General features: G+C 73.1%; 52 protein-coding genes, 2 pseudogenes and 1 riboswitch (1 of these 55 only partly in view). Of the genes and pseudogenes, 41 read left to right on the forward strand and 13 right to left on the reverse strand.

Annotation, left to right across the window (positions count from 1 at the left end; all coding sequences use genetic code 11):
• Positions 1 to 235: 235 nt before the first annotated feature.
• The 18 genes from nusB to ACFV9Q_RS25185 all read left to right on the forward strand — a co-directional run bounded on the left by nusB (position 236) and on the right by ACFV9Q_RS25185 (position 20401).
• Positions 236 to 652 (forward strand): transcription antitermination factor NusB, encoded by a 417-nt coding sequence (nusB, locus tag ACFV9Q_RS25100; RefSeq protein ID WP_285104672.1) that lies wholly within the window; start codon positions 236 to 238, stop codon positions 650 to 652.
• Between the two features lie 85 nt (positions 653 to 737).
• On the forward strand, positions 738 to 2090 hold the full coding sequence (locus tag ACFV9Q_RS25105; protein WP_377236670.1) for an MFS transporter: 1353 nt from the start codon (positions 738 to 740) through the stop codon (positions 2088 to 2090).
• Positions 2091 to 2287: 197 nt separating this feature from the next.
• Positions 2288 to 2761 (forward strand): SRPBCC domain-containing protein, encoded by a 474-nt coding sequence (locus tag ACFV9Q_RS25110; protein ID WP_377236671.1) that lies wholly within the window; start codon positions 2288 to 2290, stop codon positions 2759 to 2761.
• The gene (locus ACFV9Q_RS25115) at positions 2755 to 3168 is read left to right on the forward strand and encodes an ArsR/SmtB family transcription factor (protein ID WP_377236672.1); all 414 of its coding nucleotides are present in this window, start codon (positions 2755 to 2757) and stop codon (positions 3166 to 3168) included. Before ACFV9Q_RS25110 ends, ACFV9Q_RS25115 begins: the two co-directional genes overlap by 7 nt.
• A 165-nt stretch (positions 3169 to 3333) precedes the next feature.
• Positions 3334 to 3996, forward strand: a complete 663-nt coding sequence (pyrR, locus tag ACFV9Q_RS25120) for a bifunctional pyr operon transcriptional regulator/uracil phosphoribosyltransferase PyrR (RefSeq protein WP_377236673.1) — start codon at positions 3334 to 3336, stop codon at positions 3994 to 3996.
• The gene (locus ACFV9Q_RS25125) at positions 3993 to 5036 is read left to right on the forward strand and encodes an aspartate carbamoyltransferase catalytic subunit (protein WP_377236674.1); all 1044 of its coding nucleotides are present in this window, start codon (positions 3993 to 3995) and stop codon (positions 5034 to 5036) included. Before pyrR ends, ACFV9Q_RS25125 begins: the two co-directional genes overlap by 4 nt.
• Positions 5033 to 6376 carry a dihydroorotase gene (locus tag ACFV9Q_RS25130; protein ID WP_377236675.1) on the forward strand — a complete coding sequence of 448 codons (1344 nt, stop codon included), beginning with the start codon at positions 5033 to 5035 and terminating at the stop codon, positions 6374 to 6376. The genes ACFV9Q_RS25125 and ACFV9Q_RS25130 overlap by 4 nt, the downstream gene beginning before the upstream one ends.
• On the forward strand, positions 6373 to 7038 hold the full coding sequence (locus tag ACFV9Q_RS25135; protein WP_377236676.1) for a hypothetical protein: 666 nt from the start codon (positions 6373 to 6375) through the stop codon (positions 7036 to 7038). The genes ACFV9Q_RS25130 and ACFV9Q_RS25135 overlap by 4 nt, the downstream gene beginning before the upstream one ends.
• 44 nt (positions 7039 to 7082) lie before the next feature.
• Positions 7083 to 8411, forward strand: coding sequence for a glutamine-hydrolyzing carbamoyl-phosphate synthase small subunit (gene carA, locus ACFV9Q_RS25140; RefSeq protein ID WP_377236723.1), 1329 nt, complete (start codon positions 7083 to 7085; stop codon positions 8409 to 8411).
• A complete protein-coding gene (carB, locus tag ACFV9Q_RS25145) occupies positions 8411 to 11809 on the forward strand; it encodes a carbamoyl-phosphate synthase large subunit (protein ID WP_377236677.1) in 3399 nt (1132 codons plus the stop codon). Before carA ends, carB begins: the two co-directional genes overlap by 1 nt.
• Positions 11806 to 12720, forward strand: coding sequence for an orotidine-5'-phosphate decarboxylase (pyrF, locus tag ACFV9Q_RS25150; protein ID WP_377236678.1), 915 nt, complete (start codon positions 11806 to 11808; stop codon positions 12718 to 12720). Before carB ends, pyrF begins: the two co-directional genes overlap by 4 nt.
• Positions 12721 to 12997: 277 nt before the next feature.
• Positions 12998 to 13309, forward strand: coding sequence for an integration host factor, actinobacterial type (gene mihF, locus ACFV9Q_RS25155; protein WP_020015403.1), 312 nt, complete (start codon positions 12998 to 13000; stop codon positions 13307 to 13309).
• Positions 13310 to 13340: 31 nt separating this feature from the next.
• Complete coding sequence (gene gmk / locus ACFV9Q_RS25160) at positions 13341 to 13907, forward strand: guanylate kinase (protein ID WP_377236679.1); 567 nt, start codon at positions 13341 to 13343, stop codon at positions 13905 to 13907.
• Positions 13908 to 14000: 93 nt separating this feature from the next.
• Complete coding sequence (rpoZ, locus tag ACFV9Q_RS25165; RefSeq protein ID WP_020015401.1) at positions 14001 to 14336, forward strand: DNA-directed RNA polymerase subunit omega; 336 nt, start codon at positions 14001 to 14003, stop codon at positions 14334 to 14336.
• 16 nt (positions 14337 to 14352) lie between these two features.
• A complete protein-coding gene (locus ACFV9Q_RS25170; RefSeq protein ID WP_377236680.1) occupies positions 14353 to 15630 on the forward strand; it encodes a bifunctional phosphopantothenoylcysteine decarboxylase/phosphopantothenate synthase in 1278 nt (425 codons plus the stop codon).
• Between the two features lie 58 nt (positions 15631 to 15688).
• Positions 15689 to 16879, forward strand: a complete 1191-nt coding sequence (gene metK / locus ACFV9Q_RS25175; protein WP_377232365.1) for a methionine adenosyltransferase — start codon at positions 15689 to 15691, stop codon at positions 16877 to 16879.
• A gap of 283 nt (positions 16880 to 17162) precedes the next feature.
• Complete coding sequence (locus tag ACFV9Q_RS25180; protein WP_377236681.1) at positions 17163 to 19766, forward strand: primosomal protein N'; 2604 nt, start codon at positions 17163 to 17165, stop codon at positions 19764 to 19766.
• Positions 19763 to 20401, forward strand: a complete 639-nt coding sequence (locus ACFV9Q_RS25185; protein ID WP_377236682.1) for an HAD family hydrolase — start codon at positions 19763 to 19765, stop codon at positions 20399 to 20401. The genes ACFV9Q_RS25180 and ACFV9Q_RS25185 overlap by 4 nt, the downstream gene beginning before the upstream one ends.
• A gap of 41 nt (positions 20402 to 20442) precedes the next feature.
• Here the strand turns inward: ACFV9Q_RS25185 and ACFV9Q_RS25190 are convergent, their stop codons facing one another.
• On the reverse strand, positions 20443 to 21156 hold the full coding sequence (locus ACFV9Q_RS25190; RefSeq protein ID WP_377236683.1) for a hypothetical protein: 714 nt from the start codon (positions 21154 to 21156) through the stop codon (positions 20443 to 20445).
• 243 nt (positions 21157 to 21399) lie between these two features.
• On the opposite strand from ACFV9Q_RS25190, the gene ACFV9Q_RS25195 reads away from it, so the two are divergent.
• Genes ACFV9Q_RS25195 through ACFV9Q_RS25205 form a run of 3 tightly spaced genes read left to right on the forward strand, consistent with a single transcriptional unit; the run spans position 21400 to position 25053 of the window.
• A complete protein-coding gene (locus ACFV9Q_RS25195; RefSeq protein ID WP_377236684.1) occupies positions 21400 to 22428 on the forward strand; it encodes a hypothetical protein in 1029 nt (342 codons plus the stop codon).
• Between the two features lie 4 nt (positions 22429 to 22432).
• Positions 22433 to 23479, forward strand: coding sequence for a methionyl-tRNA formyltransferase (gene fmt / locus ACFV9Q_RS25200; protein ID WP_377236685.1), 1047 nt, complete (start codon positions 22433 to 22435; stop codon positions 23477 to 23479).
• Positions 23476 to 25053, forward strand: a complete 1578-nt coding sequence (locus tag ACFV9Q_RS25205) for an RsmB/NOP family class I SAM-dependent RNA methyltransferase (protein ID WP_377236686.1) — start codon at positions 23476 to 23478, stop codon at positions 25051 to 25053. The genes fmt and ACFV9Q_RS25205 overlap by 4 nt, the downstream gene beginning before the upstream one ends.
• Positions 25054 to 25105: 52 nt before the next feature.
• Here the strand turns inward: ACFV9Q_RS25205 and ACFV9Q_RS25210 are convergent, their stop codons facing one another.
• The 5 genes from ACFV9Q_RS25210 to ACFV9Q_RS25230 form a co-directional block, all read right to left on the reverse strand.
• Complete coding sequence (locus ACFV9Q_RS25210; RefSeq protein WP_377236687.1) at positions 25106 to 26098, reverse strand: DUF3592 domain-containing protein; 993 nt, start codon at positions 26096 to 26098, stop codon at positions 25106 to 25108.
• Positions 26099 to 26142: 44 nt separating this feature from the next.
• Positions 26143 to 27198 (reverse strand): hypothetical protein, encoded by a 1056-nt coding sequence (locus ACFV9Q_RS25215; protein WP_377236688.1) that lies wholly within the window; start codon positions 27196 to 27198, stop codon positions 26143 to 26145.
• A 330-nt stretch (positions 27199 to 27528) separates the two neighbouring features.
• Entirely contained in the window at positions 27529 to 28056 is a 528-nt protein-coding gene (locus ACFV9Q_RS25220) for a DUF3592 domain-containing protein (RefSeq protein ID WP_377236689.1), read from the reverse strand.
• A 41-nt stretch (positions 28057 to 28097) separates the two neighbouring features.
• Positions 28098 to 28622 carry a hypothetical protein gene (locus tag ACFV9Q_RS25225; protein WP_377236690.1) on the reverse strand — a complete coding sequence of 175 codons (525 nt, stop codon included), beginning with the start codon at positions 28620 to 28622 and terminating at the stop codon, positions 28098 to 28100.
• Between the two features lie 89 nt (positions 28623 to 28711).
• The gene (locus tag ACFV9Q_RS25230; protein ID WP_377236691.1) at positions 28712 to 29140 is read right to left on the reverse strand and encodes a DUF1761 domain-containing protein; all 429 of its coding nucleotides are present in this window, start codon (positions 29138 to 29140) and stop codon (positions 28712 to 28714) included.
• 105 nt (positions 29141 to 29245) lie between these two features.
• Here ACFV9Q_RS25230 and rpe point away from each other — a divergent pair, with 105 nt between their 5' ends.
• The 11 genes and pseudogenes from rpe to ACFV9Q_RS25285 all read left to right on the forward strand — a co-directional run bounded on the left by rpe (position 29246) and on the right by ACFV9Q_RS25285 (position 37932).
• Positions 29246 to 29908, forward strand: coding sequence for a ribulose-phosphate 3-epimerase (gene rpe / locus ACFV9Q_RS25235; protein ID WP_377236692.1), 663 nt, complete (start codon positions 29246 to 29248; stop codon positions 29906 to 29908).
• Between the two features lie 277 nt (positions 29909 to 30185).
• A complete protein-coding gene (locus ACFV9Q_RS25240) occupies positions 30186 to 30917 on the forward strand; it encodes a DUF2306 domain-containing protein (RefSeq protein WP_377236693.1) in 732 nt (243 codons plus the stop codon).
• A gap of 103 nt (positions 30918 to 31020) precedes the next feature.
• Positions 31021 to 31157: riboswitch (FMN riboswitch) on the forward strand.
• A 121-nt stretch (positions 31158 to 31278) separates the two neighbouring features.
• Positions 31279 to 32463, forward strand: coding sequence for a bifunctional diaminohydroxyphosphoribosylaminopyrimidine deaminase/5-amino-6-(5-phosphoribosylamino)uracil reductase RibD (gene ribD, locus ACFV9Q_RS25245; RefSeq protein WP_377236694.1), 1185 nt, complete (start codon positions 31279 to 31281; stop codon positions 32461 to 32463).
• Complete coding sequence (locus tag ACFV9Q_RS25250; protein WP_377236695.1) at positions 32463 to 33122, forward strand: riboflavin synthase; 660 nt, start codon at positions 32463 to 32465, stop codon at positions 33120 to 33122. Before ribD ends, ACFV9Q_RS25250 begins: the two co-directional genes overlap by 1 nt.
• Positions 33119 to 33760 (forward strand): annotated as a pseudogene (locus ACFV9Q_RS25255) (3,4-dihydroxy-2-butanone-4-phosphate synthase); the annotation flags it as partial. The gene ACFV9Q_RS25250 and the pseudogene ACFV9Q_RS25255, both read left to right, overlap by 4 nt.
• Positions 33761 to 33985: 225 nt before the next feature.
• Positions 33986 to 34675 (forward strand): annotated as a pseudogene (gene ribA, locus ACFV9Q_RS25260) (GTP cyclohydrolase II); the annotation flags it as partial.
• Positions 34672 to 35163, forward strand: a complete 492-nt coding sequence (gene ribH / locus ACFV9Q_RS25265) for a 6,7-dimethyl-8-ribityllumazine synthase (protein WP_377230452.1) — start codon at positions 34672 to 34674, stop codon at positions 35161 to 35163. The pseudogene ribA and the gene ribH, both read left to right, overlap by 4 nt.
• A 230-nt stretch (positions 35164 to 35393) precedes the next feature.
• Positions 35394 to 36113 carry a hypothetical protein gene (locus ACFV9Q_RS25270; RefSeq protein WP_377236696.1) on the forward strand — a complete coding sequence of 240 codons (720 nt, stop codon included), beginning with the start codon at positions 35394 to 35396 and terminating at the stop codon, positions 36111 to 36113.
• Between the two features lie 103 nt (positions 36114 to 36216).
• Positions 36217 to 36480 (forward strand): phosphoribosyl-ATP diphosphatase, encoded by a 264-nt coding sequence (locus tag ACFV9Q_RS25275; RefSeq protein ID WP_108494143.1) that lies wholly within the window; start codon positions 36217 to 36219, stop codon positions 36478 to 36480.
• Positions 36481 to 36574: 94 nt separating this feature from the next.
• Entirely contained in the window at positions 36575 to 37438 is an 864-nt protein-coding gene (hisG, locus tag ACFV9Q_RS25280) for an ATP phosphoribosyltransferase (protein WP_377232553.1), read from the forward strand.
• Positions 37439 to 37443: 5 nt separating this feature from the next.
• A complete protein-coding gene (locus ACFV9Q_RS25285; RefSeq protein ID WP_377236697.1) occupies positions 37444 to 37932 on the forward strand; it encodes a PH domain-containing protein in 489 nt (162 codons plus the stop codon).
• Positions 37933 to 38033: 101 nt separating this feature from the next.
• Here ACFV9Q_RS25285 and ACFV9Q_RS25290 read toward each other — a convergent pair whose 3' ends face one another.
• Positions 38034 to 39989 (reverse strand): DEAD/DEAH box helicase, encoded by a 1956-nt coding sequence (locus ACFV9Q_RS25290; RefSeq protein ID WP_377236698.1) that lies wholly within the window; start codon positions 39987 to 39989, stop codon positions 38034 to 38036.
• Positions 39990 to 40424: 435 nt separating this feature from the next.
• On the opposite strand from ACFV9Q_RS25290, the gene ACFV9Q_RS25295 reads away from it, so the two are divergent.
• The 9 genes from ACFV9Q_RS25295 (at position 40425) to ACFV9Q_RS25335 (ending at position 47003) form a co-directional block, all read left to right on the forward strand.
• The gene (locus tag ACFV9Q_RS25295; RefSeq protein WP_377229421.1) at positions 40425 to 40997 is read left to right on the forward strand and encodes a CDP-alcohol phosphatidyltransferase family protein; all 573 of its coding nucleotides are present in this window, start codon (positions 40425 to 40427) and stop codon (positions 40995 to 40997) included.
• Entirely contained in the window at positions 40994 to 42025 is a 1032-nt protein-coding gene (locus ACFV9Q_RS25300; protein WP_377236699.1) for a DUF881 domain-containing protein, read from the forward strand. The genes ACFV9Q_RS25295 and ACFV9Q_RS25300 overlap by 4 nt, the downstream gene beginning before the upstream one ends.
• Positions 42022 to 42354, forward strand: a complete 333-nt coding sequence (locus ACFV9Q_RS25305; RefSeq protein ID WP_285104718.1) for a small basic family protein — start codon at positions 42022 to 42024, stop codon at positions 42352 to 42354. The genes ACFV9Q_RS25300 and ACFV9Q_RS25305 overlap by 4 nt, the downstream gene beginning before the upstream one ends.
• Positions 42355 to 42356: 2 nt before the next feature.
• Positions 42357 to 43349: a DUF881 domain-containing protein gene (locus ACFV9Q_RS25310; RefSeq protein ID WP_377236724.1), complete on the forward strand. Its 993-nt coding sequence runs from the start codon at positions 42357 to 42359 to the stop codon at positions 43347 to 43349.
• 223 nt (positions 43350 to 43572) lie between these two features.
• Complete coding sequence (locus ACFV9Q_RS25315) at positions 43573 to 44046, forward strand: FHA domain-containing protein (RefSeq protein ID WP_020015374.1); 474 nt, start codon at positions 43573 to 43575, stop codon at positions 44044 to 44046.
• Positions 44043 to 44795 (forward strand): MerR family transcriptional regulator, encoded by a 753-nt coding sequence (locus tag ACFV9Q_RS25320; RefSeq protein ID WP_377236700.1) that lies wholly within the window; start codon positions 44043 to 44045, stop codon positions 44793 to 44795. The genes ACFV9Q_RS25315 and ACFV9Q_RS25320 overlap by 4 nt, the downstream gene beginning before the upstream one ends.
• Before the next feature lie 129 nt (positions 44796 to 44924).
• Positions 44925 to 45431 carry a bifunctional nuclease family protein gene (locus ACFV9Q_RS25325; RefSeq protein ID WP_377229424.1) on the forward strand — a complete coding sequence of 169 codons (507 nt, stop codon included), beginning with the start codon at positions 44925 to 44927 and terminating at the stop codon, positions 45429 to 45431.
• Between the two features lie 100 nt (positions 45432 to 45531).
• Positions 45532 to 46122, forward strand: a complete 591-nt coding sequence (locus tag ACFV9Q_RS25330; RefSeq protein WP_377229417.1) for a MerR family transcriptional regulator — start codon at positions 45532 to 45534, stop codon at positions 46120 to 46122.
• Between the two features lie 179 nt (positions 46123 to 46301).
• Positions 46302 to 47003: an MBL fold metallo-hydrolase gene (locus ACFV9Q_RS25335; protein WP_377236701.1), complete on the forward strand. Its 702-nt coding sequence runs from the start codon at positions 46302 to 46304 to the stop codon at positions 47001 to 47003.
• A 90-nt stretch (positions 47004 to 47093) separates the two neighbouring features.
• On the opposite strand, the gene ACFV9Q_RS25340 is transcribed toward ACFV9Q_RS25335, so the two are convergent.
• The 6 genes from ACFV9Q_RS25340 to ACFV9Q_RS25365 form a co-directional block, all read right to left on the reverse strand.
• A complete protein-coding gene (locus tag ACFV9Q_RS25340; RefSeq protein ID WP_377236702.1) occupies positions 47094 to 47699 on the reverse strand; it encodes a hypothetical protein in 606 nt (201 codons plus the stop codon).
• Complete coding sequence (locus tag ACFV9Q_RS25345; protein WP_377236703.1) at positions 47696 to 50347, reverse strand: PT domain-containing protein; 2652 nt, start codon at positions 50345 to 50347, stop codon at positions 47696 to 47698. The genes ACFV9Q_RS25340 and ACFV9Q_RS25345 overlap by 4 nt, the downstream gene beginning before the upstream one ends.
• A 116-nt stretch (positions 50348 to 50463) precedes the next feature.
• Positions 50464 to 51714, reverse strand: a complete 1251-nt coding sequence (locus ACFV9Q_RS25350; RefSeq protein WP_377229423.1) for a phosphatidylserine/phosphatidylglycerophosphate/cardiolipin synthase family protein — start codon at positions 51712 to 51714, stop codon at positions 50464 to 50466.
• A gap of 142 nt (positions 51715 to 51856) precedes the next feature.
• Positions 51857 to 52399, reverse strand: coding sequence for a hypothetical protein (locus ACFV9Q_RS25355; RefSeq protein ID WP_377236704.1), 543 nt, complete (start codon positions 52397 to 52399; stop codon positions 51857 to 51859).
• Positions 52389 to 52919, reverse strand: a complete 531-nt coding sequence (locus tag ACFV9Q_RS25360; protein WP_377236705.1) for a pyruvoyl-dependent arginine decarboxylase — start codon at positions 52917 to 52919, stop codon at positions 52389 to 52391. The genes ACFV9Q_RS25355 and ACFV9Q_RS25360 overlap by 11 nt, the downstream gene beginning before the upstream one ends.
• On the reverse strand, positions 52916 to 55745 hold the 3' portion of the coding sequence (locus tag ACFV9Q_RS25365) for a response regulator (RefSeq protein WP_377236706.1). The gene runs 74 nt beyond the window's last position; 2830 of the gene's 2904 nt are visible here — the last part of the coding sequence; its start codon lies off the right edge, out of view; the stop codon is at positions 52916 to 52918. Before ACFV9Q_RS25365 ends, ACFV9Q_RS25360 begins: the two co-directional genes overlap by 4 nt.

A 55745-nucleotide genomic window follows, 5' to 3' on the forward strand; every position in this document is an offset into this window, starting at 1 on the left:
GGGGGGGGCGGGTTCTGTTTTTTTTGGGAGGGGGTGGCGAGGGGGAAGTGAAAAACCCGCGTGGGAGGCCCCTTTGGTTGTGTCGGGGGGGGCCACCCGGGGGCTGCCCTCGCCCGTCCCCCCCGCGGTTCGTGTCACACGGCTCGTCACCGAGCCGAACGGCCGACCCGAGCCGACTACCCAGCCGAGCTCGTAGCCGGCAATCGCAACTGAGCTTCCGCGACAGAGAGAGACCATGGGCGCACGCACCAAGGCGCGCAAGCGCGCCGCCGACATCCTCTTCGAGGCGGAGCAGCGCGGCATCGACCCGCTGACGCTCCTCGCCGACCGTGTGGCCGTGCCGCACACCGAGGCGGCCGTGCCGCAGTACGCCGTCGACATCGTGGAGGGCGTGGTCGCGCACCGCGACCGTATCGACGAGGTGCTGGAGACCTACTCGCAGGGCTGGACCCTCGACCGGATGCCCGCCGTCGACCGCGCGCTGCTGCGGATCGGCTCGTGGGAGGTCCTCTTCAACGACGACGTGCCCGACGCCGTCGCGCTGGACGAGGCGGTCGACCTCGCCGGCGACCTGTCCACCGATGACTCCCCGGCCTTCGTGAACGGCCTGCTGGGCCGGGTCAAGGACCTGAAGCCGACCCTGCTGGCGTGACCTGGGTCGTCAACCGGCAACCGAGCCGGCACGCAAGCCGGGGTACAAGCCGGCACGCAAGCCGATACGCAGCCCCGCAAGCACTGTGAGCACCGGTCCCGGCGCTGGACGGTTCGACGAGCGACGTCTGCTCGTCGCCCTGTTCGGCGCCGGGACCGCTGCGTTCGCCCAGCTCTACGCCCCGCAGTCCGTCCTGCCGGACGCCGCCCGCGAGCTCGCGACGTCGGCGTCCGCGACGTCGCTCCTCGTCTCCGCCGCCACCCTCGGCCTGGCCGTGGGCGTGCTGCCCTGGGCGTGGGTGGCCGACCGCGCCGGGCGGGTGCGGGCGATGACCGTCGCGATGCTCGGCGCCACCGCGATCGGGCTCGTGGTCCCGTTCGCGCCGTCGTTCGAGCTGCTCGTGGCCGGGCGGGCCGTGCAGGGGCTGTTCGTCGCGGGCGTGCCCGCCGTCGCGATGGCCTACCTGACGGAGATGCTGATCGAGTCGGGCTCCGCGGCCGCAGTCCCGCGTGCTGCCGGGACGTACGTGGCGGGCACGTCGGTCGGCGGGCTGCTGGGGCGGATCGTGTCCGGCGGCGTGGCCGAGCTGTTCGGCTGGCGCGCGGGCGTGGGCGCCGTCGCGGTGGCGTGCCTGGTCGCCACGGGTGCTTTCATCTGGCTCGCCCCGCGTGATCGGGGGCCGCGAGCCGCGGCCGGACCGCCCGACGACGGGCCTGTTTCTGACGGCCCTGTTTCCGACAGCCCTGTTTCCGACAGCCCTGTTTCCGACGGCCCTGTTTCCGACAGCCCTGCTCCCGACAGCCCTGCTCCCGACCCCGCCTTCCCGGAGCGCGGTGCTCCGCGCGGCGGGCGCAATCGGTTCGGGAGGCGCGGGCGGCTCGGGCGGTTCCGTGCGCTGCTGAACCCGCGCCTGCTCGTGCTCGACGCGCAGGGGCTGCTGCTCATGGGCGGCTTCGTCGCCGTCTACAACTACCTGGGCTTCCGCCTCGCGGCCCCGCCCTTCGACCTCTCGCCCGGCGTGGTGAGCCTCGTTTTCCTCGCCTACCTGGCCGGGACCTGGTCGTCGGCGCGGACGGGCCGCCTCGTCCTGCGGCACGGGCGGCGCCGGGTGCTGATCGTGTCGACCGGGGTGATGGCGCTCGGTGTGGTGGCCACGCTGTCGGACTGGCTGCCGCTGGTGCTGGCCGGGCTGGTCGTGCTGACCGCCGGGTTCTTCGGCGCGCACGCCGTGGCCAGCGGGTGGACGCCGGTCGCCGCACCCCAGGCCCGGACCCAGGCCGCCGCCGTGTACAACCTGGCCTACTACGCGGGATCCAGCCTGTTCGGCTGGCTCGGCGGCATCGGGTTCGCGCTGGCGGGCTGGCCAGGGACGGTCGGGATGGTGCTCGTGCTGGTCGCGGTCGCGGCAGGACTGGCGGCGGCGGTGCTGCGGGACTAGGTGGGTCGAGCGGGCGGTGGGGTTGAGCGGGCGGGGGGTTGAGCGGGCGGGGGTGTCGCGCGCTGCCGGGGGAGTGGCACCGTCCCACCAACGCGGTGCAACCAATGGGTTGCGCATTGTCGAGTCAGGGTGCATCGTAGAAACGCAACCAAACGGTTGCGCAATCCTCGTCGATCGAGTCGCACCCGGAGGACACCATGACCACCACCCAGCCCCGCGGCAGCGTCGACCTCGCCGCACGCACGGTCACCCGCACCGTCCGGGTCGCCGCCGCACCCGACGCGGTCTGGCGCGCGATCTCCGAGCCCGAGCACGTCGCCGGCTGGTTCGGCGACGGCTGCGAGACCGACGACGGCGGCCCGTTCGCCACCGGCACCCGCGGTCGGCTGCACTTCGAGGGCTACGGCTGGTTCGCCTTCGAGGTCACCCGGGCGGAGACCGGCCGCGTGCTCGCCTACCGCTGGGGCCAGTCCGCGGACGAGCCCGAGCGCATGACCGAGGCCACCTTCACCCTGGAGCCCGACGGCGCCGGCACCAACCTCACCGTCCACGAGACGGGCTTCACCGGCGACACCGACGACGCGGTACGCGCCGCGCTCGACGGCAACCGCGAGGGCTGGGACGTCGAGCTGGACGAGCTCGTCGAGTACGTCGAGTCGCGGTCATGGTGACGTCGGGGGCTGCGGCGCCGGCGTCGGCGCCGTCGCCCGTCGTCGCGTTCGCGGCGCTCGGCGACGAGACCCGCTGGGCCGTCCTCCAGGCCCTGTCCGGCGGTGAGCGGGCCGGTGAGCAAGCGCGTGAGCGAGCCGGTCAGGACGCCGTCGACCCCGCGTCCGGCCTGACCGCCTCCGCCCTCGCCGCCCGGCTCCCCGTGACGCGGCAGGCGATCGCCAAGCACCTCGCGGTGCTGGAGGCCGCCGGGCTGGTCGAGTCCTGGGTGGTCGGTCGCGAGCGCCGGTATCGCGCGCTCGGCGCGGAGCTGACGGCGCTGGGGCGTCGGCTCGAGCGCATCGGGGACGCGTGGGAGGCGCGGCTGGGTCGCATCGCCGGTATCGCCGAGCGCCTGGCGCGCGGCTGACGCGTCGCGCGTCGGCGCCCGGGATGTGAGCAACGCCCCTCCCGGCGGGCGCCGGCGTCGGCGTCCGGCACAGGGACGGCGCGTTATGGTGGTGGCTGTCAGACTCCCTTTAATCCCGTCCAGTGAGGCGGAGAAGGAGGTCGCCAGATGAATCCTGGCACCCGCATGCCCGAATCCAGTGAGACCCCGAGCAGCGCTTCCGGCGCCGCCGCCGAGAGGACGGTGCTCGGCGAGGCCGACATCGCCCGGGCGCTGACCCGGATCGCCCACGAGATCGTGGAGCGCAACAAGGGCGCCGCCGACCTGCTGCTGCTCGGCATCCCGACGCGCGGCGTGCAGCTCGCCCGCCGGCTGGCCGAGCGCCTCGCGCAGATCGAGCCCACCTTCAGCGGCGAGCACGGCACGCTCGACGTGACCATGTACCGCGACGACCTGCGTCGTCAGCCCACGCGCGCCGTCGGGCAGACGGTGCTGCCGGGCAGCCTCGACGGCACGATCGACGACAAGGTGGTCGTCCTCGTGGACGACGTCCTCTTCTCCGGCCGCACCATCCGCGCCGCGCTCGACGCCCTGAACGACCTCGGCCGCCCCCGCGTGGTGCAGCTCGCCGCCCTCGTGGACCGCGGGCACCGCGAGCTCCCGATCCGCGCGGACTACGTGGGCAAGAACCTGCCGACCTCGCGCAGCGAGCGCGTCCGGGTCCGGCTGGCCGACGTCGACGGCGGAGCGGACGCCGTCGTGATCAGCGAGGCGACCCCGGCTGTCAGCCCCGCCAGCGCCGGCCCCGCGAGCCCCGCCCCTTCAAGCACCGAGAGGGGCGCCCGATGAAGCACCTCCTGACCACCCAGGACATGTCCAAGGACGACGCGATCCTGCTCCTGGACACCTCCGCGCAGATGGCCGCGACCCAGTCGCGCGAGAACAAGAAGCTGCCCACGCTGCGCGGCCGCACCGTGGTGAACCTGTTCTACGAGGACTCCACGCGCACCCGGATCTCGTTCGAGACGGCGGCCAAGCGGCTGTCGGCCGACGTCATCAACTTCTCGGCCAAGGGGTCGAGCGTGTCCAAGGGCGAGTCGCTCAAGGACACGGCGCTGACCCTGCACGCCATGGGGGCCGACGCCGTGGTCGTGCGGCACTCGGCCTCCGGCGCGGCGCACCAGCTCGCGCACGCCGGCTGGCTCGACGCGGGCGTGCTCAACGCCGGCGACGGCATGCACCAGCACCCCACGCAGGCGCTCCTGGACGCGTTCACGATCCGCCGCCACCTGGTGGGGCACGTGGGTGAGGACGGCCGCGGGTCCGACACCTCGGTCGGCGCGGACCTGGCGGGCCTGCGCATCGCGATCGTCGGCGACGTCCTCCACTCGCGGGTCGCGCGCTCCAACGTCTACCTGCTGCACACCCTGGGCGCCGAGGTGACGCTGGTCGCGCCGCCCACGCTCGTGCCGGTGGGCGTGGAGACCTGGCCGTGCCGCGTGTCGTACCACCTGGACGAGACGCTCGAGCAGTGGCAGCCGGATGCGGTCATGATGCTTCGGGTGCAGCGTGAGCGGATGTCGGGCGGTTCGGGGTCGTTCTTCCCGAGCCCGATGGAGTACAGCCGCAAGTTCGGGTTCGACGCCCGCCGTCTCGCGGTCCTGCCGGACCACGCGATCGTGATGCACCCCGGGCCGATGAACCGCGGCCTGGAGATCTCGGCGGCTGCCGCCGACCACCCCCGCTCCGTGATCGTGGAGCAGGTGGCCAACGGCGTCGCCGTCCGGATGGCCGCCCTGTACCTGCTGCTGTCCGGCACCGACGAAATTTCCAGCACAGCAGTTTCCAGCACAGCAGTTTCCAGCACCGACGAGAGGAACGTCCTGTGAGCACCGCGAGACCGCAGACCTATGTCCTGCGAGGGGCCCGTCCCTACGGCACGGACCCGGTCGACGTCGTGCTGGCGGACGGCGTGGTCGCCGCCCTCGGGGCGCCCGGCACGGTCGAGGTGCCCGACGGCGCGCAGGAGATCCCGGCCCAGGAGCACGTGCTCCTGCCCGGCCTCGTCGACCTGCACACCCACCTGCGCGAGCCGGGCCGGGAGGACGCCGAGACGGTGTTCTCCGGTACCCGCGCCGCCGCGGCAGGCGGCTTCACGGCCGTGCACGCCATGGCCAACACGACGCCGACGCAGGACACCGCGGGCGTCGTCGAGCAGGTGCACCGGTTGGGCGAGCAGGCCGGCTGGGTCGACGTGCACCCCGTGGGCGCGGTCACCGTGGGCCTGGACGGACGGACGCTCGCCGAGCTGGGCGCCATGGCCGACTCCGCCGCCCGCGTGCGCGTCTTCTCCGACGACGGCAAGTGCGTGCACGACCCGGTCCTGATGCGCCGCGCGCTGGAGTACGTCAAGGCGTTCGACGGCGTCGTCGCGCAGCACGCGCAGGAGCCGCGCCTGACCGAGGGCGCGCAGATGAACGAGGGCGTCGTCTCCGCCCAGATCGGCCTGACGGGCTGGCCCGCCGTGGCCGAGGAGTCGATCATCGCCCGGGACGTGCTGCTGGCCGAGCACGTGGGCTCGCGCCTGCACGTGTGCCACCTGTCCACCGCCGGCTCGGTGGAGATCATCCGCTGGGCCAAGGGCCGCGGCATCGACGTCACCGCCGAGGTGACGCCGCACCACCTGGTGCTCACGGACGAGCTGGCCCGCGACTACGACCCGGTGTTCAAGGTGAACCCGCCGCTGCGCACCGCCAAGGACGTCGAGGCGGTCCGCGAGGGCCTGGCCGACGGCACCATCGACATCGTCGCCACCGACCACGCCCCGCACCCGGTCGAGGACAAGGACTGCGAGTGGTCCTCGGCCGCGTTCGGCATGACCGGCCTGGAGACGGCGCTGTCCGTGGTGCAGCAGACCATGGTCGACACCGGCCGCCTGACCTGGGCCGACGTCGCCCGCGTGCTCTCGGAGAACCCCGCGCGCATCGGCCGGATCGGCGCCACGCAGGGCCGGCCGATCGCCGTCGGCGAGCCCGCCAACCTGGTCCTGGTCGACCCGGCCGCGACCCGCGCGGTCGACGGCGCCAGCCAGGTCACCGCGAGCGACAACACCCCGTTCCAGGGCATGGAGCTCCCCGGCCGCGTGGTCGCCACGTTCCTCCGGGGCCGCGCGACGGTCCTGGACGGCGCGCCGGTGGAAGCCGGGTCCCTGGAAGGAGCCACCCGATGACCGCCCTGTCCGTCGCCGTGCTGGCCGCCCTCGCGGTCTTCCTCGTGCTGTACGTGACGCTCATCGGCCGCCGCCGGCTCGCGCAGCGCACCACCACGGTCGTGCCGGTGCCGCCGTCACCGCCCGCGGATTCTCCCGGCGAGGTGCGCTTCGGCCCCGTCGAGGCGATCTACGTCTCGACCACGCTCCACGGCGACTGGCTCGCCCGGGTCGGCGCGCACGGGCTGGGGGACCGCGCGCACGCGGTCGTCACCGTGCACGGCGGCGGTGCAGGGCAGGACGGCGTCCTCGTCGAGCGTGACGGCACCGACGACCTGTGGCTCCCCGTGAGCGCGATCCGCAGCGCGGGCCTCGCCCCGGGCATGGCGGGCAAGTACGTCGGCGCGGACGGGCTCGTGGTCCTCACCTGGGCCGTCCCGGAGGCCGACGGCGTCCCGGCGGCCCTGGTCGACACCGGGCTGCGCCCGCGCCGCCCGGAGGACCGCGGCGGCCTGGTGGACGCCGTCCGCCACCTGCTCGCCGACCGCCAGAGCCCGCACAGCCAGAGCCCGCACAGCCAGCAGCACCCGCAGGCCCAGCACCCGCAGGCCCAGCAGCACCAGCAGCACCCCGAAGAGCAGTACCCGCACCAGCAGTACCCGCACCAGCAGGAGGCCCGGTGACCATCCCGACGACGTCCGCAGAGACGTCCCCAGTGACGTCCGCAGTGACGGCAGCACAGTCGTCCGTAACTACCGCAGCGCTGGTCCTCGAGGACGGCACCACCTACCGCGGGCGCGCCTACGGCGCCACCGGCACGACGTTCGGCGAGATCGTCTTCTCCACCGGCATGACCGGCTACCAGGAGACGCTGACCGACCCGTCCTACCACCGGCAGATCGTGGTCATGACGGCGCCGCACGTCGGCAACACCGGCGTGAACGACGAGGACCCCGAGTCGGGCCGCATCTGGGTCTCCGGCTACGTGGTGCGCGACCCCGCGCGCCGGGTCTCGAACTGGCGCGCGCAGCGCTCGCTCGGCGAGGAGCTCGCCGCGCAGGGCGTCGTCGGCATCTCCGACATCGACACCCGCGCCCTGACCCGCCGGCTGCGCGAGGAGGGCGTCATGCGCGCCGGGATCTTCTCCGGCGACGACCTGGTGCGCGGGGGCTACCCGCGCCCCGTCGAGGAGCTCGTGGCCGAGGTGCAGGCCTCGCCGCAGATGGCGGGCGCGAACCTCGCCCCCGAGGTCTCCACGAAGGAGGCCTACACGGTGGAGCCTGCCGGCGAGCACGCCGGGCGTACCCCCGTCGCGACCGTCGTCGCCGTCGACCTGGGCATCAAGGCCATGACGCCGGCGCGGCTGGCCGAGCGCGGCGTGCGCGTCGTCGTCGTGCCCCAGTCCTCGACGATCGACGACGTCCTGGGCGCCTTCGCGGGCCTGCCCGACGACGCGCCCCGCGGCGTGTTCTTCTCCAACGGCCCCGGCGACCCCGGCGCCGCCGCGCACGAGATCGAGCTGCTGCGCGCGGTCCTGGACCGCCGCATCCCGTTCTTCGGCATCTGCTTCGGCAACCAGCTGCTCGGCCGGGCCCTCGGCTACGGCACGTACAAGCTCGGCTACGGCCACCGGGGCATCAACCAGCCCGTGCTCGACCGCACGACGGGCAAGGTCGAGGTCACCGCGCACAACCACGGCTTCGCCGTCGACGCGCCCGTGGTGGACGACGCCGGCGCGCCCGCCGTCTCGCAGGCTCCCTACGACGCCAGCAGGGACGACGCCGGCAGGACCGACGGCGGCCGCTACGGCCGCGTCGTCGTCTCCCACGTGGGCCTCAACGACCAGGTCGTGGAGGGGCTGACCTGCCTCGACCTGCCCGCCTTCTCGGTGCAGTACCACCCCGAGGCGGCCGCCGGCCCGCACGACGCCGCGTACCTGTTCGACCGGTTCGTCGGCCTGCTGACGAACCCGGCGGCGTGGCCGCCTGCCCTCAAGACCCAGCCCTCCGCCGCAGCCCCCGCAGCAGCACAGAACAACACCGAGGAGAACCACTGATGCCTCGCCGTAACGACCTCTCCTCGGTCCTGGTCATCGGGTCCGGCCCGATCGTCATCGGCCAGGCCTGCGAGTTCGACTACTCCGGCACCCAGGCCTGCCGGGTCCTGAAGGAGGAGGGCCTGCGGGTCATCCTGGTCAACTCCAACCCGGCCACGATCATGACGGACCCCGAGTTCGCGGACGCGACCTACGTGGAGCCCATCACCACCGAGGTGCTGACCACGATCATCGCCAAGGAGCGTCCCGACGCCCTGCTGCCCACCCTGGGCGGGCAGACGGCGCTGAACGCCGCCATCGCCCTGGACGAGGCCGGCGTGCTGGAGAAGTACGGCGTCGAGCTGATCGGCGCCAACATCCCCGCCATCCAGAAGGGCGAGGACCGCCAGCAGTTCAAGGACGTCGTCGCCAAGTGCGGCGGCGAGTCGGCCCGCTCGGAGATCGTGCACACGATCGACGAGGCCCTCAAGGCCGCCGACATCCTCGGCTACCCGATGGTCGTGCGCCCGTCGTTCACCATGGGCGGCCTCGGCTCCGGCCTGGCCTACGACGAGGCGGACCTGCACCGCATCGTCGGGCAGGGCCTGCACTACTCGCCCACCACGGAGGTGCTCCTGGAGGAGTCCATCCTGGGGTGGAAGGAGTACGAGCTGGAGCTCATGCGCGACAAGGACGACAACGTCGTGGTCGTCTGCTCCATCGAGAACGTCGACCCCGTGGGCGTGCACACCGGCGACTCGGTGACCGTGGCGCCCGCGCTGACGCTCACCGACCGCGAGTACCAGAAGCTGCGCGACATCGGCATCGCCGTGATCCGCGAGGTCGGCGTCGACACCGGTGGCTGCAACATCCAGTTCGCCATCGACCCGGCCGACGGGCGCATCATCGTCATCGAGATGAACCCGCGCGTCTCGCGCTCCTCGGCGCTGGCCTCCAAGGCGACCGGCTTCCCGATCGCGAAGATCGCCGCCAAGCTCGCCGTCGGCTACACGCTCGACGAGATCCCGAACGACATCACGAAGGTGACCCCCGCGAGCTTCGAGCCCACGCTCGACTACGTCGTGGTCAAGGTCCCGCGGTTCGCGTTCGAGAAGTTCCCCGCCGCCGACGACACCCTGACCACCACCATGAAGTCGGTGGGCGAGGCCATGGCGCTGGGCCGCAACTTCACGGAGGCGCTCGGCAAGGCCCTGCGCTCCATCGACAAGGGCGGCGTGCAGTTCCACTGGGACGGCGACGCCCCGGCGGGCGACGAGCTCGCCACGCTGCTCAAGGAGATCGAGCGGCCCACCGAGCAGCGCCTCGTCCAGGTCCAGCAGGCCCTGCGCTCGGTCGGGGAGCCCGGCGGCACCACGCTCGAGCAGGTCTTCGACGCGACCAAGATCGACCCCTGGTTCCTCGACCAGATCCAGCTCGTCAACGAGGTCGCGGCCGAGGTCGCGGCGTCGCCCACGGTCACCGAGGACCTGCTGCGCCACGCCAAGCGGCACGGCCTGTCCGACGCCCAGGTCGCGCGCCTGCGCGGCATGGGCGCCTCCGGGGAGTCCACGGTGCGCGAGATCCGGCACGCCCTGGGCGTCCGCCCGGTCTACAAGACCGTGGACACCTGCGCGGCCGAGTTCGCGGCCAAGACCCCGTACCACTACTCGAGCTACGACGCCGAGACCGAGGTGGCGCCCCGCGAGCGGGAGGCCGTGATCATCCTCGGCTCCGGGCCCAACCGCATCGGCCAGGGCATCGAGTTCGACTACTCGTGCGTGCACGCCACCCTGGCGCTCGCGGACAAGTACGAGACCGTCATGGTCAACTGCAACCCGGAGACGGTCTCGACGGACTACGACACGTCCGACCGCCTGTACTTCGAGCCGCTGACCTTCGAGGACGTCCTGGAGGTGTACCAGGCCGAGCTCGCCGCCGGTCCGGTCAAGGGCATCATCGTCCAGCTCGGCGGCCAGACGCCGCTGAGCCTCGCCCGGCGCCTCGCCGAGGCCGGCCTGCCGATCCTCGGCACCAGCCCCGAGGCGATCGACGCCGCGGAGGACCGCGGCATCTTCGGCCAGGTGCTGCTCGACGCCGGCCTGCCGGCCCCCGCGTTCGGCACGGCCCGCTCGCTGGCCCAGGCCCGCGACGTCGCCGAGGGCATCGGCTACCCGGTGCTCGTGCGCCCGTCCTACGTGCTGGGCGGCCGCGGCATGGAGATCGTCTACAGCGAGGACCAGCTCACCGGCTACGTCGAGCGCGCGCTGACCGAGAGCGCGGCCGCCGCCGCGCTGAACGGCGCGCCCGGCACCCTGGCCGCGCCGCTCCTGATCGACCGCTTCCTGGACGACGCGATGGAGATCGACGTCGACGCCCTGTACGACGGCGAGGAGCTGTTCCTCGGCGGCGTCATGGAGCACATCGAGGAGGCCGGCATCCACTCCGGCGACTCGGCGTGCGTGCTGCCCCCGGTCTCGCTCAGCGAGGCCGAGATCGCGCGCATCCGGCGCTCCACCGAGGCCATCGCCAAGGGCGTGGGCGTGCGCGGCCTGCTCAACGTCCAGTACGCGCTCGTCAGCGACGTCCTGTACGTCCTGGAGGCCAACCCCCGCGCGTCGCGCACCGTGCCGTTCGTCTCCAAGGCGACGGGTACGCCGCTGGCCAAGGCCGCGGCCCGCGTGATGGTGGGCGAGTCCATCGCCGACCTGCGCGCGGCGGGCGTGCTCCCGGAGCACGACGGCGCCACGCTCGACCTGGGCGCGCCGCTGGCCGTCAAGGAGGCCGTGCTGCCGTTCAAGCGGTTCCGCACCCGCGAGGGCCTGGTCGTCGACTCCGTGCTCGGCCCGGAGATGCGCTCCACGGGCGAGGTCATGGGCTTCGACAAGGACTTCCCCCACGCGTTCGCCAAGTCGCAGGCGGCGGCGTTCGGCGGGCTGCCGACGTCGGGCACGGTGTTCGTCTCCGTGGCCGACAGCGACAAGCGGCACGTCGTCTTCCCGGTCAAGCGCCTCGTGGAGCTCGGCTTCAAGGTGCTCGCCACAGCCGGCACCGCGAACGTGCTGCGCCGCAACGGCATCGAGGCCACCGAGGTGCGCAAGCACACCGAGGGCCGCGGGCCGGACGGCGAGCTCACCGTCGTCGGGCTCATCACCGAGGGGCAGATCGACCTCGTGGTGAACTCGCCGTCGGGCCAGGGCGCCCGCGCCGACGGCTACGAGATCCGCGCGGCGACGACGGCGGCCGACAAGCCGATCGCGACCACGGTGGACCAGCTCGCGGCCGCGGTGCAGGGCATCGAGGCGGTCCTGGCGGGCCCGTTCGAGGTGGCGAGCCTCCAGGAGCACACGGCGGCCACCACGGCGCGCCGTGCGGCCGCGCAGGTGGGCGTCCTGGCGCCGACGGCGGGGGCGCACGCGTGACCGCGGGCTCTGCCGGCGACGTCGGCTCCGGCGTCACGCCGTTCGGCGCGCGCCTGGCCGCCGCCATGGACGAGCACGGGCCGCTCTGCGTGGGCATCGACCCGCACGCGTCGCTCCTGCACGCCTGGGGCCTGTCCGACGACGTCGCCGGCCTGCGGGAGTTCTCCCTGCGCGTCGTCGACGCGCTCGGGGGCAGGGTCGCGGCGTTCAAGCCGCAGGCGGCGTTCTTCGAGCGGCACGGCTCGCGCGGCCTCGCGGTGCTGGAGGAGGTGCTGGCGGCGGCCCGGGCGACCGGCTCCGGTTCGGGCACGGGCACCTCGGGCAGCACGGGCACGCTGACGATCGTCGACGCCAAGCGCGGCGACATCGGCTCGACCATGGGTGCCTACGCCGACGCGTTCCTGGCGGACGGCTCGCCCCTGGCCGGGGACGCCCTGACGGTCTCGCCGTACCTCGGCTTCGGCTCGCTGGAACCCGCCGTCGAGCTCGCCACGGCCACGGGCCGCGGCCTGTTCGTGCTGTGCCTCACCTCCAACAAGGAGGGCTTCGAGGTGCAGCACGCGCAGACCGACGGCGTCTCCGTCGCCGCCCTCATGGCGGCACACGCCGCGGTGCTCAACGCGGGCGCCGAGCCCATGGGCTCGGTGGGCCTCGTGGTGGGCGCCACGATCGGCGACGCGGTGGCCGCGACGGGCACGGACCTGGTAGCCGTGAACGGCCCGCTGCTGGCCCCTGGCGTCGGCGCGCAGGGCGCGGGGGAGCGCGAGCTCGCCACGACGTTCGGCGGCGCCCGGCGGAACGTCCTGGCGTCGTCGTCCCGGGGGGTGCTCGCGGCCGGACCGGACCCGCAGGCGCTGGTGAGCGCCGCGCGAGCGGCCGCGCGGGAGGCGACGGAGGCGTTGCGAGGCTGATTTTCGCCTTGTACCGCGTGTCGGACAAAGCGCCCTCGATCCCTACGGATCGAGGGCGCTTTGTTGTGGAATGTACTAAATGCCTAAAAGTGCATGTGCATGAGTTTTCACGAAGTGGCGTTCTGCGATTGCCGACCGTTGAGGCGATGGCTACTTTCGATGCAGCAGTTCACACCAGACCGGTTGCGGGCCAGGTCACGGACTTGGGCATCGGGCCCGAGCGAGGACCGGACGTCCCGAGTCAGAAGACCGGTCGAGACACGAGTAGGTGACTTGCGTGGCACTACCACCCCTCACACCCGAGCAGCGTGCGGCAGCACTCGAGAAGGCAGCCGAGGCGCGACGCGCGCGGGCAGAGATCAAGAACAAGCTCAAGTACTCGCAAGGTTCCCTGAGGGAGGTCATCGAGCAGGGCCAGAAGGACGACGTCGTCGGCAAGCTCAAGGTCGTCTCGTTGCTCGAGTCGCTGCCCGGGGTCGGTAAGGTTAAGGCCAGGGCGATCATGGAAGAGATCGGGATCGCCGAGACCCGCCGCGTCCGAGGCCTCGGACCGCACCAGTCGGCGGCGCTCATCGAGAGGTTTGGCTGAGATCAGTACGACACAACCCGCACGGCTGACCGTGCTCGCAGGTCCCACCGCGGTGGGCAAGGGCACGGTCTCCGCCGACGTGCGGGACCGTTATCCGCAGGTCTGGCTCTCCGTGTCGGCGACCACCCGGTCGCCGCGCCCGGGCGAGGTGGACGGAGTGCACTACCTGTTCGTGTCTCCGGAGGAGTTCGACCGCATGGTCGCCTCCGACGAGATGCTCGAGTGGGCGGTGGTGCACGGTCGTAACCGGTACGGGACGCCACGGCGACCGGTCGAGCAGAAGCTCGCCGCCGGCGTCCCCGTGCTCCTGGAGATCGACCTCCAGGGCGCGCGCCAGGTGCGCGAAGCGGTGACGGCCTCGGGCCTGCAGGCCCGGTTCGTCTTCCTCGCCCCGCCGAGCTTCGACGAGCTCGTCCGGCGGCTCGTCGGTCGCGGCACCGAGGACTCGGAGGAGCGGGAACGGCGGCTCGCCACGGCGCGCGTCGAGCTCGCCGCCGAGGAGGAGTTCGACGTCACCATCGTGAACGACGACGTGCACCGTGCCACGGACGCGCTCGTCGCCGTGATGGGTGTGGGTTCCACCACACCGGTCGGCTGACCCGGCGCGCTGCCTGCCACCTCCGGGTGACAGAGCAGGTAGACTCAGTCCTCGGACTTTCCCCCCGTCACCCAAGACTTCTGGAGCTTCACCATGGCCGGAACCGTCGCCGCCCCTGAGGGCATCACCGACCCGCCGATCGACGAGCTGCTCGAGCGCATCGACTCGAAGTACGGCCTCGTGCTGTACGCGTCCATGCGCGCCCGTCAGATCAACGCGTACTACTCGCAGCTCAACGAGGGCCTCCTGGAGAACGTGGGCCCGCTCGTCGAGACCCGCAACCAGGAGAAGCCCCTCTCCATCGCGATGCGCGAGATCACCCAGGGCCTCCTGACCATCGAGGAGGTCGACCCGGCCGAGGTGCAGGCGCAGGCTGACGCTGCTGCCGCCGCGAAGGCCGAGCAGTCCCTGCCCGAGTTCCCGGCCTGATCCCACCACACCACCGATGAGGATCCTCCTCGGAGTCTCCGGTGGGATCGCCGCGTACAAGGCGGTGCTCCTGCTGCGGCTGCTGCGCGAGCAGGGGCACGCCGTGCGCGTGATCCCCACGCGCGCGGCGCTGGAGTTCGTGGGCGCCCCGACGTTCGAGGCGCTGTCGGGCGAGCCCGTCAGCACCGAGGTGTTCGACGACGTCCCCGGCGTGCAGCACGTGTCGCTGGGGCAGCACGCCGACCTCGTGATCGTCGCGCCGGCCACCGCAGACCTTATGGCGCGCGCCGCCGCGGGGCTCGCGGACGACCTGCTGACCACGACCCTCCTGGCGGCCCGCTGCCCGGTGGTGCTCGCCCCGGCGATGCACACCGAGATGTGGGACCACGCGGCCACCCGCGCGAACGTGGCGACCCTGCGCGAGCGGGGCGTGCACGTGATCGAGCCCGCCTCGGGCCGCCTGACCGGCAAGGACACCGGCCCCGGGCGGCTGCCCGAGCCGGAGGACATCGCGCGTGAGGCGCTCTCGCTGGTCGACCCGTCGCTGGTCGATCCCTCGCCGGTCGATCCTGCTGCGGCGCCGTCGTCCGCACCGGCCGAGAACCTCGACCTCGCCGGGCGGCGCGTCGTCGTCTCCGCGGGCGGCACGCGCGAGGCCATCGACCCGGTGCGGTTCATCGGCAACCGGTCCAGCGGCCGGCAGGGCGTCGCCCTGGCGCAGGCCGCGGCCGCACGCGGCGCCGAGGTGACCCTGGTTGCGGCCAACCTCGCGCAGGACGTCACCGACCAGGTCCTGGCCGGTCCGCGGGCCTGCTCCGTCGTGCAGGTGGAGTCCACGATGGAGTTGCGCGACGCCGTCCGGGCCGTGGGCGCGGAGGCGGACGTCGTGGTGATGGCCGCCGCGGTGGCGGACTTCCGCCCCGCCGTCACGCCCGACGCCAAGATCAAGAAGGTGCCGGGCCAGGGTCCCGCACCCATCGAGCTCGTAGAGAACCCCGACATCCTCGCGGAGATCGCCCACGACCGGCTGCGTCCCGGCCAGGTCGTGGTGGGCTTCGCCGCGGAGACGGGCGACGCCGCCGGCAGCGTGCTGGACCACGGCCGGGCCAAGGCCCGGCGCAAGGGCGCCGACCTGATTGCGGTGAACGCGGTCGGCGCGGGGCGCGGGTTCGGCACCGAGAGCAACGAGGTCACGATTCTGGACGGGACGGGCGACGTCGTCGGACTGGCCTCCGGGTCGAAGCGCGAGGTGGCGGACGCCCTGTGGGACGCCGTCGCCAAGCTGCTGCCGTGACCCCCGTCTCACCTGCCAGGATCGACTTCTCGCTGTGCGAGACCGTAGGCTGTTACCCATGAGCGAGCTGCGCCTTTTCACGTCCGAGTCCGTGACCGAGGGTCATCCGGACAAGGTCTGTGATCAGATCAGCGACGCCATCCTGGACGCACTGCTGGAGCAGGACCCCACGTCGCGCGTCGCGGTGGAGACCATGGTCACCACCGGGCTGGTGCACGTCGCGGGCGAGGTCACCACCGAGGCGTACGTCGAGATCCCGCAGATCGTGCGGGACGTGGTGCGCGGCATCGGCTACACGTCGTCCGCCATCGGGTTCGACGGCGACTCGTGCGGTGTGTCCGTCTCCATCGGGCAGCAGTCGCCCGACATCGCGCAGGGGGTCGACAAGGCCCTCGAGATGCGGGACGACACCAGCGACCTCGACCCGCTCGACGCCCAGGGCGCCGGCGACCAGGGCCTGATGTTCGGCTACGCGTCCGATGAGACGCCCGCCTTCATGCCCGTGGCCGGCTGGCTGGCGCACCGGCTCTCGGAGCGCCTGGCCGCCGTCCGCAAGTCCGGCGAGCTGCTGGGCCTGCGCCCCGACGGCAAGACCCAGGTGACCATCGGGTACGACGGCGACCGGCCCGTCGCCGTCGACACCGTGGTGCTCTCCACCCAGCACGACGCCGACGTGCTGCAGGAGAAGCTGCACGTCGAGGTCGCCGAGATCGTCATCGCCCCCGTGCTGGAGTCCGCGGGCCTCGACTGGACCGGCGCCCGGCAGTTCGTGAACCCGACCGGCAAGTTCGTCATCGGCGGGCCGCAGGGCGACGCCGGCCTGACGGGCCGCAAGATCATCGTCGACACCTACGGCGGCATGGCGCGGCACGGCGGCGGCGCGTTCTCCGGCAAGGACCCCTCGAAGGTGGACCGGTCGGGCGCGTACGCCATGCGCTGGGTGGCCAAGAACGTCGTGGCCGCCGGGCTCGCGCGGCGCTGCGAGGTCCAGGTCGCCTACGCCATCGGCAAGGCGCACCCCGTGGGCCTCTACGTCGAGACGTTCGGCACCGAGACCGTGCCCGTCTCGAAGATCACCGCGGCCATCCACGAGGTGTTCGACCTGCGCCCGGCCGCGATCGTGCGCGACCTCGACCTGCTGCGGCCCATCTACCGGGCCACCTCCACGTACGGGCACTTCGGCCGCGACCTGCCCGACTTCACGTGGGAGCGCACCGACCGGGTCGAGGACCTGCTGAGCCTGTTCTGAGGACTGGTGTTCTCCGGGCCGGTGTTCCGGCGGCTCCTGTTCTGAGGGCTCCGGTACCGGGGAGGCCCTGAGGTCGGCAGCCCCCTGTCCGGGTGCTTGGAGGTCGGCACTCTGCATCGAGGTCGGCACAGGCCTGTGCCGACCTCGACACAGAGTGCCGACGCCAGTGCCCAGTGCCCTCAGCGCCCAGTGCCGGCCAGTGCGAAGTGCCGACCTTGCGCTGACAGTCGGGCGGGGTCGGCGTGCGCCGCGGCGTGTGGGTGGCGCGTGATGGGATAGGCACGTGAACGGGGACCTGGCGGTGGACGACAGCTCGGTGGACGACGGGGCGGTGGACGACGGCGCGCTGCTCGGGCTGGACGAGGTGGGCGGTGTCCCCGCTGCCGGACGGGGAGAGAAGAACGCCCGGGGCCCGCTCGACAACGCCGAGACCAACGGCATCCCCATCGCTGAGACCCTGCCGGTCGCGCGCGTCGTGCTGGACCTGCAGCCCGCGCACCTCGACCAGCCGTACGACTACCTGGTCCCCGCCACCATGGCCGACGACGCGCAGCCCGGCGTCCGGATCAAGGCGCGGTTCGGGCGGCAGGACGTGGCGGGCTACGTCGTCGCGCGCCAGGAGACGTCCGACCACGACGGCCGGCTCGTCCCGCTGCGCAAGGTGGTGTCCGGCGAGCGGGTGCTGACGCCGGAGGTGCTCGACCTGTGCCGCGCCGTGGCCGACCGCTACGCCGGCACGCTCGCCGACGTGCTCCGCCTGGCGATGCCGCCCCGGCACGCCCGCGTGGAGAAGGAGCCGCCAGCCGGCGGGACGACGCCGGGTGACGCGAGCCCCGGCACGGGCGCCTCGGACGCGGGCACTTCGGACACAGGCGCCTCGAACACGGAGGCTTCCGACACGGGGGCCTCCGAGGACGCTGCACCAGACGCTGCGTCGGACACTGCATCAGACACGGCGCCGGACACTGCGGCGTCCGAAGCGACAGCCGCCGACCTCGCCGCCGGGAACGTCGCGCTGACGGACGTTGCTGCTGCCGCGGTGCCGGCGGTCGCGCCGCCGTCGTCGGCCTGGGCCCCGTACCGCGGGGGTGAGGCGTACCTGCGCCGGATCCTCGCGGGAGAGGCGCCGCGGGCCGTGTGGTCGGCGCTGCCGGGCGTGGGTGTCGACGCGGGCTCTCCCGCGGGCTCCCACGCCGGCTCTCACGCCGGCTCCAAGGAGACCGGAGCAGCCGCGCGGACCCCGCACTGGGCCGCCGCCGTCGCGCAGGCCGTGCGGGCGTGCACCGCGGGCGGGCGCGGGGTGCTCGTCGTCGTGCCGGATGCGCGGGACGTGGCGCGCGTGACCGCCGCCCTGTCAGACGCGTCGGAGGGCGCCGGGGTCGCCGACGACGACGTGGTGCGCCTGCTGGCCGACGACGGCCCCGCGCCCCGGTACCGGGCGTTCCTGCGGGCGCTGCGAGGCGACGCGCGGGTGGTGGTGGGGACCCGGGCCGCGATGTTCGCGCCGGTCGCCGACCTCGGTCTGGTGGTCCTGTGGGGCGACGGCGAGGAGACGCTGGCCGAGCCGCACGCCCCGTACCCCCACGCGCGCGACGTGCTGGCGCTGCGGGCCGAGCGGGAGGACGCGGCGTTCCTGCTGGGCTCGCCGGGGCGCACCGTGCAGGCGCAGGCGTTGCTCGCCTCGGGCTGGGCGCGTGAGCTCGCCGCGCCCCGGGACGTCCTGCGGGCGCGGGCGCCGCGGGTGCGCGCGCTGACGTCGGTCGAGCTGGCGCGGGACGGCGCCGCCGCGGCGGCCCGGCTCCCGTCCACCGCGTGGCGCGCAGCGCGCGAGGCCCTGGACCGGGGCCCGGTGCTGGTGCAGGTGCCCCGCTCCGGCTACCTGCCGGTCGTCGCGTGCTCCCGCTGCCGCGTCGCCGCCCGCTGCGCGCACTGCCACGGGCCCCTGGGCCTGCCGCACGCCGACGGCGCCCCGCAGTGCACGTGGTGCGGCCGCCTGGCCGGGGGCTGGCGATGCGAGGAGTGCGGGTGGACTGGCCTGCGGTCGGTCCGCGTCGGCTCGGCGCGCACCGCCGAGGAGCTCGGCCGCGCGTTCACGGGGGTGCCGGTGCGCCTGTCGGCGGCGTCCGCCCCGGGTGGGGTCATCGACGCCGTCCCGGCCACGCCCGCGCTCGTCGTGGCGACCCCCGGCGCCGAGCCCGTCGCGGACGGCGGCTACGCCATCGCGCTCCTGCTCGACGCCGCCGTGATGACCGGCGGCACCGGACTCGCCGCGGGCACGGAGGCGCTGCACCGCTGGCTCGCGGCGGCGTCGCTGGTCCGCCCCGGGCCCGGGGGGCAGGTGCTGCTCGTGGGCGACGGCGCGCCCGGACCCACCCAGGCGCTGGTGCGCTGGGACCCGGCCGGCTTCGCGGGGCGGGAGCTCGACGAGCGCGCCGAGCTGCACCTGCCGCCCGCCGTCCGGGTCGCCGCCGTGACGGGCGACCGCACGGCGGTGGAGGCCGTCGTCGGCCGGGTCGGGCTGCGCGAGGACCTGGGCGCGGGCTCGGGTGTGCTGGGCCCCGTCGAGATCGACCCGGAGACTCCCGGACGGGGACCGGGCGGCCGGGGGACGGGGGCGCCGTCGGGCCGCCGGGGTGGGAGCGGCCGAGGCGGTCCGGGAAACGGCGGCGGCTCGGGCAGCGGCGGCGGCCCCGGAGCCGGCAGGGGCCAGGGCGGCAGCGGCGCCGGCTTCCAGGAGCTCGACCTGCCCGTGCGGACCGTGCTGCGGGTACCGCTCGCCCAGGGCGACGAGCTCGCCCGTAGGCTCAAGGCCAGCCTCGCCGTGCGCTCCGCGCGCCGCGAGGGTGGGACCGTCCGTGTACAGCTCGACCCGAAGGAGATGCTGTGACCCCAGCCGACCACCCCTCCGACGAAACCGCTATCGACACCGTCGTCTACGACTTCGGCAACGTGCTCGTCGGGTGGGACCCCTTCGGTCCGTACGAGGGCCGCCCGCGGGCGGAGATCGAGGCGTTCTTCGAGGCGGTCGACTTCGGCTCGATCAACCACGCCGCCGACGCCGGGACGTCCTACGACGTGCTCCTGGAGCGGGTGGGCCGGACCCACCCCGAGCAGGTCGAGGACCTGCGCCGGTACGTGGAGCACTACGAGCTGTCGCTGACGGGACCCGTCGAGGGGTCGGCGGAGCTGGTCGCGGAGCTGAAGGGGCTCGGGCTGCGGCTGTACGGGCTGACCAACTGGCAGGCCGAGACGTTCCACAGCGCAGAGCCCGCCGCACCGGCGATCGGGCTGATGGAGGACGTCATCGTGTCCGGCCGCGAGGGCATGGCCAAGCCCGACCGGCGCATCTTCGAGCTGGTGGTCGAGCGGTTCGGGGTTGACCCGTCGCGCGCCGTCTTCATCGACGACAAGCAGGTGAACGTGGACGCCGCACGCGGGGTCGGCTTCCACGGCGTGGTGTTCACCGACACCGACGCCCTGCGCAGGGACCTGCGGGCCCTGGGGCTCCCGGTCGCCGGGTAGCACGCGGCGGGACGCCGGCGGCCGGGCTCAGCCGGCCGGGCTCAGCCGTTCAGGGGGAGCTCGACCGTGCGCTCCCGCGTCGCCGCGACCCGCAGCTCGTCGAGCGTGGATGCGTCGACTGCCGGGTGGGAGTCGGCAGGGTTGTTCGCGGCGATCGCCTCCGCCACCGGCCAGGTGATCGCCGCGCCGTCGTGCACGTCACCCAGGAACGCGTCGTCGAACACGACGACCCACTCCGGCGGCGGCCACTGCTCGGGGCCCACATGGTTCAGGAACAGCACGACGTCGTCCAGCGCGAGCAGCTCCTCGGCCACGCGGTCACGATCGGCCGTGCCGTCGATGCCGACGCGCACCGTGACCGTGCCGCCCTCGAGCATCGTCAGGTCGCCGAGCGAGTCGACGACCTCGTCGACCGCGAACGTCAGGTCGATCCTCTCCAGGCTCGGGTGTGCGGGTTCGCCGGCGGTCCAGCCGGTGAGCCGGCCGACCGCGACCAGCTCGGAGGCGTGCATGTCGCCGGTGTACCGGACGGACGGCAGGGCATCGCTGACCGTCTCCGGGTACCAGGCGTAGTCGGCGGTCGGGGCGGGCCGCGCGAGCACCTCGGCGAATCCTGCGCCGTGGGCGTCCGGGTCGGCGTCCGGGTCGGCGGAGCCCGGGTGTGGTGTGTCTGCCGCGCACCCGGCCAGACATCCTGCGAGTACGACGGCGCAGAACGCCGACGCCACCGGTGCGCGGAGCGGGGAGCGCTGCATCGTGGTCCTCCGAGACGTGCGGAACGGGGTGCGGAACCTTGCACGGAACCTGGTACGGAACCTGGTACGGCGTCTGTGTGCCGGGGAGCGCCGTCCTTGCACGTCGCGCCGCGCTCCCGTGCCGCTCCTGCGTTCTGCGCGGCTCTTGGTTCCTGCGGGGCTCGTGCTTCCTGCGCTTCCGAGCCGTTCGGCGACGGGCGAATCACCTCCCCGGAGGTGGGCAGGCGGTGCCACGCTCGCGCCATGACTTCGCCCGCCCCGCCGACGCCGTCCGCCCTGAAGACCCCGGCCTCGCTGCTCGCCCGCGCGGTCCGCACCAACCCGCCGCTGGCCCTCACCACGCTGCTGACGGCCGTGGTGCTACTCGTGTGCCTCGTGGGCCTGGTGGCCGACCCGCGTCAGGTGCTCGGCGAGCCCACCTGGCTCAAGCCCACGAAGTTCGCCGTCTCGATCTGCGTGTACAGCCTCACGCTGGTCTGGTTCCTCACCTACGTCCGTGGCCGACGGCGCCTCGTGGTGACCGTCTCCTGGATCGTCGCGGCCGCGCTGCTCGTCGAGCTCGCGCTGATCGTGCTCCAGTCGGCGCGGGGGCTGCGCAGCCACTTCAACGTGAGCACCCCGCTCGACCAGACGGTGTACTTCACCATGGCGGGCGCCATCGCCACGCTCTGGGCCACCAACGTGGTGCTCGCCGTCGTGCTGCTCGCGCAGCGGCTGGACGACCCCGTGCTCGCCTGGGGCCTGCGCGGCGGCCTTGTCGTCGCCGTCGTCGGCATGGCCGTCGCCTTCCTCATGACCGACCCGACCCCCACCCAGCTCGAGGCCCTGCGCGCCGGCGGCGACCGCGTGCTGATCGGCGCCCATACCGTGGGCCCGGCCGACGGCGGACCCGGCCTGCCCCTGCTCGGCTGGTCCACCGTCGCCGGTGACCTGCGGGCCGCGCACTTCATCGGCATCCACGCCATGCAGGCCCTGCCGCTCGTGGCCTGGCTGGTCGCCGTCGTGCCCGCCGGCCGGCTCACGGTCCGCGACCGCACCCGGCTCGTGCAGGTCGCGGGCTGCGCGGCGCTCGCGGTCGTCCTGCTGCTGGCCTGGCAGGCCCTGCGCGGGCAGCCGCTCACCGGCCCGGACACCCTGACGCTCGCCGTGGCCGCCGCGATCGCGCTCGGGACCCTGACCGCCGCGGCGACCGTGGTGCTCACCGCACGACGTCGGACCCCGCCGAGCGAACCGGCCCGGCAGAGCCCCACACCTGGCGCACACCTAGACTGACCCGGTGCGTCTTCTCTTCGCCGGAACCCCCGAACCAGCCGTCGCCTCCCTGGAGGCCCTGCTCGCCTCGCGTCACGAGGTCGTCGCCGTCCTGACCCGCGCCGACGCGCCGTCGGGCCGCGGCCGCAAGCTCACGCCCAGCCCGGTGCGCGCCCGGGCCGAGGAGGCCGGGATCCGCGTCATCACCGACGTCCCGCGCGGGGACGAGTTCGTCGCCCTGCTCGAAGAGCTCCAGGTCGACGCCGCCCCCGTCGTCGCCTACGGCCACATCCTGCGCCCCGCCGTGCTCGCCGTGCCCCGCCTCGGCTGGATCAACCTGCACTTCTCCGTGCTGCCCGCCTGGCGCGGCGCCGCCCCCGTGCAGCGCGCCCTCATCGCCGGCGACGAGGTCACCGGCGCCACCACCTTCCTGCTCGACGAGGGCATGGACACCGGCCCCGTGCTCGGCACGGCCACCGAGACCATCCGCCCCACCGACACCTCCGGCGACCTCCTCGGCCGCCTCGCCGTCTCCGGCGCTGAGCTGCTCGTCGCCACCCTCGACGCCCTCGAGGACGGCACCCTCCAGCCCCAGCCCCAGCCCGCCGACGGCGTCTCCGTCGCCGCCAAGCTCACCACCGACGACGCCCGCGTCGTCTGGACGGACCCGGCGCTCGCGGTCGACCGCCTGGTGCGCGGCTGCACGCCCGCGCCGGGCGCGTGGACCGTGCTCCCGGACGGGTCCCGGCTGGGCCTCGGGCCCGTCTCGCCGCGTCCCGACGTCACCGACCTGAGGGCGGGCGAGGTGCGCGCGCTCAAGCACGAGGTGCTGGTCGGCACGGCGACGCACGCCGTCGCGCTGGGGGAGGTGCGGCCGGTCGGCAAGAAGGCCATGCCCGCGCCCGACTGGGCCCGGGGCGGCGGCCGCGCGCTCGTCGAGGCGGGGCTGGTGCTGGGCGGGACGACGGCCGGCGGGACGACGGCGGGCGGGACGGCGCCAGGCACGTCGGCGGAGGGCACGTCGGCCACCGGTGCGGCGTCGGCCCCGAGCACGGCGGAGGCCTCCGCATGAGCGGCTACGACGGCGACCGCGGCGGTGCCGGCGGTAGTGGCAGCGGCGGCAACGGCAGGGGCAGCACCGGCGGCCGTCGGGACTTCGGCGACGAGCGTCGCAGCTCCGCGGGGCGGCAGCGCTCCGCGTCGCGGTCCCGGGGCGACCGGTCCCGCACGTCGCAGGCGCCCTCGGAGCGCCGCAAGGGCACCGACCCGGCGCGCATGGCGGCCTTCGACGTGCTCCGCGAGGTCGACGAGTCCGACGCGTACGCGAACCTGGTGCTGCCCCCGCTGCTGCGGGAGCGGCGGATCCGCGGCCGCGACGCCGGCTTCGCGACCGAGCTCACCTACGGCACGCTGCGGATGCGCGGCCGGTACGACGCGATCCTGGCGACGTGCGTCGACCGCCCGCTGTCGGGCCTGGACCCGGCGCTGCTGGACGTGCTGCGGCTCGGCGCGCACCAGCTCCTCGGCATGCGCGTGCCAGGGCACGCCGCGGTCTCGGAGACGGTCGGGCTCGCGCGCAACCGGGTGGGCGCCGGGCCCGCGCAGATGGTGAACGCCGTGCTGCGCCGGGTCTCCGAGCGGCCGCTCGACGAGTGGCTGTCGATCCTGGAGAAGGAGGCGCCGGACGCCCTGAGCGGCCTCGCGACCGCCGAGTCGCACCCGCTGTGGATCGCCCGTGCGCTGCGGGAGGCGCTGGCGGGCAACGGCCGCGGCGTCGACGAGCTCGGCGACCTGCTGGCCGCCGACAACGCCGCCCCGCGCGTCACCCTCGTGGCGCGGCCGGGCCTGGTGGAGACCTCCGACGAGGACGCCTGGGGCGACGTCGACCTGGTCGCCGGCCGGTGGGCACCCACGGCGCTGCGCCTGGAGGGTTCGGACCCGTCCGGCATCCCCGCGATCCGGTCGGGCCTCGCGGGCGTGCAGGACGAGGGCTCGCAGCTCGTCACCCTGGCACTGGCCGCCGTGCCCGTCGAGGGCGACGACCGGCGCTGGCTGGACCTGTGCGCCGGCCCGGGCGGCAAAGCCGCACTGCTCGGTGCCCTGGCCGCCGAGCGCGGCGCGACCCTGGTCGCGAACGAGGTGGCGCCGCACCGGGCCCGCCTGGTCGCGGGGGCACTGGCCGCGCTGCCCGACGGCGTGGTCGAGGAGGTGCGCACCGGCGACGGTCGCGAGGTCGGCACGGAGGAGCCCGGCGCCTACGACCGCGTGCTGGTCGACGCGCCGTGCACCGGCCTGGGCGCGCTGCGCCGTCGGCCGGAGAGCCGGTGGCGGCGGACGCCGTCGGACCTGGCCGCCCTCACGGCGCTCCAGCGGGAGCTGCTCGCCTCGGCGCTGGACGCCGTCCGGCCCGGGGGAGTGGTGGCGTACGTGACGTGCTCGCCGCACCTGGCCGAGACGCAGCTCGTGGTCGCCGACGTGCTGAAGAAGCGCGCCGACGTCGAGCGGCTGGACACCCCGGCCGCGGTGCGGTCAGCGGTGCGTCCGGGGGCGGACATTCCGCTGGCCGACCGTGACGACGTGCAGCTCTGGCCGCACGTGCACGGGACGGACGCGATGCACCTGACGCTGCTGCGCCGGACGGCGTAGCAGGGCGGAGCGGCAGGGTGGAGTAGCAAGGCGGACGCCGTAGCAGGGGAGGCTAGTCGCGTCCCCGCGGGGCGAGCCGGGCGAGCCGGTCGAGCCGGGGCCGTCGGAAGAGCGCGACGACGGCTACCGGCACCGTCACCACCGTTGTCGCCGCGAAGGCGGCGAACAGGCCGACGGGGAGCCAGGTGTCCGTCGGCAGGGCTTCGTGGTCCGCAAGCCGGGCGATACGCGGCGCGGTCTGCGCATAGACGATGTCGACGGACTCGCCCTCGTAGTGCACGCGGCCCTGCGCGTGGACGTCGGCGCCGGCTTCGGTGCCGTCGGCAAGCCTGAACGACACGTCGAGCCACCCGCCGTCGTCGGCCGCCCACGCGCTCTTCTCGACGATCGCCTGGGTGGTGACACCAGAGGTCTTGAGCGCGTCTGCAGTCTTGGTGGCGTCCGCGGCGATGAGCCCCGTGATCACTGCGCCCGCCACGGGAGCGACGACCAGCAGGAGGAGGATCTGCGGAGGCTCCATACCGGCGAGGAGTCGGCGGCGCGGCGTCGAGAACGGCACCGCCTCCGGTGACCGCCCAGCCGGAACAGGGACGCCCCGGTAACGCGCCCACCCGCGTCGGACGAGCTCGCCCAGCGGCAGGAACAGGCCGAGCAGGGCCAGGACACACGCCAGGTCGATGGCGACGAAGACGAGGTCACTGCTGGTGATCAGCGGCTGGTCGACGACGGCGATCCGGCCTGGAGCAAGGGGGTCGACGATCACGTCGACCCGGTCGCCGACCGAGAGGCCCTGCCCCGGGTCGAGGACCGCCTCGAAGTACGGCGGGTCGACGGGCCGGACGTCGACCGTGTCGGCGGAGCGGCGCATGTGGTCGACCTCGGTGACCTGCGCCTCGACCCGTATCCCGCGGTCCGCGAGGATCTGCCGCTCCCGGAGGTGGTCGTACGTGAGATACGCAGGGATCGCCGTGCCGAGGACGATCAAGACGACGGCGCCCACCAGCCCGCGGGTGCTGGCCCTTCTGAGGCCGGTGAGGTCGATCATCGGAGGGGTGGCCGAAGCTCGATCGCGTGTCGAACGTCGGCGCTTCACGTGTCGGCTCCCGAGCGCTCGTCCGGTTGGCGCGCGGATGAGCTGCCGCGCCCCAGGCGGCCGACGGCGGCCGGCACGCTGACGACGCCGAATGCTCCGGAGGCGACGAGCACCGCCGTCGCCGTCCACTCCTGCCAGCCCCACGGGATCGCCCCCGCCTCGATCGCGTTCCCCGGGTCCAGGGGGTCGTAGACGATCTCGACGACGTCGAGCTCGAAGTGGTGCGCGACAAGGTGCGTCAGGCTCGTGTGCGTCGGGCTGGTGCGCGCCGGGTCGCCCGCGGGCGCGGCGCGCGCCAGGAAGTACACGTCCGCGTACCCACCCCAGCTGCCGGTCAGGTTCGTCCCTTCGACGACGGCCGTCCCGGACGCTCCTCGTTGGTACAGGGCGGCCGCCTGGGCCGCCTGGACCACCATGAAGCCGCCGCTCGCGAGCACGAGCCCGCCGGGGATCAGGAGGAACAACGTGACGGTCAGGAGCCATGGTTGCGTGTCGGCGTCGTCACGCAGGTAGCTGACGACGGCGGCGTGTGCGCGTCGCAGGCCTCGCCCCGCCGCGACCTGCGCCCGGGCACGCTTCGCGAGCTCGGCACCGACCGGGACGAACAGGAGGACCCCCGGCAGGACTAGCAGGTCCAGCAGGGCGAACTCGATCACGTAGCGATCGATCCACGGGGCGCCTACCGCGGCGGCCCGGCTCGGTCGTTGCGGGTCGTACGTGAGCTCGAACGTGTCGCCGACCTCCAGGTGGCGGGGCCAGTGGTGCAGCGTGGTCGAGAACAGCGGTTCCTCGAGCGTGCGGACGTCGAGCGAGTCGCCCGCCCTCCCGTCGTTCCGGTACTCGACCACCGCCTCGACGGTGACTCTGCGTGCGTCGAGGATCAGTGGCCTGGCCAGGTGTTCCGTGGTGAGCCCCGCGAGAGGGATCCAGAAGAGGAGGAGGCAGAGCGGCGCGACCACCAGCTGCCCGGTCGGCTGCGTCGCCAGCTGCGCCCGGAGCCTTCGCCAGGAGAAGACCCGCGTCGCCGGCTGCTTCTGGGGAGGCGGTGCCATCCGGCGCTCCATCGCGCGCCGCGCCTCCTTCTGGCGCCGCGTCACCGGGACCACCCACGCGACCTGATCTCCGCAACGCGCGAGATCGTGCGCAGCGACTGCTTGGGCCGGTACTGAACTCCTGGTGGGTCGTCCGACTGGTCGCGGTGCTCGGTCACGCCGGGAGACTAGCGGCGTCTTCCCGTCGCGAGGCCGGGACCAGGCCAAACGGTCGGGTGAACTTCCTACACGCCCGCCGGCGGCCACACGCCGAGGATCACGGCCATGACCAGTCGGGCCGCAGGAGCACGGGACCGAACTGATGCACCTGACGCTGCTGCGGCGTCGAGGCTAGCGACGGAGATTGTCGGAGCCCGGTCTCCGATCACCACGAAGGCGCGCCCATGCGCGCCGGACGAGCTCGGCGGCCGCCGCGGCGGCGAAGAGCAACGCCAGGATGCTGAGCAGGTCGAGACCTGCGACCACGAGGACGGAGCTGTTGATCAGCGGCGCGTCGACGGCGGCGATCCGTGCCGGACGCTGGGGGTCGAAGACCACGTCGATCCGATCACCGACGCGGACATCCGGAGAGCGGTAGAGCGTCGACTCGAAGTGCGGCGGATCGACAGACCTGACGACCACCGTGTCAGGGGCTCTGCGCGACCCGTTGACCTCGGTCACTGCCGCAACGGCCTGCACGCCGCGTTCCGCGAGGATCTGTTTGTCCTGGAAGTATCCGAACGTGAGGTAGCCGGGTAAGGCCGTCAGCACGACGATCCAGCAGATCGTGGACACAAGTCCGCCGGTCGTCGCTCGCCTGAACTCACGGACGGCGGCACCCAGGCGCGTGCCCCCTGCGGGCCGCAGCTGCTCGTTCACGCTGCGATGCTAGTGGCACGCCCGTTCGGACTTAGACCTCGTCAGTCGGTGAAATTCGGCATGAAGTTGAAGCCGACGTTTCGAGGCTGGCGTCGTCGGCGTCCTGTCAGGCGCCCGATCAGCTCGACGACCTGAAACGACCACAGCCCAGCCATGATGATCAGAATTGCGCCGAAGGCTGCCATGGCGCTACCGAGGCCGCTCTCCATGGTGGGAGAGAAGTTCGTGGGATCCCGGGGGTCATAGCGGATGGTGACGACGTCGCCGACGGCAAACGCATCGTCGGGGTTGTTCACGTACGTTGCTCGTCCGCCGTCGTCTGCGGGGATCTCCAGCTTCAGACTGTCGCCGCGTTCGACGACAACTGCATCGACCACGACCCCCCTCGACTCCAGAACTCGTTGGGACCCGTAGATGTCTGCGATGAGGAGGATGCCCAGCACGATGACGCACGGGAAGAGGAACGCGTTGAACCAGAGCTGCTTCGTGCTGATGGTGCGGAGGTTGTAGGTCTCGTCGTAGAACCTGCGGAACATCCCGTGGCTGCCGTCCGGCTTGCTGACCATGGCCGGACGTTAGCGCGCCGTCCGCGGTCCGGGTCAGCGGGTTCCGTGCGCCGCACGGGTGAACTTTCGCCTGGTCTCTGGTGGTACGCCTACACGCCCGCCGGCGGCCACACGCCGAGGATCACGGCCATGACCAGGATCGTGACCAGCTCGTGCGCCAGGTTCAGCGTGGTGAGCTGCGGCGGGCGGCCCTCGAAGGCGTCGTGGGTGATGAAGCGGGCCGCGGTGAAGCCGACCCAGAGCAGCACGGCCGTCACTACCGACGCCGTGAAGAAGCTGCCTTCGTAGAAGACCCACGAGATGTAGACGGCGCCGGCCAGCACCCACGCCGTCAGGAAGCTGACGATCACCGTCACGACGATGGGCCAGACGCCGGCGGCCCGGGCGGCCTCGGGATCGACCTTCGCCAGCCGCATCCAGCGGGTGCCGAACACGCGCGGGGTGTACCAGACCGAGCCCACGACGAGCGTGGACAGCGTGGCCACGATCACGGCCCAGTAGTTCACGTCGGGGATCATCGGTGCTCCCGGTCGCTCGAGGTGGCCTGGTGGGGTGGCGCGGTGCGGCGCCAGGATGCGGTGGCGCGTTCGGTGGCCCGGAGAACCGGGCCCTACGCTGGCATCATGGCAGCACTCATCGCCCCCAGCATCCTGTCCGCCGACTTCGCGAACCTCGAGCGCGACCTCGGCCGGATCGCCTCCGCGGACTACGCGCACGTCGACGTCATGGACAACCATTTCGTGCCGAACCTGACGCTGGGGCTGCCGATCTTCGAGCGGCTCGCGAAGGTGTCGCCGATCCCGCTCGACGCCCACCTCATGATCGAGAACCCGGACCGGTGGGCGCCGGCGTTCGCCGAGGCGGGGGCGGCGTCGGTCACCTTCCACGCGGAGGCCGCGCAGGCGCCCGTCCGACTCGCGCGGGAGCTGCACCGGCTCGGCGCGCGCGCCGGGGTGGCGCTGCGTCCGGCCACGCCGGTGGAGCCGTTCCTCGACCTGCTGGCCGAGATCGACATGATCCTCGTGATGACGGTCGAGCCGGGGTTCGGCGGGCAGTCGTTCATCGAGGGCACGCTGCCCAAGATCCGGCGCGCGCGGCAGGCCGTGAGCGAGTCCGGGCTGGACGTGTGGATCCAGGTCGACGGGGGAGTGTCCCGGGAGACGATCGAGCGTGCGGCCGACGCCGGCGCGAACGTCTTCGTGGCTGGCTCCGCGGTGTACGGGGCCGAGGACATCCCGGCCGAGATCGCGACGCTCCGCGAGCTGGCGACTAAGCACACCCACTGACGGCCCTCGCCCGTCCCCGCCCGACCCCGGCCGCTGAGTGCTGGGTATTTGTGTCTTTTCCTGCCGCAGCAGCGCAAATACCCAGCACTCAACGCTTGTCTTCGCTCGGTTTCTGGTTGGAAATAGTGTGCCAAGCGCCTTTGATTGCCCGCACCGGTCCGCGCGCGGCGCACCGATCCGCCCCGGTGGGGGAGGGCGGCGGCTCGTACTTTCGGCCGGGCGGAAGACCGGTCCTTGGGCCGATGACCTCGCTCGACCGGGCCGGGATGCTCGGTACATGACGACACCCGACGCGGTACCTGACGCGGCACCCGGCGTGGCAGCGGCTCCCGGGGCCGCACCCGACACCGCATCCATGACGACGTCCGTGACGCCGTCCCGGCGCGCCCGGCGCCACACCTGGCTCGTTCCTGCGGGCCTGCTGCTCCTGTCGGTGATCCCGGCGCTCGGCGGCTCCGCGCGGCTCGCGGAGCTCGCCTCCGACCCGGTGCTGACCGAGGAGAACGCGCGGTTCGTGACCCAGCCGCTGCCCGTCGTCGTGCACATCGTGTGCGTGACCGTCTACAGCATGCTGGGCGCCTTCCAGTTCGTGCCGGCCCTGCGCCGCCGGCGCTGGCACCGCTGGGCCGGGCGGGTGCTCGCCCCGGCGGGCGTCGGCGTCGCCCTGACCGGGCTCTGGATGACGGCGTTCTACGACCTGCCGGTCAAGGACACGGTCGTGGTCAACGGCATGCGTTACCTCGTGGGCACCACCATGCTGGCGGCGATCGCGCTGGGGGTCCGGGCGGCCCTGCGCCGCGACTACGCCACCCACTCCGCGTGGATGACGCGCGCGTACGCGCTGGCCATGGGCGCCGGGACCCAGGGGCTGCTGCTCGGGCCCCTCGTGCTGGTCACGGGGAGCCTGGACCCCGTGACCAACTCGATCGGGCTGACCGCCGGCTGGGTGATCAACATCGCGGTGGCCGAGTGGGTGATCCACCGGCGCCGGCTCCGGGAGCGCGCGTGACCCGGCGCCGCCTCCGGGAGCACAGATGACGGGAGCGCGTGTGACGCAGACCATGGCCGCGCGCGACGCGACCTGTGGCATGCTGGCGAGCAGCAGTACGCACACACGTGCTCCGGGGTCGGTGTAATTCCGAGCCGGCGGTTATAGTCCGCGACCCGCGTCCGTCCGCAAGGACGGGCCGGTTGACCTGGTGGAACTCCAGGACCGACGGTGAAAGTCCGGATGGGAGGAAGCACGTGCGGCGGAGCCGTCCCCTGGGACGCGCTACGTCGTGACGTCGTGCGCGCGAGCAGAGCCTTCGGGCTCCTGACTCGCGTACCCGTCGTCCACCCCCGGAGCGCCGACGCTCGGGGAGGACGGCATGAATCAGGCACCGATCGGACCGGACGGTCTCCAGGCCGCGATGCGCCGCGCCCTCGCGCTGGCGCGGCTGGGCCCGGCGTACGGGCCCAACCCGCGCGTCGGCTGCGTGCTCCTGGATTCCGACGGCGGCACCGTCGCGGAGGGTTACCACCGCGGCGCCGGCACGCCGCACGCCGAGGCCGCCGCCTTGGCGGACGCCCGGTCCCGGGGTGTGGACCCGCGCGGCACGACGGCGGTCGTGACCCTGGAGCCCTGCGCGCACCACGGCCGCACCGGCCCCTGCGCGGACGCCCTCATCGAGGCGGGCGTCGCCGCGGTGCACGTCGCGGTCGGGGACCCGAACCCCGTCGCGACGGGCGGCGCGACCAGGCTCCGTGACGCGGGCATCCCGGTGTCCGTGGGTCTGCTCGCCGACGACGGCGAGGAGCTGCTGCGGCCCTGGCTGCACGCGGTCCGCAGCGGCCGCCCCTACGTGACCCTCAAGCTCGCCACCAGCCTCGACGGCCGGGTCGCCGCCGTGGACGGGACCAGCCGCTGGATCACCGGCGACCGGGCCCGCGCGCACGCCCACACGGTCCGCGCGCAGGTCGACGCGATCGCCGTCGGCTCGGGGACTGCCCTCGTCGACGACCCGTCGCTGACCGCCCGCCGGGCCGACGGCAGCCTCTTCGAGCACCAGCCGCTCCGCGTGGTCCTCGGCCGCCGCGAGGTGCCCGACGACGCCCGCCTGCGCGGGCCCGGCGGCCCGCTGCTGCACCTGCCCACCCACGACCTCGACGCCGCGCTGCGCGAGCTCGGCGGCCGGGAGGTGCGCCAGCTGCTCGTGGAGGGCGGCCCCACGCTGGCCACGGCGCTGCTGGCCGCGGACCTCGTCGACGAGCTGCACGCCTACGTCGCCCCGGTGCTGCTCGGCGTGGGCGCCACCGCCGTCGGCGACCTCGGCGTGACCACCATCGGTGAGGCCGCGCGCTTCGCCACCGGGGACGTGACCCGGCTGGGCGACGACGTGCTGCTGGTCGCGCGTCGCCTCAAGCCCGCTGAGGCCCAGCCTCCGCAAGACCAGCCCTCTGCAGACAACACAGCGGCAGACAACACCGCGGCAGACAACACCGCGGCAGAGCAGACCGCAGCCCATTCCGCTCAGGACGGCCGCCCCGGCCGGCGCACCCAGGAGGAGATCTGATGTTCACCGGAATCGTCGAGGAGCTCGGCTCCGTCGTCGCGCTCGTCCGTCCCGACGGCCCGGCCGGCGCCGACGCCAACCCCGATACCGACGCCGTCGCGCCCGATACGGTCGCGCCCGACGCCGTCCTGACCGTCGCGGGGCCGCTCGCCACGTCCGACGCCCGTCCCGGCGACTCGATCGCCGTCGACGGCGTCTGCCTGACCGTCACCTCCGTCGCAGACGGCGCGTTCGTGGCCGAGGTGATGCCCGAGACACTGCGGCGCACGTCGCTCGGCGGCCTGGTGCCCGGCGCCCGGGTCAACCTGGAGCGGGCGCTGCCTGCGAACGGCCGCCTGGGCGGGCACGTGGTCCAGGGGCACGTCGACGGCGTCGCCGTGCTCGTGCGGCGGACGCCCGGGCCGCGCTGGGACGACCTGGAGTTCTCCGCCCCCGCCGCCCTGACCCGGTACGTCGCGGAGAAGGGTTCCGTGGCGCTGTCGGGGGTCTCGCTCACGGTGACGTGGGTGTCGGACGACGGGTTCGGCGTCTCGCTCATCCCGACCACGCTCGCCGCCACCACGCTGGGCCGGCTGGTCCCGGGGGACTCCGTCAACGTGGAGGTCGACGTGCTCGCGAAGTACGTCGAACGCCTCATGGCGAACGGGGTCGCGCGATGACCGGCGTGCGGGCGGCGGACCGCGCGACCACGGATGCAGATGGCACGGAAGCGCTTGGCACGACCGCTGCGACCACAGAGGCTGTGACCACGGGACTCGTCGAGCGCGCCCTCGCCGAGCTCGCCGCCGGGCGGCCCGTGCTGGTGGCGGACGACGCCGGCCGGGAGAACGAGGTGGACGCCGTGCTGGCTGCCGGCGTCGCCACGGCGGAGTGGGTGGCGTGGACCGTGCGGCACTCGTCGGGCTACCTCTGCGCGCCCATGCCGGCGCACCGGGCCGACGCCCTGGAGCTCCCGCTGATGGTGGAGCGCAGCGAGGACCCGCGCGGCACGGCCTACACGGTGTCGGTGGACGCCGTGGGCGTGTCCACGGGTATCTCGGCCGCGGACCGGGCGCTGACGCTGCGGGTGCTCGGTGACCCGGGCTCGGGCGCGCGCGACCTGATCCGGCCCGGGCACGTGCTGCCGCTGCGGGCCCGCCCCGGCGGTGTGCTGGAGCGGGCGGGGCACACCGAGGCCGCGGTGGACCTGGTGCGGCTGGCGGGCAGCACGACGGACACGGTTCCCGACCTCGGCGAGGTGGGCGCCATCGCCGAGCTGGTCCGGGACGACGGCGCCATGATGCGCCTGCCCGAGGCGCAGGCCCTGGCGCGGGAGTACGGGCTCGTCGTGCTGACGGTCGCCGACCTGGTCGCGTGGCGGCGGGAGCACGATGTTTCGTCGGCCGCGGCCGAGGAGCTCGGCACCGCGGAGCTCGGCACCGCTGAGTTCGGCACCGCGGAGATCGGCACCGCAGAGCCGCGCACGCCGATCTCAGGTGTTCCGGGCGCCAACCGTCGCACGGACCCCTGGGTGGAACGGGTCGCGGAGGCCGCCCTGCCGACCCAGTACGGCGACTTCCGGGTCGTGGCGTACCGCGACCTCCGTTCGGGCGCGGAGCACCTGGCCCTGACGCCGGTGGATCCGGCTGCGGCCCCGGCTACGGCTGCGGCTGCGGCTACGGCGACTGCGGCCCCGCTGGTGCGAGTGCACTCCGAGTGCCTCACGGGCGACGGCCTGGGCTCCCTGCGCTGCGACTGCGGCCCGCAGCTCGAGGCCTCGCTGCGGGCGGTGGCCGCCGAGGGCGGCGCCGTCGTGTACCTGCGCGGGCACGAGGGCCGCGGGATCGGTCTCGCGGCCAAGATCCAGGCGTACGCGCTGCAGGACGCCGGGCTGGACACCGTGGAGGCCAACGTCGAGCTGGGGCTGCCGGTGGACGCGCGTGAGTACGGCGCGGCGTCGGCGATCCTCGCGGACCTCGGCCTGGACGGGGTGACCCTCCTGACCAACAACCCGGAGAAGGTGACGGGCCTGCGCGCGGCCGGCACGGACGTCGTCGGGCGGCGTGGGCTGGTGGTGGGGCACGGCGTGCACAACCACCGCTACCTGGAGACCAAGCGGCTGGTGATGGGGCACTACACGAACGACCACGCGAGCCAGAGCCAGAGCCAGAGCCAGAGCCAGTACGAGAACGAGCACCAGAACCAGAACGAGCACGAAGGAGCATGCGCATGAGCGGGGCAGGAGCACCGAAGGTGACGGTCGACGGTACGGGGCTGCGGGTCGTGGTCATCGCGGCGAGCTGGCACGAGCAGGTGATGGACGGCCTGCTGGCCGGCGCGCGGCGGGCCCTGGCGGCGTCGGGCGCCGAGTGGACGGAGCTGCGGGTCCCGGGCTCGTTCGAGCTGCCGGTGGCCGCGGCGCGGGCGGCCGGGGTGGGCGGGGGACCGGCCGCGGACGCCGTCGTCGCGCTGGGCGTCGTGATCCGCGGGGGCACGCCGCACTTCGAGTACGTGTGCTCGGCGGCGACGTCGGGCCTGACGGACGTGAGCGTGCGCACCGGGGTGCCGGTCGGTTTCGGTGTGCTGACGTGCGACACCGAGCAGCAGGCGCTGGACCGCGCCGGTCTGGAGGGGTCGAGCGAGGACAAGGGGGCGGAGGCCGTGGAGGCGGCGATCGCGACGGCGGTGACGCTGCGGAGCCTCGCGGGCACCGCGGTCTGACTTCGGCCGGCTGGGCTGACGCGGCCGGCCGACGTGCACGGGCGCCGTCCGAACCCCTCGGACGGCGCCCACATCTCTTTCGATACCTGTGGTCTCCCGAGATTAATAGTGTGCCAAGCGCCTAAAGACCACCCGAGACCGGGTAAGACGACTCACCAACCAGCCACAAGAACGGGCCTGGAAAAACAGGGCGCGCGAAAGAGTGGGCGCGCTCGGCACATTGGCCGGGCATGAGGACATCACGCGCCCGGCGCGCAGCGGCGGTACTGGTGACGACGGCTCTGACGGGAGCGATGGCGGGCGGCCTGGTGGGCTGTGCCGATCCAAGACAAGCCGGCGGCTCGCCGGCCCCGGCTGAGGGCACAGCTGGGGGAGCCGCCGGGGGAGAGTCGGAAGAAGCACCCGAGGAGACCTCCGACGACCTGCTCGAAGGATTGCCCGGAGGCGGCGTGGCGTGCGTCGACTGGGTGCGCTTCCTTGATCCGGTCGATGCCGCTTCCGACGCCGGCGCCGTGCTGCTCGGCACCGTGGTGGAGCGGGACGGCACCGCGCGGGTGTTCGGCGTGAAGGCGCACCGCTGGCTGTTCCAGGTGGACGAGGTGCTGGAGCGGCCTGCCCCCGGCGACTCGGGCGTGCACCCGGGCGCGGAGCCGCCGCCCGAGCTCGAGGTCTCGGCGGGGGAGCAGATCTCGATCGTCTCGACGCCGGAGACGTGCGGGGGAGCGGACAACCCGTATCCCGGCGGCGACCCGCTCGACCCGGCCACGCACAGCGGCACCAACACTGGCGCAGGCGGCGGCACGGGCAACGTGATCGTGCTGCTGTCCGGCTCCACGGACGACGGGTCGACGGACGAGCCGGTGGGCTTCCAGCTCCTCACGCCGTACCAGGGGGTCGTGGTCCCGGAGGCCGACGGATCGCTGCCGGCGGAGTGGCCGACGACCCCGTGAGCGGTCCCGCGCGCGTCCTTCGGCGCGCCGCGCCGAACGAGAGTCTGGCCACAACGTGGGACGGCAAGCGGTAGTGCCCCCCTCGCCCGACTAGGCTGGGCAGGTGAAGACCTTCGAGACCCTGTTCGCCGAGCTGACCGAGAAGGCCGAGACCCGTCCCGCGGGTTCGGGCACCGTGGCCCAGCTGGATGCGGGAGTCCATGCGATCGGCAAGAAGGTCGTGGAGGAGGCCGCAGAGGTCTGGATGGCGGCCGAGTACCAGTCGGACAGCGAGACCGCGGAAGAGATCTCGCAGCTCCTGTACCACCTGCAGGTCCTGATGGTCGCCAAGGGACTGACCCTCGAGGACGTGTACACGCATCTGTGACCCGGCCCCGGGAGGGCTCGACCACGACGGTCGAGCCCTCCCGGGAGAACCGGGTCCACCGATCCGTCGTACACCCCAGAGAGGAACCAACCACATGCTGCGCATCGCCGTCCCCAACAAGGGTGCCCTGTCCGGCCCCGCCTCCGAGATGCTGAGCGAGGCGGGCTACCGCCAGCGCCGGGACACCCGCGAGCTCGTGCTCGCCGACCCCGAGAACGACGTCGAGTTCTTCTTCCTGCGCCCGCGCGACGTCGCGGTGTACGTGGGGACCGGAACGGTCGACGTCGGCATCACCGGCCGCGACCTGATGCTCGACTCGGGCGCGGACGCCGTCGAGCACCTGGGCCTCGGGTTCGCCCGCTCGACCTTCCGCTACGCTGCGCCCGCCGGGCCCGGTGCGACCGACCCCGTGACCGAGGTCGCGGACATCGCCGGCCGCCGCGTGGCGTCGTCGTACACCACGCTCGTGGCCCAGCACCTGGCGAAGCAGGGCGTCGAGCCCGCCGCGATCGTGCACCTGGACGGCGCCGTGGAGTCGAGCGTGCGCCTCGGCGTCGCGGACGTCATCGCGGACGTCGTGGAGACCGGCACCACGCTGCGGGCCGCGGGCCTGGAGGTGTTCGGCGAGCCGATCCTGCGCTCCGAGGCCGTGCTGATCCGGCAGTCCGACGCCGAGCCACCGGCCGGCCTCGATGTCCTGACCCGCCGCCTGGAGGGCGTGATCACCGCCCGCGAGTACGTGCTGATGGACTACGTGGTCCCCGAGTCCCGGCTGGAGCAGGCCGTGGCGATCACGCCCGGCAAGGAGTCCCCGACGGTCTCGGCGCAGCACCACAGCGACGCCCGCGCGGTGCGCGTCATGGTGCCGCGCAGCGAGACCAACCGGATCATGGACGCGCTGTACGACGTCGGGGCGCGCGCCATCATCGTGACCTCGATCCACGCCTCGCGGCTGTAGGACCGATGGGCGCCGGGTCGGGGAGCAGCGCGATCGGCCGCGGCCGGCGTGACGACCACTTCCGCACCTTTCGCGGCCGCTTCGGCACGCCCACGGCGTACGGCATCGCGCTGCTGTTCGCCGGCGGGTGCACGTTCGTCGCGCTGGCGGCGAGCGGCCCCGGGGCGGATGCCGCGAACCGCATCGCGATCATCGTGTTCGGGCTGCTGGGCGCCCTGGTGGCCTGGCGGTTCGGCGCCGTGCGCGCCGTCCCCGACCCCTCCGGGCTCACCGTGGTCAACTACGCGACCAGCCGGCGGCTCGCCTGGCCCGAGATCGTGACGGTCCGGTTCGGGCCCAACGACCCCTGGGTGCACCTCGACCTGGCGGACGGCGACGTGCTCGCCGTCATGGGCATCCAGCGGGCCGACGGCGAGCACGGCATGGCCGAGGCGCGTCGTCTCGTGGCCCTGATCGCGGAGCTGGGCGAGGCCGCGGAGCCCGACCAGCGGTAGCCCGACCAGCGGTAGCCCGACCAGCAATAGCAGAAGCGGGCGAAACAAAAGTAGAGCGCCTGTCCGGACGGACAGGCGCTCTACTTCTTGATCAGGGGGCGTCAGCGGGTGCTGCGCGCCTCCCAGTGGGCCGGGCCGCGGCCGCGGGGGCCACGCTCGCCGTCGGGACGACGGTGGTCGCCGCCGCTCCGGGGGGCACGGTCCCGGTCGCCGCCGCCGGTACGTGCCGGGCCACGGTCGAGCGTGATACGCAGCGGCTTGCCGGCGACGCGGGCGCGGGCCAGGCGGTCGAGCGCCTCGTTGTCCAGCGGCGCGATGATGTCCACCAGCGAGAAGCTGCCGAAGATGTCGATCTTGCCGACGTCGGCACCGGTGATGCCGCCCTCGCCCGTCAGGGCGCCGACGATCCCGCCCGGCTGCACGCCGTGCGTGTGGCCGACGGCGATGCGGTAGCGGGTGCCCCGGGCCGGACGGCGGATGCCGCGGTCGCCCTCGGAACGGCCGCGCGACGGGCGGTCGCCCGAGCGGTCGTGCCGGTCGCCCTCGCGGGTGTTGCGCCGGGCGGCCGCGGCCTTGGCCTCGGCCCGCTCGCGCTCGTACTCCTCCTGCTCCGCGCGGGCGCGCGGGCCGTCGTCGCCCACCGCGAGCGCCGCCATGGCGGCTGCGATGTCGATGGGGTCGGTGCCGGACTCCTCGGCGTAGGCGCGGATGAGCTCGGTGTAGAGCTCGAGGCGGCCGGCCTCGCGGCGGGCCGCGACCTTGCCGAGGGTGCGCTTGACCTGGTGGGCGGAGACGTCCCGGGGGGAGGGGATCTCGACCTCTTCGAGCTGGGCGCGGATGGTGCGCTCGATGGAGCGGAGCTTGCCGCGCTCGTGCGGGGTGACGAAGGTCAGGGCCTCGCCGGTGCGTCCGGCGCGGCCGGTGCGGCCGATGCGGTGGACGTAGGCCTCGGGCTCGCCGGGGACGTCGAAGTTGACGACGAGGCCGATGCGGTCGACGTCGAGGCCGCGGGCGGCGACGTCGGTGGCGACGAGGACGTCGAGGGCGCCGGAGCGGAGGCGTTCGACGATCTTCTCGCGCTCCTTCTGGGCGACGTCGCCGGAGATGGTGGCGGCGGAGATGCCCTTCTCGATGAGGGCGGAGCCGACGTCCTCGGCCGCACCGCGGGTGCGGGTGAAGACGATGGCGGCGTCGGCGTCGGAGGTGGCCAGGACGCGGGCGAGCGAGCCGACCTTGTGGCGGAAGGGCACGACGGCGTAGGTCTGGCGCACCGCGGTGACGGTGGAGGCCTGCCGGGTGACGGCGATCTGGACCGGGTCGGTGAGGTGCTGGTCGGCGACCTTCCGGATGGCCGGGGGCATGGTCGCGGAGAAGAGGGCGACCTGGCGCTCGGCGGGTGCCTGGCCGAAGATCTCCTCGACGTCCTCGGCGAAGCCCATGCGGAGCATCTCGTCGGCCTCGTCGAGGACGAGGAAGCGGATGTCCTCCAGGCGCAGGGCGCCGCGCTCGAGGTGGTCCTTGATGCGGCCGGGGGTGCCGACGACGACGTGGACGCCGTCGCGCAGGGCGCGCTGCTGGGGCACGTAGGGGGAGCCGCCGTAGACCGGCAGGACGCGGACGTCGTCCATCTTGCTGGCGAACGACTCGATGGCGTCGGCGACCTGCATGGCGAGCTCGCGCGTCGGGGTCAGGACGAGGGCCTGGACCTTGCGCAGGGCGGGGTCGACGGCGGCGAGGAGCGGGAGGCCGAACGCGGCGGTCTTGCCGGTTCCGGTCTGGGCGACGCCGGTGATGTCGCGGCCGGCGAGCAGCTCGGGGATGGCGCGGGCCTGGATGGCGGAGGGCGTCACGAAGCCGAGCTCGGCGATGGCGGCCATCAGCGGCGCGGGCAGGTCGAGGCTCGCGAAGGTGGGGCCGGTGGGCTCGGCCGGGGTCTGCTCGGTGGAGGTCTCGGAGCTGGTGGCGGCCTCGGGGGCCGTCTGGTCGCCGGAGTCGGCGGTGACCTGGTCGGTCTCCTGCTCGGCAGGCGCGATCAGGTCAGGGGTGTCGATAGACATGCAGTGCTGCACCGTTCGTCGTCGGGTGGGAGTCAGGGCCGAGGTGAGGGCCCTCGCGTCGCTCGCTCCCGACACACCTTCCCCGCAGCCGAGGCTGCGGGCCTGTCTCGCACGTTGCGTGCACACACGGGAAGACGACGAACTCCAAGGGGATGTGGCACCACTGTATCGGTTGCGGGCGTCCTGAGCACAGAGGCTGGGGGCGTGACGTGCAGCACCCGGGTGATGTCGTCCGTGGTGAGGGCGTTGCGGGCGGCGTCGTGCCGGGTGTGTCCGGGGGTGGCGCCGGGTGTGTCGGCGGGGTGGTCGGCCGGGCGTGTGCGGGGTGTCTGCGGGGTGGTCCTGCCCGTCCGGACGGCGTGCCCGTGCGTATACGCAACGGTCGCGCCGTAGGATGGCGGCCGAGACGAACCGGCGTGAGCAAGGGCGGTGTGCGTGTCCACTGGGGCGGAGATGAGCTCCCGGGTGCTGACCGTGCCCAACGTGATCAGTATGGTGCGGCTGGCCCTCGTGCCGGTCTTCGCCGTGCTGATCGTCGTGGGCGAGGACGGTTGGGCGCTGGTGGTGCTCGCCGTCTCGGGTGCGTCGGACTGGCTGGACGGTGTGCTGGCCCGTCGCCTGAACCAGGTCACGCGGCTGGGGCAGATGCTGGACCCCTTCGCGGACCGGCTCTTCATCTTCGTGACCCTGATCGGCCTGGCCTGGCGTGAGGTGGTGCCGCTGTGGCTGGTGCTGGCGATCGTGGCGCGTGACGTGCTGCTGGCGCTGACGGTGCCGGTCCTGGCCCGCCTCGGGTACGGGACGCTGAACGTGACGACGGTCGGCAAGGTCGCGACGTTCGCGCTGCTGTACGCGTTCCCGTTGCTGCTGCTCGCGGAGGTGCCAGGCTGGGTGGGTGCCGGTGCGCACGTGGTGGGCTGGGCGTTCACCTGGTGGGGTGTGGGCCTGTACTGGCTGGCGGGTCTGCAGTACGTGGCGCAGGTGCGCCGGCTGGTGGCGCAGGGATGACGGCCCCCGGGGCGGGCGGCTCGGCCGGCCACCCTGCCGACCGTACGGCCGACCGCACGGCGCCGCGTCGTCCGGACGAGTCGATGACGCTCCTGCGGGAGGTCACCGAGCGGCCGCTGGACCCGGGGTACGCGGAGATGGCGCAGCGGCGCGCGGAGGCGGGCCAGCCGTCGGGTCCGCTGGCGGGACGCAGCGTGGGAGGTGTGGTCACGATCCTGCTCGTGGCGATCCTGCTCGGTGCGATGACGGCGGTGGCGGTGCGTGACCTGCGAGCGCCGCAGCCGACGGTCTCGAAGGGGCGGTCGGTGCTGATCGAGCAGATCCAGGACCGTAGTGCGCAGGTGGAGGCGTTGTCGGCGCGGGCGACGGCGCTGGACGCGCAGGTGGACGGGTTGCAGAGCGGTGGGTTGCTGCCGTCGGCGCTGCAGGAGATCAACGAGCTGGACCGCTTGGTCAGTGGTGCGGTGCCGGTGCAGGGGCCGGGCATGGTGGTGTCGTTGACCGATGGTTCGGGTGGTGGGCTGGTGGAGCCGGGTGACGCGCCGGCGGAGTCGCGGGTGCGGGACGCGGACGTGCAGTTCGTGGTCAACGAGCTGTGGGCGGCGGGGGCGGAGGCGATCGCGGTCAACGACGAGCGGCTGACGTCGTTGTCGGCGATCCGGAACGCGGGTGACGCGATCCTGGTGGACCTGCAGCCGCTGAACGGTCCCACGTACAGGATCGAGGCGATCGGTGACCCGGAGGACATGCAGGTGGAGTTCGCGCGGTCGGCGGGGCTGGGGTTCCTGCAGCTGCTGAGCGCGGAGTACGACATCAAGAACGACGTGCGCACGAGTGAGGGGATGTACCTGCCGGCTGCCGGCTCCCCGACGTTGCGGTTCGCGCGGGTGCCTTCGGGCACGGAGCCGGACGCGACCACGACGCCGAGCGCTACGGCGAGCACGGCAACAGGTACGGAACCAGGCACGGAATCAGGCACGGAATCAGCAGGTACGGAACAGGACCGATCCGAGGAGGACAACGGATGATCGCGATCGTCGGGCTGGTGATCGGGGTGGTTGCGGGGCTGGTGCTGCAGCCGACCGTTCCGCTGTTCCTGCAGCCTTACCTGCCGATCGCGGTGGTGGCCGCGCTGGACGCGCTGTTCGGCGGGCTGCGCGCGATGCTCGACGGGCTGTTCGACGACAAGGTGTTCCTGGTGTCGTTCCTGTCGAACGTCGTGGTGGCCGCGTTCATCGTCTTCCTCGGCGACCAGCTCGGCGTGGGCAGCCAGCTGTCCACGGCGGTCGTGGTGGTGCTCGGGATCCGGATCTTCTCGAACGCCGCCTCGATCCGCCGGCACATCTTCAAGGCGTGAGCATGGGCCGGGACAAGAACGGGGCGGGCGCGAAGCCCGACAAGAGCGGGTCGAACAAGCACGGGCCGAGGGTCTCCGGACCGGACGTTCCTGGGTCTGAGCCGGTCGAGCCGAAGCCGGTCGCGGACGGGCCGGTCGACGACGCCCCGGATGTCCCCGCGGAGGATGCCCCGGACACGGCTCGGGACAAGGACCCGGATAAGGACCCGGACACGGCCCCGGACAAGACCACGACGTCGACGCCCGCGTCGAAGCCCGACCCGGAACCGGCGTCCGGCTGGAAGCGGGTGGGTCAGCTCCTGCGTCCGCGCGGCACGCGCTCGGAGGTGCTGACGGGTCTGCTGTGCCTGGCGCTCGGGTTCGCCCTGGCGGTGCAGGTGGGGCAGTCGACGGGGGACCAGCTCAGCAGCCTTCGGCAGGACGAGCTCGTGCGGCTCCTGGACGAGGTCACGCAGCGCGCCGACCAGCTCGACGCCGAGGTCTCGGACCTGGAGGGGATCCGGGACGACCTGCAGTCGGAGGACGGGCGCGACCAGGCGGCGCGGGATCTCGCGCAGCAGCGTGCCGAGCAGGAGGGGATTCTGTCGGGTCGTCTCCCGGCGCAGGGGCCGGGCGTGGAGATCCACGTGGCCGACGGCGCCAAGCCGCTGGAGGCGCAGGCCCTGTTCAACCTGCTCGAGGAGCTGCGCAACGCCGGCGCCGAGGCGATCCAGGTCAACGGCATGCGGCTGGTCACCACGAGCTACTTCGTGGACTCGGGCGGTGGCATCGTGCTCGACGGCGCCGCGATCGCCTCCCCGTACGAGTGGACGGCGATCGGCGACCCCGACACGATCGACCGTGCCCTGGAGATCCCCGGCGGCGCGCTGCCCCGGATCCGCGAGGAGGGTGGGGAGGCGACCACCACCACCTCCGACGAGGTGCTGGTCGACGCCGTCCGCATCCCGGGTCAGCCCGAGCACGCCGAACCCGTCGCGCCGGGCGACGAAAAGTGACCCCCGCCACGTTCCTGACCTGCTCGGACACCGGTTGCGGGCCAACCTGGTGAACCGGCATGCGGAACCGCCCGGACGTAGGTAGTTTTATCCGGGTTGGTTCCGGACATTGGTTTTCGCCGCTACCCCGATCGGGGTAGGTTTGTTGGAACCCGGACGATGCCCCGGCCGTTGTCCCCACGTAGTCACCCAGTTCCATCAACATCGCACCCGAGGAGACCTGATGACGGACCCCAGCGCCCATCCGGTCGGGCCCGATACCACGGCCAACCTGGGTCGCATCGCGTTCCCGACCTCCGACGAGCAGGCGCCCCGCACCGCTCTGAGCCCGGAGGAGGCGGCTGCGGTCGCCGCCCTGCCCCGGCACTCCGCACTGCTCATCGTGCAGCGCGGCCCCGGGTTCGGTGCCCGGTTCCTGCTGGACACCGGCCGTTCGGTCGCCGGCCGCAGCGAGCAGGCGGACATCTTCCTCGACGACGTCACCGTGTCCCGCAAGCACGCCGAGTTCGTCCGCGAGGGCGACTCGTTCGTGGTGCGCGACATCGGGTCCCTGAACGGGACCTACGTCAACCGGGGCCGGATCGACGCCGCGACGCTCGTGACGGGCGACGAGGTACAGATCGGCAAGTTCCGCCTGACCTTCCACGCCAGCCCGCAGTCGCCGGCTCAGTGGGGCCCGGGAACGCCCGCCCCGTGACCGCCGGCGCAGCGCGCGACCATGACCGTGACCGTGCGCACGGTCATGCCGCGGACCTCGACGCGCCCTGGCCCCGGGGGATCTCCCGGCAGGCCACGATGCGGATCAGCGACGTCCTGCGCGCCCTGGGCCAGGAGTTCCCCTCCGTCTCGCACTCCAAGCTGCGTTTCCTGGAGGAGCAGGGCCTGATCGAGCCCGTGCGGACGCCGTCCGGCTACCGCCAGTACAGCCAGGCCGACGTCGAACGCCTCCGGTTCGTCCTGACCGAGCAGCGCGACAGCTACATGCCGCTGAAGGTCATCAAGGAACGCCTGGCGGCGATGGACGCCGACCCCGACTCGGCGGAGCACCCCGCACCGCGGCTCGCCGCGAACGGGTCACCGGCGCGCCGCCGCTGGACCGCCCCCGCCGTGGCCGAGGCGGCGGGCGTCACGGAGGAGTTCGTGCAGAGCCTCGCCCAGGCCGGGCTGCTGCCCCAGTCGGGCAGCACGTTCGGCCCGAGCGCCGTCGACGTCGCCCGCATCGCCGGAGCGCTCGCCGAGTTCGGCATCGAGCCCCGCCACCTGCGCACCTTCCGCACCGCCGCCGACCGGCAGGTCACCCTCGTGGACCAGGTCGTCGCCCCGCTGCGCAGCCAGCAGGCCAGCGCGGGCCGCGGCAAGGCCGCGAGCATGGCCGGCGAGATGGGCGAGCTGTTCACCCGCCTGCACACCGCGTGGGTCCGGCAGGGCATCGAAGACCTCGGGTAGGTCCGAAGCCGGCCCGACCGTAAGTTTTGCCGTCGGCGCACCCACCCGTGACCAGGAATTTGACCCGAGCGCGCGACGAGTGGTGGCAGGACGCCGTACGGTGAAAGCGTGAGGCCGGACGACGTGCCGATGGTCCCCGTGGAGATCCTCGGCGTTCGACAGCAGCAACGCGATCAGGAGATCGTCGTGCTGCTGCTTGACAGCGCCGCAGACCTGGCGATCCCGATCGTCATCGGGGCGCGCGAGGCCAGCGCCATCGCCATGGCGCAGGCGGGCCTCGCCACACCCCGGCCCATGACCCATGACCTGCTGCGCGACGTCCTGGGCGCCGTCGGCGTGGCGCTCGAACGGGTCGAGATCGTCGCCCTGGAGGGCGGTATCTACTTCGCCGAGCTCGTCCTGAGCAACGGTGTGCACCTCGACTCGCGCGCCTCCGACGCGATCGCGCTGGCCGTACGCACCGGCAGCCCCGTCCTGTGCTCGGCAGAGATCGTCGCCCTGGCCGGCGTCGAGATCGTCGACGTCGACCAGCAGGCAGAGGTCGAACGCTTCCGTGACTTCCTCGACCACGTCACGCCCGAGGACTTCTCCGGCCCACCCGGCGGAGGGTCCCAAGGGGGTGGGCGGACCGGCTGAAACGCGGCTGAACCGCGACACGCCGAGACGTTTCACGGCGCGCATCTTTGAAATCACCTTCGACGCGCCATAGCGTGGTCACGACACCCCAGGAGGCACAGTGAACACCAGCGGTGAGAGAGCCACACGCGCTACGGTCCCGCACGGCGCGCAGGGTCTCCTCTTCGGTGAGGACCTGACGGAACAGGACGCCACGACCGGCTACCGAGGCACCACGGCGTGCCACATCGCCGGCATCACCTACCGGCAGCTCGACTACTGGGCACGCACCGGACTCGTGGAGCCGAGCATCAAGCCCGCCACCGGGTCCGGCACCCACCGGCTGTACAGCTTCCGCGACATCCTCGTGCTCAAGGTGGTCAAGCGCCTCCTCGACACCGGCGTCTCCCTGCAGCAGATCCGCACCGCCGTCACGGCCCTCCGGGAACGCGGCGTCGAGGACCTCGCCCAGATCACCCTGATGTCCGACGGCGCCAGCGTCTACGAGTGCACGTCACCGGACGAGGTCGTCGACCTGGTCGCCGGCGGTCAAGGCGTCTTCGGCATCGCCGTCGGACGCGTCTGGCGCGAGATCGAGGGCACCCTGGCCGAGATGCCGACCGAGACCCTCGACCCGGGCGAGACCGGCGAGGTCCCCGAGGTCGAGGGCGACGAGCTCGCCCAGCGCAGGGCCGCCCGGTCCGCCGTCTGACCACGCTGTCTGCCCACCCTGTCTGACTGCTCCTTTTCACCACCCGACCCACTCCTGACCCTGCCGTCTGGCACGGGGTAGCCACCGCACCCCGACCAGACGGCTCGCTGTTGTCCCGTGCCTTGGCGCGCTCTTGTCCGTGGCCTGCTGACGCTCCCGCGCGGGCGTAGCCTGCGAGCATGCAGCTCACCTTCCACGGACACGCGTGCGTCACCCTGGCCCTGCCCGGCGCTCAGCCGGACGCTCAGCCGGGCGACACGGGGACGCTCGTCATCGACCCCGGCACCTTCGCCGACACCACGACCGCCCTGGCGGGCGCCCGGGCGGTGCTGATCACGCACGACCACTTCGACCACGTCGACGCGGCCGCCGTCGTCACCCACCTCACCGCCGCCCCCGACACCCAGGTGTGGGCCACCGGACCTGCCGCGAGCGCCCTGCGTGAGGCGGGCGTGCCGGCGGACCGGGTGCACGAGGTGACGCCCGGTGAGGTGCTCGACGTCGCGGGTGCGCGGGTGGTGGTGGGTGGTGGCGAGCATGCGTTGATCCACCGTGAGATCCCGCGTGCGGTGAACGTGACGTACCTGGTGGAGGTGGACGGCGGGAGCGTGTACCACCCGGGTGACTCGTTCGACGCGCCCGCGGCGCTGCCCGAGGGCGGTCTGGACGTGCTGCTGGTGCCCGTGTCGGCGCCGTGGCTGAAGACGGGGGAGTTCATCGACTTCGCGCGGTCGGTCCCGGCGCGGGTGGTCGTGCCGATCCACGACGTGTTCCTGTCCGAGATCGGGCACGGCGCCGTGGCGCGGTGGCTGGACACGGCGCGGCTCGGCGGTGACTACACGTACAGGCGGCTGGCGGTGGGGGAGTCGCTGACGGTGTGACGGGTTCCGGGCTGATCGGGTGAGCGCGGGTCTGGTAGCGGTATGACGGCGGACAGAGCCACCAGATCTGCGTTCGATCGTCCGGCGCGGTCATGAGGAGCGCCGGACGTTGCGGAGGAACTCGTCGCGCTCCTCGGTCGTCAGCGGGGACTTGAAGTCGGGCTCCGTGAAGTCGGCCAGGGCGGTTTCGGCGGGGACGAAGGGGACTCCGCGCGCCAGCCACGGGCCGTTTCTCTGATCGGAGGCAATGAGTGCGAGGTCCCAGGAACGTTCGGCCCACACCGACCAGCGGCCAGAGCTTCCGACGATGGCGAGCACATCCGTGGTGAAGGTCAGCGCTCCCGTCGGATCGCCGTGCGGTTCGAAAGCGACCGCGTCGTAGTAAGACCCGCTGATGGCCTCCGCAGCCATCCGGAATGCGCCGTAGACGCCATAGTGCTCGTGGTAGTAGGCGGCGGCCGGGTCGAGAGCAACGACAATCATGGTTTCGTCGCCGTGCGCGTCGGCAAGAGCTTGAAGGACCGGCCCGAAGGGTCCCTCGATCGCGTGGCTGTACTGACAGATGTCAATGTTCCCCGGGGCATTGCGGAAGGGCCACGCGGGTAGCCGGCGGTCGACGTCGATGACCGCACGGACCTCTTCGAGGAGTTGCTCGTACTCGCTGTCGTCCCGCGGATGTGTCGTTGCGTTGCTCACCCGGTGTACCCCAATCGGATCTCGATCGTGTGTTTGCTTGATCCAGCAGGCGTGAAGTCGGCCGTCCACCCCGGGTACTTGCTGGAGTTCTTCTGACGCAGTACGTACTTGGAATCGTCCTTCTGGAAAATCTGGACCTTACCGTCTGCCGAAGTCCGGGAGACCCATCCCTGACTGGTCAACGTGTCGGTGAACTCGGCGCGCGACGCGTTCGTTCCGACGTTCCGGATCGAGCCACCTCTGGTGAGATCGACATAGGTGCGCGAATCTCCGACGAGGGCCGCGAGACCCGGGATGTCGTCGGCGCTGCGGGCAGGGGTGCTTTTGGCGAGCAGATGTTCGATGTCGATGGAGCCGCGCTCCTCCGTTGCAGCGTCCGCGAGACGCTGGCGTCGGATCGCCAGCCAGGCGGCCGGGTCGGCGATCAGGTCGTCGGCCGTGGTGCGCAGGACGCGGCCCGTGGCGGCGCCCGCGAAGTTGCCCGGGAGGAACGTGAGGGCGACGCCGGCGGTGTCGGCGGCGAGCTGGGCTGGTGTGGCCGTGGCGAAGTAGTCGCGCGTGGCCTGGTGGGGGTCGCGGACGAAGGTCGCGATGCCCGCGGACTTGTCCAGGCCCCAGGTCAGGACGCCGGAGATGCCGAGGGCCAGTCCGAGGGACCCACCGGACAGGACCACCAGGGCCGCGATGCCGGCACCGATGGCGAGCTGGGTGATCAGGGGCTGGTCGTGCCACCAGTCGGCCAGGGAGTCGAGGATGCCGGCGAGCCAGTCGCCGCTGGTCGGCCCGCTGTCCGGCCCGCTGGTGGGGTCGAGGCTCGGGAACTCGAAGTCCGGGTCCAGGGACGGGAAGTCGTCCGGGTCGAACGTCGGCAGGTCGCTCGGCAGCGTCGTCGGAAGATCGGTGGGCAGGCCGGTCGGCAGGCCGGTCGGCAGGCCGGTCGGCAGATTGGTCGGCAGGCCGGTCGGCAGATTGGTCGGCAGATTGGTCGGCAGATTGGTCGGCAGATTGGTCGGCGGCTCTGTCGGCAGGCTGCCGGGCGGGTCCGACGGGAGCGTGGGCAGCTCGCCGGGGTCGGGACCGAGGTCGAAGACGTCGTTGGTCGTGGTCCCGATCTCGCGGGCGGTGGCGGGCGCGGCGGCGAACACGAGCCAGCCCAGCCCGGCGAGGACGGCGGCGGCGGCCAGCCGCCGTGCCCAGGGGTGAATGCGTGCGGAGGCGTGCTCGTAGGCGAGCTCGCGCAGTGCGCGCTGGCCGGAGACGAGCGCTGCACCTCGTGCCGCGGCGGCACGGCGCGGCTCCTGGAGCGCCGACTGCGAGATCACCGGCTGTGGGAGTACCGGCTCTCCGCCGGCTGGTTCCCCGCCTGCCTGTGCGGGCCGCCGCGCGAAGCCCGCGAGCGTGTGTGCCAGGTCGCGCGCCACGACCCACAGCAGCGCCGTGACGGCGCCGAGGATCGCCTGGACGGCCCTGGGCGCCGTCGGAGCGGGCCGGGTGACCCAACCCGGCGCGGGGCGCCCGGTGAGGCCGGCTGCGGGGCGGGTGGCGAGCCGGGCGGCGTCGACCAGGAGGCACACCACAACCAGGGTGAGGAAGACCGCGACCCGGCCGTGCCCGTGGCCCAGGAACGACCAGGGCACGCGGAGCCACCACGGGATGGTCGTGGTGTCGGGGTCGAGCCAGGCAGGGGTGCCGTCGTCGCCGGGTAGGGCGCTGAACAGGTCCAGACCCGCGTTGTACATCCCGTGGTCGGCGATCGCGGACCACAGGGCCACCCCGGGCAGCACGGCCAACGCGAGCCCGGTGAGGCGCCGTCGGGCCTGCCAGGCCGCGAGCGCCAGTCCGAACAGGGCGGTGACCAGGGCGGTGATGATGGCGTGACCGCCGAACTCGGCGGCGGTCGTGGGTGCCAGGAGGGCGCCGTCGGTGTTCATCGTGCTGGGGACCGGCAGGAGGCCGAAGGTGACGTAGTCGGGCGGCAGGACGACGTCGGCGGGTGAGGTCTGGAGGAAGCCGCCGAGGCCGGCGTTGCCGGTGGCGAGCGCGGTGCGGCGCAGGCTCTCCTCGACGGCGAGGAACGCGGTGCCGGACGCGAGGCCGAGCAGCAGCCAGTCGATTGTCGCGAACCGGGCGGCGCGGCGCGGTGCGAGCACGGCGAGGACGACGACGGGGACGAGCTTGCCGACCTCTTCGACGATGCCCGCGACGGCGATCTCGGCACCGGCCTCGGACACCCCGAGCACGTCGAGCCCGGCGGTTCGGGTGGCGAGCGTGGTGGTCAGGGCGCCGATGCCGACGGACCAGGGCACGCAGGCGGTGAAGAAGCCGAGGAAGCCGGACCAGGTCAGGGTCTTGGTGCGGGCCAGGGCGAACCAGGCGACGACGACCCAGAGGCAGCCGAGGTAGGCGCGCAGGCCCAGTCGCAGCTCGGGCAGGAACAGCCACAGTGCGGCGAGCCACAGGAGCGACCCGGCCAGGACGACGGTGCGGGTCACCGCCCAGGTGCGGGCGAGGCGAGGGTGCGTGGTCAGCCAGCGGGAGCGGCGCTCGGCGAGGTGCTGCCACCACTCCCGTGGCTGGTCCTCTGCGGCCTGATGCCGGGACGGCGTGCGAGCAGCGCCGTGCAGCACGTCGTGTGCCACTGCCCCCATGCCGCAACCCCTCGTCCACCCGCCCCTGTGCACGTCGGGAGCACGCTATCGGTGCCGGGCGCCCCGGGCGAGGGCTGGCGGGCTACCGCGTCGGGTCTGCCGCGGTGGGTGAGCGTTTAGAGCAGGGGCCGCAGCGGGATGAGCAGGTACTCGCCGATCTTGGCTACCGCGCCGCGTTCCTCCCACTGGGCGAGGGTCAGCTCCTGCGCGTTGGACAGGTCCATCGCGAAGACGTCCTCCATGCGGGCGGCCAGGCCCGGGTCGACGATCTCGAGGTTGACCTCGTAGTTGCCGGTGAGGCTGAGGCGGTCGATGTTGGCGGTGCCGATGGTGGTCCAGCGGGCGTCTATGGTGGCGGTCTTGGCGTGGACCATGGCGCCCTGGTACAGGAAGATCCGCACGCCGCCGCGCAGCAGGGAGGCGTACTGGCCGCGGGCGAGCCAGTCGGCCACGACGTGGTTGGAGCGGTGCGGCACCAGCACCCGGACGTCGACGCCGCGGGCGGCAGCCGCGAGCAGTGCGGCGTGGATGTCGTGGTCCGGGATGAAGTAGGCCTGCGTGATGTAGACGTGGTGCGTGGCGCGGTCGATCGCGTCGAGGTAGATGCCGCGGATCGGGAAGACGAGCTCGGACGGCGCGTTGCGCGCGGCCTTCAGGTGCGGCAGCCAGGTCCCGGAGCCGACGTCGGCCAGGATGGGGTGGCGCGGCTTGCGGTGCCGGTTCCAGAAGTCGACGAACGCGTTGCGCAGCTCCCACACCGACGGGCCTTCCAGCCGCACGTGGGTGTCGCGCCACTGCGTGGCGTACAGGGAGCCGATGTTGTACCCGCCGACGAACCCGATCTCGTCGTCGACCACGAGGATCTTGCGGTGGTCGCGCCCGGACTTGCGGACGTTGAGGTAGGTCATGCCGGGGCGCAGCGCGGGGAAGCGCAGCGTGTGCACGCTGGGCGGGAAGCGGTAGAACGAGTAGGGCACGACCAGGTTGGCGAAGCCGTCGTAGATGACGTAGACGTCGACGCCGCGTGCGGCGGCGTCGATCAGCTCCTGCTTGAACTGCTGCCCCACCTCGTCGTTCTTCCAGATGTACGACTCCAGCATCACGGACTTGCGGGCCCCGCGGACGGCGTCGAGCATCGCCTCGTACAGGTCGGCCCCGTAGGTGTAGACCGTGGTGGCTGTCTCGTCGATGTTCTCGGTGAGCGGCTTCTCCGTGGGGAACTTCGCCGTGAGCGGGTGGATGCGCCGCCGGACCATGTCGGTCACGGTCAGGGCGACCGCCGCACCGACCGGGACGGCGGCCGCGACGATCGCCGCGCGGGTCGCGAGCGAGCGGGCACGCTGCACGAAGTCGGACGGGATGTCCAGCGTGAGCTTCGGAAAATTGCCGGGGATCTTACGTGAGGCCACCCGCTCACGGTACCCGGTCTCACGTCGTCCGACCTGGGATATCGACCGGGGTGGCCGCGCGCAGGTGCCGTGCAGGTGCCGGGCGGGTCGGTGCCGGTCGTCAGTGGAACGTCGTCGCGTAGTACGACTGGCGGTCCACGGTCTCGACGGTGACGTCCTGCGTGCGCTCCAGGTGGCGGCGCAGGTTCTCGGCGAACCGCAGCGAGTCGTCGTTGAACCGCGACACGTCGTAGGCGCACACGACCCGGTGCTCGGCGAGGTGCCCGACGAGGGCGTCGATCATGTCCATGAACGTGCGCGTGGCGCGCCGCCCGGGGTGCGCGAGCGTGAACCCGATGTACCACAGCGCCCCGCGCGCGGCGTGCTCGGGGTAGCGCGCGGCGAAGAACTCGGGGCTGACCCACGGCACGGCGGCGAGGTCCGTCGCGAGCGTCGTCAGCCCGACGGCGTCCCCCTGGTCGTCGCGCACGAGGAGCTTGGTCACGCGCGGGTCGGCCATCTCCGCGTCGAACTCCTCCCGGTACAGCACGTGGCGGGCGGCGGCCCGGGTGCGCAGCGGCTCGAAGGCGTCGAGGTAGAGGGTCCAGAAGCGTTCGGCGTCGGCGCCGTCCACGACCTGCTCGAAGGCGACGTCAGCGCTCACCGGTGGTCTCCAGCCAGCCGGTGCGCCGGTAGGTCGCGACGACGACGGCGCACACGGGCAGCGTGACGCAGGTGATGCCCGTGACGCGGTGGCCCTCGGGGCGGTACCGGTCGCCCCGCGTCGCCGAGAGGTCCTCGAGGCTGCGCGTGAGGTCGGCCAGGACCTGCTCGTGGGAGGGGCCCTCGTGCTCGACGAACAGGCCGGCGCCGGTGCCGTCGTCGCGCCGTGACCACGCGACCCCGGCCCAGGCCTCGTGCCCCGGCAGCGACGTGTGCGCCCTCGCGTACACGCAGTACAGGAGGTCGCCGTGGTCGCCGCGCAGCTGCGCTGGACCCTCGACCTCCACCACCCGGCTGCCGGCCGGCACGATCGAGCTGAGCCGCACGAGGTTGAAGTCGCTCACGCCGGCCGCCGCCAGGGCGGCGTCGAACGCGGCCAGGGGCGTACGTCCCGAGCCGCTGCCCGCGCTCACGCGAATCGTCAGCGGCTGTGTACGGGGTTCCGTCAGGGGTTGGGTCATGGGTTCCTCACCGTGGGGTTCTGTCCGGGTCGGCCGACGTCGCCGGCCCGGCCCGCCGCGACGTCCAGGAGGTCGAGCACGGAGCGCAGCACGGTGTCGGGCGCCGCGCGGCCCTTGGTCAGGAAGACGGTGCGGCCCAGGCGGAGGTCCGCCCGGTCGGAACGGCTGACCTCCGCGCCCGTGTACACGACCAGCGGCACGCGCCGCAGCCGGCCGTCGCGGCGCAGGTCGGCGACGAGCTCCCGCCCGCTGCCGTCGGGCAGCGTGAGGTCGAGGACGACGAGGTCCGGGTCGGCGCCCTGGCTCAGGGCCTCGCGCGCCGCGTCCACGGAGCTCGCGGTCGTCACGACCAGGCCGGCGTTGCGCAGGACGGTCGCCACGACGGTCCGCAGCTCCTCGTGGTCCTCGACCAGCAGCACCCGGCCGTGGTGGGGCTGGCGCCGGATGACGTCCCGGACGGTCTCCACGATGCGGTCCGGGTCCACGGGCTTGACCAGCCAGTCGTCCGCGAGCGCCGCGGTCTCCAGGGCGTCGTGGGGGCGGGTGCCGGACAGGACGACGACGGGGACGTCGGCGGTGGCGGCGGACTGGCGCAGCCGGCTGAGGACCTCGGCGCCGCTGGTGCCGGGCATCGCGAGGTCGAGGACGATCGCGGCGGGGTGCTCGTCCTCGACGGCGGCGAGCGCCGCGCGTCCGTCGGTCAGGCCGATGACGTCGTAGCCGCGTTCTTCGAGGACGGTGCGCAGGACGTCGACGACGTACTGGTCGTCGTCGACGACGATGACGCGGGTGGCGGCGTCGTCGTCGGGCGCTGGTTCGGGTGTCCGGGCCGGGTGGGGGGTGGCGCGGCGCAGGGTGAAGCGGAAGCTGGAGCCGGTGCCCTCGCCCTGGCTGACGGCCCAGAGGCGGCCGCCGTGGCGTTCGACGATGCTGCGGGCGATGGTCAGGCCGAGGCCGGAGCCGCCGCGTTCGCGGGTGTCGGAGGCGTCGACCTGTTCGAAGCGCCGGAAGACGGCTTCGAGCTTGTCGGGCGGGATGCCGCGGCCTTCGTCGTCGACGCGGATCTCGACGAGGTCGCCGACGGGGGCGGCGGTCACGCGGACGGTGCTGCCGGGCGGGGAGAAGCGGACGGCGTTGCCGAGCAGGTTGGTCAGGGTCTGCACGACGCGTTCGGGGTCGGCGCGGACGGTCTCGGTGGAGCTGGTGGGTTCGAGCGTGATCCCGGCGTCGTCCGCGAGGACGGCGACCTGGTCGACGGCGGCGGCGACGAGGTCGTCGACGGGGTGTTCTGCCATCTCGAGCTGGGTGGTGCCGGCTTCGAGGCGTTCGGTGTCCAGGATGTCGTCGACGAGGCGGCCGAGGCGTTCGCTGCTGGTCAGGGCGACGCGGACCATGCGCGCGGCCTGTTCGGGCGAGTCGTCCAGGGCGTCGCTGTCCAGCAGGGACAGGGCCCCGCGGATGGCGGTGAGCGGGGTGCGCAGCTCGTGGCTGACGACGGACACGAACTCGTCCTTGATCCGTTCGACCTCGCGGCGTTCGGTGACGTCGCGGAAGACGACGACGGCGCCGCGGATGACCCCGTCGTCGCGCAGGGGGCTGGCGGTGACCTCGACGGGGACCTGCTTGCCGTCGGGGCGGAGGTAGACGTCCTGCTCGGCGGTGACCGTGATGCCGTCGCGCAGGGCCTCGGCGATGTAGCAGCCCTCGGCGGGCAGGGGGCTGCCGTCGTCGGCGGGGGCGTGGAACGTGGCGTGGGCGTCGCGTCCGACCAGGTCGCTCGCGGAGGCGCCGAGGGTGTAGGCGCCGGCGGTGTTGACGAAGGTGACGCAGCCGTCCGGGTCGACGCCGTAGATGCCGTCGGCGACGGACTCCAGGGTGCGTTCGCGTTCGCTCGCGAGGGAGCGCAGCTGGGCGGTGCGTTCCTGGACGCGGCGTTCGAGGCCGTGGCGCAGGGACTCGTTGTCCACGACGACGAGGATCTGGCGTGCGACGACGGCGACGAGGACGGCGACCCAGAGCGCGTTGGCGACCGGGGGGAGCGTCTGGTTGCCGGTCTGCACGACGCGGACGAGGGCGGCGCCGAGGAACAGGCAGAACGTGACGACGGTGCCGAGCACGGGTGTGCCGTGCTCGGCGCGGTCGACGACGGGGCTGCCGGACGCGGCGGGGTGGCGGGCGGCGAGCGCGATGGCGATGTACCCGCCGGCCCAGGCGGCGTCGACGGGGCTGCCGAAGGTGAAGCCGCCCGCTGCGGACAGCAGCGCGAACGCGACGTCGGCGACGGCGTAGAGCACGAACCCGCCGCCGACGAGCACGAGCGGTACCCGTTCCGCGGTGTTCGAGCGGGTCATGACCTGGACGGCGAGGGTGGCGAGCAGGGCGTCGACCACGGGGAGCGCGTAGGCGGTGAGCGCGGGCTCCGCCTGGGGCGTGTCGGCCTGCAGGGCGAGGGCGAACAGCGCGATGTAGAGCACGGAGCCGCCGACCACGACGCTGTCCAGCAGCATGCGCACGAGCTCCTGGCCGCGCGGGCGGACGGCGGGGAAGAGCGAGAGGCCGACGACGCCGAGCAGCAGGGCCGCGATGTAGGCAGCGTCGCCGGTCTCGGGGTCGCCGACGAGCCCCGAGTAGACGTTGCCGGCCAGGCCGACGACCCCGCCGAGGGAGAGCACGGCCCAGGCGCGCCGGCGCCGGCCGGTGGACCGGGTCGCGCGCTGCGCGCAGCTGATGGCCGCGGCGACACCGGCGGCGGCGATCGCCGCCATGGAGATCTGCTCGCGCGTCGCCTGGCCCAGGGGGCTCAGGAGGGCGAGGACGAGCAGCACC

The sequence above is a fragment of the Promicromonospora sp. NPDC059942 genome, assembly GCF_042731755.1.
In the GTDB taxonomy this organism is placed as follows: domain Bacteria; phylum Actinomycetota; class Actinomycetes; order Actinomycetales; family Cellulomonadaceae; genus Promicromonospora.

What these genes read in the sequence shown, in the direction of transcription:
- rpe (WP_377236692.1), top strand. Translation starts at nt 29,246, where the DNA reads ATGGCAGCACTCATCGCCCCCAGCATCCTGTCCGCCGACTTCGCGAAC.
- ACFV9Q_RS25190 (WP_377236683.1), bottom strand. Translation starts at nt 21,156, where the DNA reads ATGCAGCGCTCCCCGCTCCGCGCACCGGTGGCGTCGGCGTTCTGCGCC.
- carB (WP_377236677.1), top strand. Translation starts at nt 8,411, where the DNA reads ATGCCTCGCCGTAACGACCTCTCCTCGGTCCTGGTCATCGGGTCCGGC.
- ribH (WP_377230452.1), top strand. Translation starts at nt 34,672, where the DNA reads ATGAGCGGGGCAGGAGCACCGAAGGTGACGGTCGACGGTACGGGGCTG.
- ACFV9Q_RS25115 (WP_377236672.1), top strand. Translation starts at nt 2,755, where the DNA reads ATGGTGACGTCGGGGGCTGCGGCGCCGGCGTCGGCGCCGTCGCCCGTC.
- ACFV9Q_RS25285 (WP_377236697.1), top strand. Translation starts at nt 37,444, where the DNA reads ATGGGCGCCGGGTCGGGGAGCAGCGCGATCGGCCGCGGCCGGCGTGAC.
- ribD (WP_377236694.1), top strand. Translation starts at nt 31,279, where the DNA reads ATGAATCAGGCACCGATCGGACCGGACGGTCTCCAGGCCGCGATGCGC.
- ACFV9Q_RS25110 (WP_377236671.1), top strand. Translation starts at nt 2,288, where the DNA reads ATGACCACCACCCAGCCCCGCGGCAGCGTCGACCTCGCCGCACGCACG.
- ACFV9Q_RS25335 (WP_377236701.1), top strand. Translation starts at nt 46,302, where the DNA reads ATGCAGCTCACCTTCCACGGACACGCGTGCGTCACCCTGGCCCTGCCC.
- ACFV9Q_RS25170 (WP_377236680.1), top strand. Translation starts at nt 14,353, where the DNA reads ATGAGGATCCTCCTCGGAGTCTCCGGTGGGATCGCCGCGTACAAGGCG.
- ACFV9Q_RS25240 (WP_377236693.1), top strand. Translation starts at nt 30,186, where the DNA reads ATGACGACACCCGACGCGGTACCTGACGCGGCACCCGGCGTGGCAGCG.
- ACFV9Q_RS25210 (WP_377236687.1), bottom strand. Translation starts at nt 26,098, where the DNA reads ATGATCGACCTCACCGGCCTCAGAAGGGCCAGCACCCGCGGGCTGGTG.
- ACFV9Q_RS25310 (WP_377236724.1), top strand. Translation starts at nt 42,357, where the DNA reads ATGGGCCGGGACAAGAACGGGGCGGGCGCGAAGCCCGACAAGAGCGGG.
- ACFV9Q_RS25205 (WP_377236686.1), top strand. Translation starts at nt 23,476, where the DNA reads ATGAGCGGCTACGACGGCGACCGCGGCGGTGCCGGCGGTAGTGGCAGC.
- ACFV9Q_RS25215 (WP_377236688.1), bottom strand. Translation starts at nt 27,198, where the DNA reads ATGGCACCGCCTCCCCAGAAGCAGCCGGCGACGCGGGTCTTCTCCTGG.
- ACFV9Q_RS25195 (WP_377236684.1), top strand. Translation starts at nt 21,400, where the DNA reads ATGACTTCGCCCGCCCCGCCGACGCCGTCCGCCCTGAAGACCCCGGCC.
- ACFV9Q_RS25230 (WP_377236691.1), bottom strand. Translation starts at nt 29,140, where the DNA reads ATGATCCCCGACGTGAACTACTGGGCCGTGATCGTGGCCACGCTGTCC.
- ACFV9Q_RS25125 (WP_377236674.1), top strand. Translation starts at nt 3,993, where the DNA reads ATGAAGCACCTCCTGACCACCCAGGACATGTCCAAGGACGACGCGATC.
- ACFV9Q_RS25305 (WP_285104718.1), top strand. Translation starts at nt 42,022, where the DNA reads ATGATCGCGATCGTCGGGCTGGTGATCGGGGTGGTTGCGGGGCTGGTG.
- ACFV9Q_RS25290 (WP_377236698.1), bottom strand. Translation starts at nt 39,989, where the DNA reads ATGTCTATCGACACCCCTGACCTGATCGCGCCTGCCGAGCAGGAGACC.
- ACFV9Q_RS25250 (WP_377236695.1), top strand. Translation starts at nt 32,463, where the DNA reads ATGTTCACCGGAATCGTCGAGGAGCTCGGCTCCGTCGTCGCGCTCGTC.
- ACFV9Q_RS25360 (WP_377236705.1), bottom strand. Translation starts at nt 52,919, where the DNA reads ATGACCCAACCCCTGACGGAACCCCGTACACAGCCGCTGACGATTCGC.
- ACFV9Q_RS25135 (WP_377236676.1), top strand. Translation starts at nt 6,373, where the DNA reads ATGACCGCCCTGTCCGTCGCCGTGCTGGCCGCCCTCGCGGTCTTCCTC.
- hisG (WP_377232553.1), top strand. Translation starts at nt 36,575, where the DNA reads ATGCTGCGCATCGCCGTCCCCAACAAGGGTGCCCTGTCCGGCCCCGCC.
- ACFV9Q_RS25325 (WP_377229424.1), top strand. Translation starts at nt 44,925, where the DNA reads ATGGTCCCCGTGGAGATCCTCGGCGTTCGACAGCAGCAACGCGATCAG.
- ACFV9Q_RS25300 (WP_377236699.1), top strand. Translation starts at nt 40,994, where the DNA reads ATGACGGCCCCCGGGGCGGGCGGCTCGGCCGGCCACCCTGCCGACCGT.
- ACFV9Q_RS25225 (WP_377236690.1), bottom strand. Translation starts at nt 28,622, where the DNA reads ATGGTCAGCAAGCCGGACGGCAGCCACGGGATGTTCCGCAGGTTCTAC.
- ACFV9Q_RS25345 (WP_377236703.1), bottom strand. Translation starts at nt 50,347, where the DNA reads ATGGGGGCAGTGGCACACGACGTGCTGCACGGCGCTGCTCGCACGCCG.
- rpoZ (WP_020015401.1), top strand. Translation starts at nt 14,001, where the DNA reads ATGGCCGGAACCGTCGCCGCCCCTGAGGGCATCACCGACCCGCCGATC.
- ACFV9Q_RS25315 (WP_020015374.1), top strand. Translation starts at nt 43,573, where the DNA reads ATGACGGACCCCAGCGCCCATCCGGTCGGGCCCGATACCACGGCCAAC.
- metK (WP_377232365.1), top strand. Translation starts at nt 15,689, where the DNA reads ATGAGCGAGCTGCGCCTTTTCACGTCCGAGTCCGTGACCGAGGGTCAT.
- nusB (WP_285104672.1), top strand. Translation starts at nt 236, where the DNA reads ATGGGCGCACGCACCAAGGCGCGCAAGCGCGCCGCCGACATCCTCTTC.
- pyrR (WP_377236673.1), top strand. Translation starts at nt 3,334, where the DNA reads ATGCCCGAATCCAGTGAGACCCCGAGCAGCGCTTCCGGCGCCGCCGCC.
- ACFV9Q_RS25270 (WP_377236696.1), top strand. Translation starts at nt 35,394, where the DNA reads ATGAGGACATCACGCGCCCGGCGCGCAGCGGCGGTACTGGTGACGACG.